The sequence below is a fragment of the Bizionia paragorgiae genome (assembly GCF_900107625.1).
Classification (GTDB): domain Bacteria; phylum Bacteroidota; class Bacteroidia; order Flavobacteriales; family Flavobacteriaceae; genus Bizionia; species Bizionia paragorgiae.
Genome location: NZ_FNQK01000006.1, coordinates 115343 through 173013, shown reverse-complemented (window position 1 = coordinate 173013; position 57671 = coordinate 115343). Strand labels below are relative to the sequence as shown.

The following is a 57671-nucleotide window of genomic DNA, read 5'->3' as shown; positions in this document are numbered from 1 at the left end:
GGCTGCTCCGTTTTTAATAACTAACAATTGAGGTGATTCGTGAAGTACTTGAAATTTGTAACCTACCTCATTCGATACGGCTCTATAATTTAGTAAATCTAAATAATACAAATCCAAGTCTTCAGCTAAGAGTTCGTATTGTGAAACAAATTGATTCATTACCATTCTGCTTATACCACATCGGGTAGAATGTTTAAAAATAACTTGTGTTTTTGTTTTAGACCGCTTCTCTATTGTTTCCAATTGCTGTTCTGAAGTTAAGGGTAACCACGGTAACACCTTCTCTTCTTTAGGCTCTTTAGAACCACCAAATAACTTATTTATTATTCCCATAATTATGTTTTATAAAATTGATATCCTTTACTATTTTATTGTATCTCCGCTCTATAAGTCGTATCTTTATTACAACCTTACAAACAGACAAAAAGTCACGCTATCAGTAGTGTTTACAGACATTTTGTCTTACGTTGATAATTGGTAAGGTAATTGAAATATTCCTTCCAAACAATAACAACATAACATCTTTAGTGCTTACAACAAAGCATTGATTAAATGCAAAGCATACCGCACTAGAGACATTAAATAAAGTAACTATGAATTTTAACAACTATACAATTAAATCGCAAGAAGCGATACAGCAAGCACAACAACTTGCACAGAGTTTGGGGCATCAGCAAATAGAAAACGAGCACATTATAAAATCTATTTTCGATGTCGATGAGAATGTTCTACCATTCATTTTAAAGAAGATGAATGTAAACATACCCATGATACAGCAAATATTAGACAAGCAACTAGAGAGCTTTCCAAAGGTTTCTGGTGGTGATTTGATATTATCTCGTGAAGTATCTAAAGCTTTAAACGAAGCGTCGATAATTGCTAAAAAAATGAATGACGACTATGTGTCTATTGAGCATTTAGTTCTTGCTATTTTTAAATCTAATAGTAAAATCGCTCAGGTTTTAAAAGACCAAGGCGTTACCGAGAAACAACTAACGGCAAGTATCGAGGAGCTTAGAAAAGGAGACCGTGTAACGTCTCAAAACCAAGAAGAGACCTATAACTCTCTAAATAAATATGCCAAAAACTTAAACCAATTAGCAAAGGACGGTAAATTAGATCCTGTAATTGGTAGAGATGAAGAAATCCGACGTATCCTTCAAATTTTATCGAGACGCACAAAAAACAATCCTATTTTAGTTGGTGAACCTGGAACGGGTAAAACAGCTATTGCCGAAGGTTTAGCACACCGAATAGTCGATGGAGATATCCCTGAAAACCTAGTCGATCGACAAATTTATGCCTTAGATATGGGGGCTCTAATTGCCGGAGCTAAATTTAAAGGGGAATTTGAAGAACGCCTAAAAGCCGTAATTAAAGAAGTCACAGAAAGTGATGGCAATATCGTATTATTTATCGACGAAATACACACCCTAGTAGGTGCTGGTGGCGGACAAGGTGCTATGGATGCTGCAAATATTTTAAAACCAGCTTTAGCTCGTGGTGAACTGAGAGCAATTGGTGCAACGACCTTAGACGAATATCAAAAATATTTTGAAAAAGATAAAGCACTAGAACGTCGTTTCCAGAAAGTAATTGTTGACGAGCCTGATACCGAAAGTGCTATTTCCATTTTACGAGGTATTAAAGAAAAATATGAAACACACCATAAAGTTAGAATTAAAGATGAGGCGATTATTGGTGCTGTAGAATTATCACAACGCTATATTACCAATCGTTTTTTACCAGATAAAGCCATTGATTTAATGGATGAGGCAGCTTCTAAATTGCGAATGGAAATCAACTCTAAGCCTGAAGAACTTGATGTTTTAGACAGAAAAGTGATGCAGCTGGAAATTGAAATTGAGGCGATCAAACGTGAGAAAGACGAAGTTAAACTTAAGAGTTTACGTTCAGATTTAGCGAATTTAAAAGAAGAACGCAACGAGATTAACGCCAAATGGAAAAGCGAAAAGGCAGTTGTCGATAATATCCAAAATAAAAAGCAAGAGATTGAAAACTTTAAAATTGAAGCTGAACGTGCCGAGCGCGATGGCGATTACGGAAAGGTAGCCGAATTACGTTATGGTAAGATTAAAGAAGCTCAAGAAGTTTTAGAGAAATTACAAAGCGAACTTAAAGAGAATCAATCGGCATCGTCGTTAATTAAAGAGGAAGTAACTTACGATGATATTGCCGAAGTGGTAGCAAAATGGACCGGTATTCCAGTCACTAAAATGCTTCAGAGTGAACGCGAGAAACTCCTAAAACTGGAAGCACAATTACACAAACGTGTGGTTGGTCAAGAAGAAGCTATTATTGCAGTGAGTGATGCCGTAAGACGTAGCCGCGCAGGATTACAGAATCCGCAAAAACCAATAGGGTCCTTCTTGTTTTTAGGAACCACAGGAGTTGGTAAAACGGAGCTAGCAAAAGCATTAGCCGAGTACTTATTTGATGATGAAAACGCTATGACTCGTATAGATATGAGTGAGTACCAAGAACGTCACGCTGTGAGTCGTTTGGTAGGTGCACCTCCAGGGTATGTAGGGTATGACGAAGGTGGACAATTAACAGAAGCTGTAAGGCGAAAACCTTACTCTGTAGTCCTGTTAGATGAAATTGAAAAAGCACACCCTGATACTTTTAATATATTATTACAGGTATTAGACGAAGGACATTTAACAGACAATAAAGGACGTATAGCTGATTTTAAAAATACCATAATAATTATGACTTCTAATATTGGTAGTCATATTATTCAAGAGCGATTTAATGACGTTAAAGACATTGATTCTGCTATGGAAGCTGCTAAAGTAGATGTCTTGGCCTTATTAAAACAAACGGTAAGACCAGAGTTCTTAAACAGAATTGATGACACTATAATGTTTACACCGCTTTCTAAGGATAATATTACCGAAATAGTACAGTTACAATTAAAAGGAGTCTCTAAAATGATTGCTAAACAAGGCATAACATTCGACGCGACACCGGAAGCTATTGCGTACTTAGCCGAGAAAGGTTATAACCCGGAATATGGAGCGCGTCCAGTAAAAAGAGTCATTCAAAAAGATGTTCTAAACGCTTTAAGTAAAGAAATCCTATCTGGTAAAGTCACCACCGATAGTGTTATATTATTAGATGCCTTTAACAAAGAATTGGTGTTTAGAAATCAGGACAATTTAGTGTCTGATGTCCTCTAAATCATAAAGTATTGTTAATGCAAAATAAATTGGAAAAGCCTGCGTTTTTATAGCAATGGTTAGTTAGTTTTAAAAGCAACGATAGTCTACACTTTAGACGTCGTTGCTTTTTTTGTGTCTTCTAATTTAGGAATCACGAGAACACCATTTAAAATGAAGGAAAAATAGGGTTAAATTCATTATTTAGTTTCATAATAGCATTGTTAATCGTATTTTTACTACACTATCAATCGACGCTTATTTTATGACGCCACTCAATACCTTTATCGACCATACTTTGCTTAAACCAACAGCTACACAAGAGGAAATAAAAACCCTTTGTAGCGAAGCACTAAAGCATCAGTTTTTTTCAGTATGTGTAAATTCATGCTATGTGCCTTTAGCAAAGCAGATTTTAAAAAACAGTACTGTAAAGGTTTGCTCGGTAGTTGGGTTCCCTCTCGGGGCTATGAGTACTGCAGCTAAAGTAGAAGAAGCCAAAAACGCTTTAAAAAACGGGGCTGATGAAATTGATATGGTTATGAACATTGGCTTTTTCAAAAGCGGAGATTTTACGGCTGTAGCTCACGATATCAAAGCAGTAAAACAGATCATGCCTAAAAATACCTTAAAAGTGATATTAGAAACCTGCTACCTTAATGATAAAGAAATCATTAAAGCAAGTGAACTTGCTATTGCCAATGGTGCCGATTTTATAAAAACCTCAACAGGTTTTGGTGCAGGGGGAGCTACTATTAAAGACGTTAAACTGATGCTCAATTCAATTCAAAACCATGCTGTAAAAGTAAAAGCATCAGGAGGAATTAGAGATACACAAACTGCTTTAGAGTATATCAACCTTGGGGTTTCAAGGTTAGGAACATCTAATGGTGTTGCTATTGTGAGTGGAGATAATAACAACAACAAATCGGCGTATTAAATGAAAAACGTACTATCCATATTGCTTTTATTTATAGCTTTTTCTTGTGGTAAAGCACAAACAAAGCAAGAACAAGAACCTCCTATAAAAGTTGAAGAAAAAACAAGCTACTACCTTATTCGTCATGCTGAAAAGGACAGAACGGTAGATACTAACAACCCCGATTTATTAAAAAAAGGCCAAGAGCGAGCCCAAAAATGGGCGGAGTACTTTAAAACTAATGGAATTACTTTTGATGCCGTCTACTCCACCAATTACAAGCGCACAAAACAAACCGCAACACCGACAGCTAAACAAAACAAACTAGACCTTATTATTTACAAGCCTTTTAAAATTAACCTCCATGAGTTTAAAGCAAAAACAAAGGGACAAACCGTGCTGATTGTTGGCCATAGTGATACCACACCTAAGTTTGTAAATGACTTAATTGGAGAAGATAAATACGCCCCAATTAACGACCGGGTAAACAGTAATCTATTTGTAGTTACTATAACCGGCACTGAAATAACTTCCGAATTATTAAACATTGAACACTATAAATTATGAGTATACATATAGGCGCTAAAAAAGGCGATATTGCTGAAACGATATTGCTTCCTGGAGATCCTTTACGTGCCAAATGGATTGCAGAAACCTTTTTTGAAAACCCCGTTCTTTTTAACGAAGTTCGTGGTATGTTAGGGTATACAGGAACTTTTAACGGTAAAAAAATATCCGTAATGGGCACAGGAATGGGTGTTCCTAGTATTTCTATCTATGCCCACGAGCTTATTACACAATTTGGTGTTAAAAACTTAATCCGTGTGGGTAGCTCGGGGTCTTACCAGAAACATATAAAAATAAGAGACATTGTTTTAGCTATGGCAGCATCATCAAATTCCGGTGTTAACGAACTGCGTTTTAGTGGTGCCGACTACGCCCCTACAGCAAACTTTGAGCTGTTTCAAAAAGCAGTCGACGTTGCTAAAAGTAAAGATATCCCTATTAAAGCGGGTAACGTATTTACTTCTGATGAGTTCTATTCAGATGATTTCGAATCGTATAAAAAATGGTCTAAATTTGGTGTGCTTTGCGTGGAAATGGAAACCGCAGGCTTGTATACCGTCGCTGCAAAACACAATGTAAAAGCTTTAAGCATCTTAACCATTTCGGATTCATTGGTCACAGGAGAAGTGACAACAAGCAAAGAACGTGAAACCACATTTAATGCCATGATCGAAATAGCGCTAGAACTCGCCTAACTCCACTTTAATCCACACGAACGTTCTCTAATTCAATTTTAGAAAGCAATTGTAATTTATCCTCTTTAAACAAGGCGTCAATAGTTTCGATATTGACGTCTTTGTTTTTTGGTTTATAATTATGGTAATCAACAAATCTGATGCCATTAATATAACGTTCATTATACGCCTCCCTAAATCGTACTCCCCCTCCATTTACATGAAATTGGTAGGCTAAATAATCTAACTTATAGTCTTCGGTAGTAAACCAATACACAAACACATCATCAAAATCGTCGCCCCCATTTTCTTCGCTAAACGTTACCTTGATTTTGTAATAGGGTGTATCTTTTATAGAAACCGTATCTAAATACGTTTTATAAACCGCTGCATCATTTAGCCCCATAGGCAGTATCGAAAAATAATGCACAGAGTTAACTGCATTTCCATACAGTCGTGCTATTGAATCGGCTACCTGTATAGACTCGCCATTAACATAACGCTCAAATCCAGAATTGCTTAAAACATCGCGAATATTCCCAATAGAATCTAAAAACGAACGTTCTAAAGAAAAAGCACCACCATCACGAACAGCTTTATATTTTTTATCTCTAAATTGAAAGTGAATGGTTGACGTTTTAATACGATCGCCGCCAGAAACTTCTATCGCTTTATTAACAATTTCTACGGCATTAGGAGCTTCGTTTTTTGGTGCAGCCTGTTTCTTACAGCTAACTAACGTTATAATAAATAAAAAAGGCAAAACAAGGGATTTCATGGGCTTCATTTTAAAAATGTAATTGGAGTTATTAGATTATAATTGGTATACAACAAATCTTCAGTCGCTTTTAAAAGTCATACATTACATCCTCTAAACGCGATAATTTTATGCAACATAGGAATTATTAACTTCAATTTTAATAAAATAATCTTAAATTGATTAGCTTTGTTCTGCTATGCAAAAAAAAATAAACATACTTAATAAAAAAGCTAAGTTTCAATATGAAATCTTAGATAAATATACTGCCGGAATAGTACTTACGGGTACCGAAATAAAATCGATACGATCTGGAAAAGCATCTATTACCGAATCGTTTTGTGAATTTAACGACCGCGGCGAATTATTCGTTATCAATATGACCATACAAGAATATCTGTATGGAAACTACTACAATCACGCCCCTAAAGCAGAACGCAAACTCCTTTTAAACAAAAAAGAGCTTAAAAAGCTAAATAAAGAAGTGCAAAATACGGGATTAACAATCATTCCATTGCGCATGTTTATTAATGATAAAGGGTTTGCCAAACTAACTATTGCTTTAGCAAAAGGTAAGAAACTTTACGACAAACGAGAAACGATAAAAGACAGAGATAACAAAAGACAATTAGATCGTATCAAGAAAAATTTCTAAGTATTTTAGAGCTCACTGTTGGTGTTTTAAAGTTTAATTTAAATATTCTATTATCTTTAGGCAACCTTTTTAATTTAGAAAGCGTCTATAATAATATAGCCCCCAAACACCGCACTCATGATTAGAATTTTACTCTGCTTAGCAACCTTCCTTTGTTTTCATTTTTCATTTTCTCAAATCACAGGACGCGTAACTTCGGTAAAAGGTGAAAAGCTTCCCGTGGTTAGCGTCTATTTAGACGGCACCTATATAGGTACAACCACAAACGACGAGGGTGTTTACGAATTAAACCTATCAAAAACTGGCGACTACACTGTTGTTTTTAAATATTTAGGATATAAAACACAAAAGAAATCTGTTTCAATAACAGCATTCCCTTTTACATTAGATACTGAGTTAATAGAAGAAGATATTTCTCTCGGTGAGGTTGTAATCAATTCCAAAGAAAACCCTGCCGATATTATTATTCGTAAAACTATCGAAGCAAGAGCAGCTAACCTAGAAAAGCAAAAGGCCTTTTCGGCTAACTTTTATTCACGAGGCTTACTAAAAATTGTAAATGCCCCAGAAAAAATGTTCGGACAAGAAGTGGGAGATTTAGGAGGTGTACTAGACTCAACGCGTAGTGGCATCATCTACCTTTCAGAAACAATTTCGAAATTAGAATACCAAGCACCAAATCCTTTAAAAGAAAAAATTATTGCCTCTAAAATTAGTGGTGATGACAACGGCTTTAGCTTTAATAGCGCCCGGAGTGTTGACTTTAATTTTTACGACAATACCATAAATTTAGGGAGTGAAATAATCTCACCTATCGCCGATTACGCCTTTAACTACTACCGTTACAAATTAACCGGTGTATTTTATGATGATAAAGGCCATTTAATAAATAAAATAGCCGTTACACCTAAACGAGATAACGATAAAGCCTTTACAGGTTTTATATATATCGTTGAAGACCATTGGAGTTTGTATGCTGTAGAAGTATCTGTTAGCGGCAAACGCGCTCAAGTAATTCCCGTAGATGTGTTTACCATAAAACAGTCTTACGCCTACTCCGAATCCGACATGATATGGGCAAAAATATCACAGGTTTTTGAATTTAAATTTGGTATGTTAGGATTTACTGGTGATGGGTATTTTACGGTAGTATATAGTGATTATGATTTTAGTCCTGATTTTAAAGACGGTCATTTTACACGTGAGATTTTATCTTTTGAAGAGCATTCAAACAAAAAAGACTCCATATACTGGGCAAAAAAAAGACCCGTTCCCCTAAGCCAACCTGAAAGCACAGATTACATTAAAAAAGATAGTGTTCAACTCCTTAAAAAATCAAAACCGTATTTAGATTCTGTTGATACCGCGAATAACACCTTCAAAATTACTGATATTATCGGCGGCTATAGTTATCAAAATTCTCATAAATCTTATAGCATTACTGTCAGTTCCCCTTTAAAAGGAATAAATTTTAATACCGTGCAAGGATTTAATAGTTATTTAGATCTGAATTTCACCAAGCAGTATGACGATTATAACCGGTACCTAAGTATAGGCACAAAAATAAATTACGGGGAAGCCGATGATCGCCTGCGTGCTGTGGGTAACTTTCGTTTTAAATTTAATAATATTAACGATCGTTATATTTCCTTTTCCGCTGGTATCAAAACGCAGCAATTTAATAACAGTGAACCTATTTCTCCACTAATCAATGGTATTAGCTCTTTAATATTTGAAGATAATTACATGAAACTGTATGATAAAAGTTTTGGGGAAGCTTTCTTTTCTCAAGAACTTTTTAATGGGTTTAGACTCTACTCTTCATTAGCTTACGAACGTAGAAAAGCGCTATTTAACAACACGGATTACACCTTTAGAAATGAAGATCACGATAGCTATACCAGTAATAATCCTAGAGATCCTTTTAATGATATAACCCCAAGTTTTAACACTCACAATATTGTAAAACTGAATGTTAATGCAAGAATTAATTTTGCTCAAAATTATTATAGTCGACCAGATGGAAAGTTCAACGTACCGAACGATAAATACCCCACAGTAACTCTAGGTTTCGAAAAAGGCTTGGCAGCATCAGAAACCACATACAATTTTGAGGCTTTTAAGCTCGCTGTCCAACAAGCTCTTGTTTTGGGTAATAAAGGTGTGTTCCAATACCATCTAAAAGGAGGGGTTTTCTCTAATGCCGACGCTATTGCTTTTATAGATTATCATCATTTTAATGGCAATCAAACACATGTGAATTTTAAAGGGTCTTACTTAAACAGCTTTAAAAACTTACCCTATTATGCATTAAGCACAAATAAAAATTACGCAGAAGTACACGCTCAACACAATTTTGAAGGATTTATACTGAATAAAATCCCAGTACTAAAAAAACTGAATTACAATATGCTAATTAGCACCAATATAGCATATACGAACAAAAACCAACCGTATGCAGAATACGCTATTGGAATCAATAATTTAGGATTTGGAAAATACCGTTTTCTACGTGTAGATTATGTACGCTCGTACCAAGGTTCTGGTTTTATAAATGATGCGGTATTATTTGGGATTAGTTTTTAACAAACTTAACAGTCTGCTTTATGTTTGATATGCAAAGACCAAAAATAAAGGTGAGTCGTGATACTACCGACAAAGTCATTGAAACACTTACCGTATTAAGTCTAGTGTTCTCGTTTGGATTTATAGGATTTCATTATTCCGAATTACCGGATCTGGTGCCGGCGCATTTTGGATTGGATGGTAAAGTGAACAGGTACGACGAGAAAAGTATGATCTGGTTTCTTCCGTTGCTGCTTTCTGTTATTTGCTTTGGCATTTATATATTAAACAAACAGCCTTACCTGTACAATTACGCCATAAAAATCACCTCCGAAAACGCGGAAAAACAGTATAGAAGTTCTACGAAAATGATGCGCTATATTAATTTGAGCTTAGCATTAATTTGTGCCGTAATTACTTATGAAATGGTAACTATTGCGCTTAGTAATAGCACAAACTTTTCGCCATTTTCAAATTACTTCTTAATACTAATACTCGCTTTCCTCACCATAACTCCTATTGTATTAGTTATTAAAAACCTATTCCAACAACAATAACGCCTTAATTTTTATCCTCCAATAAAGGCACAAAACGAAATTCTCCAAACTCCGTTTTTTCAAATTCTTTAGGACCTTTTCTTACAAAAAGAGTCATTGTTTGCACCTCATCACCTACGGGTATAACCAAGCGGCCACCAATAGCTAATTGCGCTAATAAAGGTTTTGGTACAAAAGGCGCTCCGGCAGTTACAATAATACTGTCAAATGGCGCTTCTTCAACTAATCCCTTATAGCCGTCACCAAAAATTAATTTTCTAGCACGATACCCTAATTTAGGTAAAAACTTACTCGTTTTTTTAAACAACTCGCGCTGTCTTTCAATACTGTAAACTTGTGCTCCCAATTCACATAAAACCGCTGTTTGATATCCGCTTCCTGTACCAATCTCCAACACTTTATGACCGCGTTTAATCTGTAATAATTCACTCTGAAAAGCGACAGTATACGGTTGAGAAATCGTCTGATCGGCAGCAATTGGGAATGCTTTATCTTGATAAGCATGATCTAAAAAACTAGAATCCATAAACAAGTGCCTTGGAATTTTAGCTATTGCTTTTAATACATTTTCGTCTGTAACACCTTTAGATTTTACTACAGAAACTAATTGCTGACGTAAGCCTTGATGTTTTAAAGTATCTTTCAAAATAATAGAGGGTTTTGCGGGATAAAATTAATCAAATCCTAAACTATTCAAACCTTTATTTTATAAATTCTTTTTTCTTTTTTCTGCTTCAAAAATCTTATTTTTGTTGAAAACGTAATTATATGCTGAACGTAGGAGTGTTAGGTGCTGGTCATCTAGGTAAAATTCATTTAAGACTACTTAATCAATCAGAAAAATACAACCTTGTAGGCTTCTATGATGCCAATGAGGAGAATGCTAAACGTATAGAAGCCGAATTAGGGTATACCTATTTTAGTACTATCGAAGCCTTAATTGATGCTGTGGATGTAGTCGATATTGTTACACCTACCCTATCTCACTTTGATTGTGCCAGACAAGCCATAGCCAAAGGAAAACATATCTTTATAGAAAAACCAATCACCAACACCGTTGAGGAAGCCGAGACATTACGAGCTCTAGTGGCCGAAAAAGGTGTTAAAGGACAGGTCGGTCATGTCGAGCGTTTTAATCCTGCATTTATTGCTGTTAAAGACATGCTCGATAAACCCATGTTTATAGAGTCGCACCGTTTAGCAGAGTTCAACCCTCGTGGTACCGATGTTCCTGTGGTATTGGATTTAATGATTCACGATATCGATGCGATATTAAGTGTTGTTAAATCTCAAGTAAAACACGTGTCTGCAAGTGGTGTATCGGTAATTAGTGATACGCCAGATATCGCCAATGCACGTATTGAATTTGTTAACGGCTGCGTAGCGAATTTAACCGCTAGTAGAATATCACTTAAAAATATGCGTAAAACACGCTTCTTTCAGCGTGATGCATATATATCGGTTGACTTTTTAGAAAAAAAATGTGAAGTAGTAAAAATGAAAGACGCACCAGAAAACCCTGGTGATTTCGATATGATTCTTCAAAATGCAGAAGGCATTAAAAAACAAATTTATTTTGATAATCCTGAGATCTCTGAAAACAATGCTATTTTAGACGAATTAGAATCGTTTGCAGAGGCTATTAATAACAATACTAAACCGGTAGTAACCCTTCACGATGGAACAGAAGCTTTACGTGTAGCAACCATGATAATCAATCAGTTTTAACAGATCTTAAACGTCTATATAAATTGAAATACTATCTAAGTGTATAACAAACAAATAATCTTAATTACATTTCTTATAAAAGAAATACTAAATATATTTTAATGAAAAACATAGCAGTAATTGGAGCAGGAACAATGGGAAATGGAATTGCCCACACGTTTGCTCAATCCGGATACCAAGTAAATCTTATAGATATTAGTGAAGCCTCTTTAGAGCGTGGTGTAAATACCATCACTAAAAATTTAGACAGAATGCTTGCCAAGGAAAAAATTTCTGAAGCTGATAAAGCAGCTACTTTAAATAATATCACAACGTTTACAGTCCTTGCCGACGGTGTTAAAAACACAGATTTAGTGGTTGAAGCGGCTACAGAAAACATCGACTTAAAACTAAGCATCTTTAAGCAATTAGACGAAATGTGTGCTAAAGACACCATTTTAGCGACTAACACCTCTTCGATTTCTATTACACAAATTGGAGCCGTAACTTCTCGCCCAGAGCAAGTTATTGGTATGCACTTTATGAACCCAGTGCCAATTATGAAATTAGTAGAAATTATTCGTGGCTACAATACAACAGACGCCGTAACATCTACCATAATGGACCTATCTAAAAAGTTAGGTAAAATCCCTACCGAGGTTAACGATTACCCTGGGTTTGTTGCCAATAGAATTTTAATGCCTATGCTTAACGAGTCTATCGAAACCCTATACAACGGTGTTGCAGGAGTTGAAGAAATAGATACCGTAATGAAATTAGGAATGGCTCACCCAATGGGGCCTTTACAGTTAGCCGATTTTATCGGGTTAGACGTGTGTTTGTCTATATTAAACGTGATGTACGACGGCTTTAAAAACCCTAAATACGCTCCGTGTCCGTTATTAGTAAATATGGTAAGAGCAGGAAAACTAGGTGTTAAATCTGGTGAAGGTTTCTACGATTATTCAGAAAGTAGAAAAGCTGAAAAAGTAGCAGCGCAATTTTCAAAATAACATTTAAAAATGTATTCAGAATTCGCATGAAACTAAAGCAAACTATTAGTTTTATGCGAATTCATTATTCTTAATCCTTTTGTATGTCTAAAATCATTCCCTTTAAAGCCGTCCGCCCTACCAGAGACAAAGTCAGTTTGGTAGCGTCGCGGTCGTACCAGAGTTATACGCAAGCAGAACGCGAAGGGCGATTAGATTACAATCCGTATTCTTTTCTCCATATTGTTAACCCTGGCTATAAATACGATAAGGAAATATCGGGAGTAGCACGCTATCAATTGGTTAAAAATAGATACCTGGAATTTAAAGAGGAAGGTGTTTTTGTTCAAGATGAAACCCCTTGTTTTTATATTTATAAAATTATAGACCGCAAAAACCAAGAGTTTAACGGTATTGTTGCTGCGGCTAGTGTAGAAGACTACATTTCCGATGTCATAAAAAAACATGAAGACACCATTTCTAGTCGGGAGGTTGTCTTTAAGGATTATTTAAAGACTGTAGGTTTCAATGCCGAACCCGTTTTGTTAACCTATCCGGATAACGATGTGATTTCTAGCATTATTAAAAAAGAACAGGAACACAGAGCCGAGTATGAGTTTACAACAACCTTTCGCGATACCCACTACCTTTGGAAAATAGAATCGGAAGATGATGTACAAGCGATTACTGATGCCTTTACTGAAATTGACACGCTTTATATAGCCGACGGTCACCACCGATCGTCGTCGTCGCATCTATTATACCAAGATCTAAAGTCAAATAATAGCAAACACAAAGGTACCGAGTCCTATAATTATTTTATGGCTTATTTAATTCCTGAATCCGAGTTGCGAATTCACGAGTTTAACAGACTTATTACCGACCTTAACGGATTAACAAAGGAGGAGTTTTTAATACAATTAGATACGCTTTATAGGATTGAAAATCGCGGTGCAATCCCATATAAACCGTCGCAAAAACATCATTTTAGTATGTATTTAGATGGTGAATTCTATTCGTTATACCTCCGAAAAACGGGTTATGCGTTTAAGACTTCACTAGACGCACTAGATGCCCAAGTACTATATTCAACCATTCTAAATCCTATTTTAGGAATTGAAGATTTACGAAACGATAGTCGCATAAATTATATTAGTGGCATTAAAGAAGTGGTTAATATGAAAAGTAAAGTCGATAGTGGCGATTATAAAGTCGGCTTTGGTATGGTTCCTGTAGCTATGAATGAACTAAAAACTATCGCCGATGACGGTTTAAAAATGCCGCCTAAAAGCACGTATATAGAACCTAAATTACGCAACGGAATCACGATTTACGAGTTTTAATAACGATTAATATTAAGTCCTAATAATAAAATTACAATGAGCATAACATCACAATTACACGCTATTAAATCTGCTTTACCAGAGCAGGTCACTTTAGTCGCAGTTTCTAAGACCAAACCTGTTAGTGATCTTATGGAAGCTTACAACGCTGGTCAGCGTATTTTTGGAGAGAATAAAATTCAAGAGATGTGCGACAAGTACGAACAGATGCCAAAAGATATACAATGGCATATGATAGGACACGTACAACGCAATAAAGTGAAATATATGGCGCCTTTTGTAAGTCTTATTCATGGTGTCGACAACTTTAAATTATTAAAGGAAATTAATAAACAAGCGAAAGCTAACAACCGTACTATTCCCTGTCTTTTACAAATAAAAATTGCCGAGGAAACATCTAAATTCGGTATGACTATAGACGAGGCTAAAGCGATTTTGCAATCGGAAGACTTTGCGGCATTACAGCACATAAAAATTACGGGTGTAATGGGTATGGCAACCTTTACAGATAATACTACCCAGGTTGAGAATGAATTCAAAACCCTTAAACAAGCATTTAGTCAGCTCGAATTACTACAACCGGAAAACGCCGCCTTCAAAACCATATCTATGGGAATGAGTGGCGACTACAAATTAGCAATCACTTGTGGGAGCACTATGATTCGCGTAGGAAGTAGTATCTTTGGCGAAAGAAATTATAACGCTTAATAACCCCTTAAATTAATAGCATATTTACACAATAGTAGACATAGAGACGACCGGTGGGAAGTATAATGAAGAAGGTATAACCGAAATAGCTATCTATAAATACGATGGCCATGAAGTGGTAGACCAATTTATTAGTTTAGTTAACCCAGAGCGCGAGATACAACCCTTTGTAGTCAATCTCACAGGTATAAACAGTAATATGCTGCGTAATGCCCCTAAATTTTACGAAATCGCCAAACGCGTAGTAGAAATTACGGAAGGCTCAATTTTGGTGGCCCATAATGCAAAATTCGATTACCGTATTCTGCGAACAGAATTTAGTCGTTTAGGCTTCGAATTCGAAAGAGAAACACTCTGTACCGTTCAATTGTCTAAAGATTTAATTCCAGATCTCCCGTCTTATAGTTTAGGTAAACTAGTGCGTTCCCTAGGAATTCCGGTAACCGATAGGCACCGAGCTTCTGGAGATGCTTTAGCTACCGTAAAATTATTTAAGTTATTAATAGATAAGGATACCAATAAAAACATCATTCAAAACTCTATTCGCAAGGAGCCTAAGCTTCAGCTAGAGCCAAAACTTGTTGACCTTATTGCAAAAACACCTTCTATTACAGGCGTGTATTACATTCATAATGCCGAAGGAACTATACTCTATATTGGAAAAAGTAAAAATATAAAAAAACGCATTAATCAGCATTTTACAGGTACCGACACCAAGTCTAAAAAAATACAATTACAAGTCGCCGATGTTACCTACGAGGCCACCGGCAGTGAGCTCGTAGCCCTACTAAAGGAAAGTGAAGAAATAAAGCGCGTAAAACCTAAGTTTAACCGCTCTTTACGTCGCTCGTTATTTACAAGTGCCCTACATAGTTTTGTAGACGATAAAGGCTATATTAACCTTAGTATAGAAAAAGCCGATGGCCGTAGAAAAGCAATAACAACTTTTAGCAACAGGCAAAGTGCAAAAGCGTTTATGTTTAAGGTGGTAGAAGACTTTAATCTATGCCAGAAGCTTACCGGTTTATATAAAACTAAAAGCAGCTGTTTTAATTACGATATTAAATCGTGTAATGGCGCTTGTATAGGTGAAGAAGACCCCGAATTATATAACCATCGCGTAAACGAACTCATAAAAAAATACAGCTATAATAACCAAAACATGGTCATTATAGATCGCGGTCGTGATATCGATGAACGCAGTGCTATTCTCATAGAAAATGGTATCTTTCAAGGGCTGGGCTTTTTCAATTTAAATTATCAGGTAAACAATCTCGCTATTTTAAAAACGATTATTACCCCCATGCAGAATAACAAAGATTCTCAGCATATTATTCAAAGTTACCTAAGACGTAACAAGAAATTAAAAATTGTAAATTTAGATACACCAGAAGAAAATAATTAAATTTCTGTATTTTGTAAGTTATGGACAATACCCCTTTACCTGACAATAATAAGAAATGGAAGTTAAAACTCCATGAAATAATTTACGAAGCAGATACTCCTAACGGTAAATTATTCGATATACTCTTATTAATTTTAATTCTTGCCAGTATACTTTTAGTCATGCTGGAAAGTGTTAAAGAGATCGATTTACAATATCACTTTTGGTTAAATGTAGGCGAATGGATCGTTACCATATTATTTACCATAGAATATATCGCCCGAATTATATCGGTAAAAAAACCCTGGCGTTACATATTTAGTTTCTATGGTATTATCGATTTATTATCGACCTTACCAAAATACTTATCATTAATATTAGTTGGTACCCACGCCCTTGTAGCCATAAGAGCACTGCGCTTACTGCGAATTTTTAGAATCCTAAAACTCGCTCGTTATCTAGGTGCATCTAATCAGTTAACCTCCGCTATAAAGGCCAGTCGTGCTAAAATTCTAGTATTCATTTTTACTGTGGTCATTATAGCAACAATTTTTGGTACAATAATGTACTTAGTTGAAGGTGAAGAAAATGGGTTTAGTAGTATTCCGAGAAGTGTGTACTGGGCCATTGTAACGCTAACCACGGTGGGTTATGGAGACATTGCCCCTCAAACAGCATTGGGTCAGCTCATATCGACCGTTATTATGATCTTAGGTTATGGTATTATTGCCGTTCCTACAGGAATCATTTCGGCAGAGTATTCGAGAAGTACCACTACCGACGAGCACCCTAAAAAGGGTGTAGCTAACCACAACCAGGACCACGTGCCTTTAAACACACTATCCTGTCAAAGTTGCCTGGCAGATAAACACAAAGATAAAGCCGAGTATTGCTATAACTGCGGACACCCTTTATTTATAGAGAAAGATTAGGGCGTTTCTTTAATAGCTTAGGGCTATTAAAGTCAGGCTATACGCTATATCTTTTTTATACTTAAAAAAGGATGCCGCTACTATCCTTAACGCGAAATAAACCATTAGTACAAGACCTTTTAAATTGAAAACAGAACACAAATACCTTCTCTCTATTGTTGGCCCTACAGCCATAGGAAAAACGAGTTTAAGCATCCGCTTAGCCAATCATTTCCAAACCGAAATTATTTCAGCCGATTCGAGACAGTTTTTTAAAGAGATGCAAATAGGTACTGCATCGCCTAGCCCTTCTGAGCTTGACGCTGCACCCCATCATTTTATTCAGCACAAATCGATTCTAGAAGATTACAACGTCGGTGCTTTCGAAAAAGACGCTATACAGACCTTAAACACCTTATTTAAAACGCAGGACTACGTGGTTATGGTTGGTGGTTCTGGTTTGTATGTCGATGCCGTTACTAAAGGATTAGACTATTTTCCTGAAGTCGATAAAAGCATTCGAGAAACACTAAATAAAAAACTAGAAGACCACGGTTTAGAATCCCTACAAGACCAATTAAAAACAGTAGACCTAGCATCATATAACACCATAGCCCTTCAAAACCCACAACGTGTTATTCGCGCCCTAGAAATCTGTATCGGATCAGGAAAACCCTATTCGTCCTTTTTAAATAAAGACAAAAATAACCGACCGTTTAAAACTATTAGTATTGGCTTAACAGCAGAACGATCCATTATATACGATCGCATCAATAAACGCGTAGATATGATGATGGATATGGGGCAACTTGAAGAGGTCAAGTCACTTTTAAAATACAAAGATTTAAATGCTTTAAACACGGTGGGCTATAAAGAGTTATTTAAATACCTCGATGGCGAATGGCCTTTAGACTTTGCCATTTCAGAAATTAAAAAAAACACACGCCGTTTCGCTAAACGACAACTCACCTGGTTTAAAAGAAATCCAAACACGCTTTGGTTTGATTACAATGCCGATTTTGAAACAATAATTCAAGGGATTAAAAATAAAATATAGTACCTTGAAGTATCACTCAGCAAAACCATCCTATTTATGAAAGAAAGGCTATTATATATTTTAAGAAGTATTTATAACCTAAAAGATAAAATCGCATTTTTTCCAACCCTTATCGCTTTTGCAGGGAGTGCTTTTGCTTACCTCATGTTCTACTTAGAGAGCCTAGGCATTTCTAAATATTTACTAGAAATCCTTCCAGACTTGGTTATCAATAACACCGACACGGCGCGTACACTACTAACAACCATTATAGCGGGGTCTATCTCTATTATGGTATTTAGTTTTTCGATGGTTATGGTGCTTTTAAACCAAGCCTCTAGCAATTTCTCACCGCGTTTATTGCCAGGGTTAATCTCGAACAGACGACATCAAGTAATATTAGGAATTTATGTCGCAACCATACTCTACTGTATATTCACCTTAATTTCTATTAGACCAAGTGGTAACGAATACCAACTTCCTGGTTTCTCCGTTCTTTTAGCCATTGTGTTTATGGTTATTTCCTTAGGTTCGTTTATCTATTTTATCCACTCGATTTCTCAATCCATTCAAATTAATAATATAATGGATAAAATATTCAGAAAATCGAGCACAAGATTGATACATCTTTTAGATTGTGAGAAAGATAATAATTTACCATTTAAATCTTCTAATAATTGGCATAGTTATCAAGCGACCAAAACAGGGTACCTTCAACATATATCGCTAGAGAACATTGCTGAAGTAGCTAAATCACACGATTGTAAAATAGAGGTTATCCCTACCAAAGGATCTTTTATACTAGAAAAAGACACCTTATTTAAAACAGAAAAGCCTTTAGATAAAGACATCCTCGAAGGCCTGTCTACAAATTTCGACTTTGCAAAAAGTGAGCTTATAGAAGATAATTATGTATTGGCTTTTAAACAATTAACGGAGATCGCAGTGAAAGCCATGTCACCAGGTATTAACGACCCTGGGACGGCCTTAAATGCAATTGATTACCTATCTCAGCTGTATGCCTTACGACTTAAAAAGAATGACATTAGCTATACCTATATTGATAATACACCTTGGGTTCTTATCGCTACAGTAAATTTTAGCACCTTAATGTATGACACCATGGCCCCTTTAAGAACATACTGTAAACATGACGTTATCATTGTTAAGCGGCTATTAACGATGTTAAATCACTTAAAAAATCTGAGTACAAACAGCATCTATTTAAAAAGTATTGATGAGGAAATTGAAAATCTAAAAGAAGACGCTTTAAGAGCAATAACAAACGAACGGGACTTTGAGTATATTGAAACTGAAAACTTTAATATATAAAAAAAGCCAGCTCGAAAGCTGGTTTTTTTTGTATTTGGAATTGTATTTTACTATTCAGGATTTACGACTAATCTAAATCCTTCACCGTGAATATTTAAGATTTCCACTTTATCATCCACTTTTAGGTATTTACGCAATTTTGCAATATAAACATCCATACTTCTAGACGTGAAATAGTTATCGTCTCTCCATATTTTTGTCAATGCTAATTCTCTTGGCATTAAATCATTTTCGTGCAATGCTAATAAGCGTAACAATTCGTTTTCTTTTGGCGACAACTTTACAGGCTCTCCTCCTTTATATTTTAAGAATCGCAGTTTAGAATTTAATTCAAAACCTCCAATTTTAAACTCAAATTGTTTACTATCGGCAACTGTTTCAGTCGCTTTACGTTGCATTATGGCCTTGATTTTCATAAGCAACACTTCACTATCAAAAGGTTTATTTAAGTAGTCATCCGCTCCTACTTTATAGCCTTTTAAAACATCTTCCTTCATTGCTTTAGCCGTTAGGAACACGATAGGAATATCAGAATTTTTCTCTCTAATTTCTTTCGCTAATGTAAAACCATCTTTGTACGGCATCATAACATCTAAAATACATAGATCGTAATCGTCCTTTTTAAATTTTTCAAAACCTTCCATACCATTTTTAGCGTGAACGACTTCGTAATCATTCATCATTAAATAATCTTTTAATACGGTACCGAAGTTTGGATCGTCCTCTACTAATAATATTTTCTTTTGTTGTTCTTCCATAACTTTATGATATTAGCGGAAGCTTTATTATAAAAGTACTTCCTTTTTCTTTTTCACTTTCAACTGATATATGACCCTCGTGGTCTTCTACTATTCTCTTTACGTAAGCCAAACCTAAACCATGTCCTTTTACATTGTGAATATTACCGGTATGCTCACGGTAAAATTTTTCAAACACACGCTTTTGTGCTACCTTACTCATCCCACTACCGTGGTCTTTAATTTTTACTATTATGTTGTTACCAACATTTTCTGTTTCAACATGAATTTTCGGCGCTTCGGGAGAATACTTTACTGCATTATCCAAAACATTAACCAGCACATTAGTAAAATGTGTTTCGTTGGCCAAAACAGAAGATTTAATTGCTTTTAAATCGGTTTCAATAAACCCTCCACGATCTTCTACAATTAATTCAATATGCGAAATAGCATCCTCTATTAGGTCATGCAATTGCACTCTATCTTTACTAATATTCAACTCATTCTTTTCAAGCTTAGAGATACGCAATACATTTTCTACTTGAGCGTGCATACGCTTATTTTCTTCTCTAATCATGGTAAGATAACGCAGCACCTTTTCCTGATCGTTTATAATTTTAGGATTCCTTATAGAATCTAATGCTAAATTTATAGTGGCGATAGGTGTTTTAAATTCATGCGTCATATTATTAATGAAATCTGTTTTAATCTCAGAAATCTGACGTTGCTTAACTAACTGGAATATAGCGCCTCCATAAGTTAATATAATTATTAATGTAAACACCACCGAAAGTAAAATCATTCCTATTAAAGTAGAAAATATAAATTTCTGCTGTTCAGGGAAATTGATTAATAATTTATAGTTGTTGGTATCCTTTTCATTATAAAAAATAGGAATCCCAATAGTTTCTAATCCTTGAAGCTCAAAATTTTCAGTCTGAATTTTTGTTGCTAACCCATTACTATAAATAGCGAATTCATAATCAATATCAATATCATCTTGCATTAAACGCAGCTTTAAAAGCTTGTTTATTTGCTCTACCGATACCCTTTTGTGAATTGGACGTCTATACGCCGTATTGTTGTAGTGTGTTTCGTAAACTAAATCGGCGGTTCTACTAATATCACCAAACTGAATGACTTCTACATTCTCCTTTCCATCGATATTATTAGACTTATAAACTTTAGTTTCATTCTCGTTTATAATACGTTTGATGCTTGTGCTATCTAAACCAATATCAAAGAGCGATGAGGATAATTTATAATTTTCTTCTAAAATACCATTTCTGTAAACGAGCGTTTCATTTGTACTTTCATCGTACTGCTTAATGTATAAATTTGAAATAGAGGTGGTATCAATATTAACTAGCTCCCCTTTGTCAATAAGACGACGTAGCTTTAATATATGGTCTTTATACTCCTCTTTCTCAATTTTATTGGTCACAAAACGTAACGCCTTCTTGACGTTAAATTTAAATTGATCCTCTTCATTTTTAACAGAATTACTTATATAGTAGCTCTGAACAAAGATTATCCCCCCTAGGGATAAGCTCATTAAAATGATTAATACAAGAAAAATTTTCTTCCTCATTATTCAAAATTAACATTTTAACAATGAGTAATCATACCATTTAACCTTACATTAACACAATTTTTAACCTCGGCTTACTTACTTAAGTTTCAGTAACTTTGCGTGAATTTCCGACACTTGCAGACGCGTGTCGTCTAGATTTAGATTCTCGATAACGTAATGAGAACGTTTAATTTTCTCTGAATCTGACCATTGATTTTTCATAATGGCTTTTATTTTTTCTTCGCTAGTATCATCGCGTTGCAATACACGCTCTATTTTTATAGCTTCTGGTGCGTGTACTGTAATGATACAGTCATAATGTTTATAACTACCATTTTCGAAAATAATAGCAGCCTCCTTAATAACATAAGGAGCGTTTTGTTCCGCTTTCCAAATTTCGAAATGAGCACCGACTTCAGGATGTACAATGGCATTCATTTGCTCCAAAAGTGCTTTGTCATTAAAAATGGCCTTTGCGAGAAAAGGTCTATTTAATGCATTATCTATATAGGCTTCCTCTCCAAATAGTGCCGTTAACTTTTGCTTAATAACTACTGAATTCACCATTAATTTCTTAGCTTCATCATCGGCTATATAAATAGGCACGCCCAAGGCTGCAAACATTTTTGCTACTGTTGTTTTACCACTGCCTATCCCCCCTGTTAAAACTACTGTTTTCATTGTGTAATAATAAATTCTACTTTTTCGTGATGCAATCGTACTGTTTTAGCTTTTTCACTCACTTTAGTAAGCTTAGGCGTTAAAAAAGTACTGTTTTCTTTAAGGTCTGCATAATTACAAACAATTCGAAAGTCCGTTTTCTTGATAGCATTAAAATTTTCTAGACTCGTATAGTAGGTTATAATAATACTTTTAGGAAAATATTTTAAGGTCTTATGTTTTGGCACATTAATCACCTCTACAGGTATCTCTTTAGTGCCTTCTGTAAACTTTTTCACGTCTAATGATAAACCCACAGCCTTCTCAGACACTTTTATTTTTGGGTGTATAGAGTCCAAATTTAGTGGTAATAGCTCGCTATAACGCTTATTTAAATCCTTCAGTTCTAATTTTCGTGTTTTTACATACGCTATCTTCTTCAATAAAGACTCCGGCCCAATGAGCTTAATAGAGTCTGGATTGGTGGCTACTGTTTCCATAATATCATAACCCGGGCTAAAAGACAGCTTTATTTGAGGTTGAACTGGTACATACTTAACCGCATTTTCATCGTAAAAAAAGATTAGTTGTTCAGGGTTTACACTTTCAAGAGCAATCTCCTTACTAAATTGTTCATTGATATTAGAAAACCCTTGTGCTCGACTCCATACATAAGTAGAATCTACTTTAGTCACATCGGTTTTAAAATCGACCATAATTTGTGGCGGGTTTAAATAGTACTTAAGCCACTTAAAACCCTGTGCTTTTAATGTCACGTTTAGCTGATGCGATGAATCGTTTAAAATAATAATCTCTTCAGGGATATTTTTAGGCACTACTGTAAAAACAAGAGTATTAGTATAGGTTTTAGACAATTTAGTCAATACTAAAATGGCAAATGCTAAAACAAAAAACAGAAAGAAAATATTAATTTTCCTCGATTGTATAGCGGTTAGTATTTTTGACTTTATTGTGGACATTATTTCGTTTTAAAGAATAGTTTTGGAAAGGCGTCTTCCGGTGCCTTGTTACCAAATATTAAGGTAAGTGTCGATAGTATAAAACCATATCCATATCCAAAAAACTGAATACTTGTCGCCAATAAGGCTTGCACTCCTATAATAACGCTATTATTCTGAATACTAGCAGACACTAAAACGGCAGTATAGTATAAACCAATACAATAAATAGGCCATAATACTCCAAAGATAGCAAGTATAATGGCTAATACTACCGAACAAGAAAAAACAAAAGGAAACCAATAGGTTATTTTTTTTGTCTCTGGATGCCAATGATTCAAAATAGGTCTTACACGACCAAATTTATTGACTTGCGTATAAAATTTAGACCATGAAATACGGCGTTTATGAAATACATAAGCTTCGGGAATCAATTTAGTTTTAAAACCCTTAGACCATAATCGTATGGTTAAATCTGGATCTTCCCCGGGATGAATTCTTCCAAAACCTTGTGTTTCTTCAAATGCTTTTTTAGACAATCCCATATTAAAACTACGCGGTTGAAAGGTATCTACACTTTTTTTATGACCGCGAATACCTCCTGTCGTTAAAAAAGAGGTCATACTAAAGTTAATAGCCTTCTGAAGGTTCGTAAAGGATGGATGTGCCGCATCTGGTCCGCCAAAACAATCTACATAATCGTTTTTTAAACTGTAGTTAACGGCTTCTAAATAGTGTGATGGTAGTATGCAATCACTATCTAAAATAATAAAATAGTTGCCTTTGGCCCTTGACATTCCATAATTCCTAGAATCTCCAGGTCCTGAGTTCTCTTTATAAAAATAAGCCACATCTAACTGTGAAGCATAGCTTTCCACAATAGCCTTTGAGGACACTGTTGAGCCATCTTCAACGATCACAATTTCAAAATTAAAAGCGTTTTTTAATCCTACAAAACTATCTAATAATTCTCGTACTTCGTCTGGGCGGTTATACACCGGTATAATAAAAGAGTATACTAATTGCATACCACAAATGTAATTAAAATACGGTTTAGGCTCAACGAATAAAAAAGATACTTATTCAAAGACATACATTTAAATAGTATCAAAAAAAAAATCCCACTACCTAAGTAGTGGGATTTAAAATTATAACAATTAAAAGTTATTCTTTAATAATCTTAATCGTATTAGTCGCATTTTCAATCGTCACTTTCACAAAGTAAGCTCCAGATTGTAAGTTAGACATATCTACTTGACTGTTAACAGCGTTTGGTGCAACACGTAAAACTTCTTGTCCTAACATGTTTAACACTGTTACATTTTGAATATTTTTAACTCCTTTTAGAGTTAATGTATTCTCTACTGGGTTCGGATAGTAGCTAAATAAATTAGCACTATTAAACGAATCAGCAGATAAAGTTTGATCTACAACCACATTATCTAAACGTAATTGATTCATATTTGCATCAGAATACGCATGGAAACCAAAGTAGTATACTCCAGTAGTTGGTGCTGTGAAGGTCACGTTATCACTCTGTAAAGCTCCACCTGTAACTGTTGGGTAATCCGCTAAAATAGTTGTCATAGCTGCCGAAGTATTAGCAGTACCATAAGCTACTTTCATTTTCTCATCATAAGAACCAGAATTACCAAAATCGTAAGAAATATAATATTCCTGACCTGCTATTAAGTTAATAGCTTGAGTAAAGTACCAAGAATCTGCAGGGTTGGATAAATCGTAAGAATAACGCATGTGGTTGGTTGTAAAACCAGCTCCCATTAATGTTGAAGGCATCCATTCATTTCCTGTTCCTTCATTAATTATTGTACCACAAATTGTAGCTTCAAAATCTTCTAAGAATGGAACATCAAGAGGTGTTTGATCACATGCCGTAGAAAAATTAAAAGGTCCAACCCACGCACTTAGATCACCTGAATCACAAATAGCTTGAACATAAAAATCATAAGATGTACTAGCCGTTAATCCTGTTAATACATATGGATTTGTAGTTACTCCAGGAAGCACTGTACCTCCTGTACCTTGAGTAAACCCAACAGCACCATATTCTATGTTCCAAGATGACTCTGTACCGTTTGTCCATGATAAATCTACACTAACATCGGTTACATTTGTCACTCCTAACGCTGTAGGATCAGCACATAGTACTTCAGTAATATCTAAAGTATAAGTAGTGCTCTGAGGTGATGCATAAGTAGAAATAACAACATAGTATGTTGTACCAGCTGTAACAGCAACATCAAAATCATAATCTGCTGTACTACCTCCATTACCATAACCAGCAACGCAAGCAGTACCTATATCTGCACAATCTGTATACACAAACATTCCAGACCAAGAACTACCTAGTGCAGATAAAGCAATGTTAATAGTACCATCTGCAATCGCAGTATAAGAATACACGACATCGTCACCATTTAAATAAAAAGAAGTCGTGCCACAACCCGAAGCCCCAGGAGAACCAGAATAATCATCACCATAATTCGCTGTATCATCAGTTGTAGTATAAGGTAATGCCGTTACTTCGATAGCAGCCTCACAAACGGCTCCTGAAATAGCAGTTGTAAAAGGATAAGCTACAAAAACACTATAGTCTGTACCACAAACTGATCTTACATAAAAAATATAATTCGTATTTTCAGTTAAACTGCTAGCAGCATATGTTGTTACTGTTGTTGATGTACCTGCTGTAGGCGCTGGGTCGGTCGCTAATTGTAATGCGTATTCCCATTCTGTTTCAGATGCACCTGCAGACCATGATAAATCGGCTGTATCCATACCTATATTAGCTCCAGCTACATTCGCTGGTTCTACACAATTTGGTACTTCTCTAATTTGAACTTCATCCAAATAAATTCTAGCATCACCACTTCCGTAGTTACTCGTTCCGAAAAACTTAAGTTTAACAGTTGATGCGATACTTGATGTAATATCATAGGTTTTCTTAATCCAATCTACTTGACCTGTAAGTCCTGTTTCTAAAGCCGTATAGGTTGCTCCATTATCAGTTGAGATTAGAACGTCAAAATTTCCTCCTGTAGGATTTTTATACCAAAAGCTAAATTCTGCTGTAGGCAATACCGTTAAATCATAGGTTGGTGAAATTAATTCCGAAGTTCTTCCACTTGCGTTTAAGTAAGAATCAAATCTCATTCCTCTTCCTGAATACCCAGTATCAAAACTAGACCAATGATATGATGCGTTAGTAGTCGTCCCTTGAACTTCCCAACAATTTGGCTGACCTGTTGTAATCCCTTCGAAAGACTCTAACATAGGGAAAGTAGTAACGGCATCACACAACGTAGTAAAGCTATACGGTCCTACCCACGCACTAAGTTCTCCAGATCCACAATCTGCTTGAACATAATAGTCGTAAGTAGAACTTGGCATTAAACCTGTTAATGTATAAGGGTTTGATACTCCAGAAACATCTGTTCCTTCGGTAGTTGGATCAAATCCTATAGTGCCAAATTTCACATTCCAAATTGAAGCACTTCCATTCTCAATCCATTGTAAACCGGCAGTAGTAGTCGATTCATTAGAAGCTGTTAAGTCAGACGGTTGAGGACAAGCTATTACTTGAGAAATAGCGATGTCATCCAAATAAAAGTAGCTATCACCACTTTGCCATTCATTACGAATTCTAAATTTGAAATCTGAACCCGTTGGTAAATCTACTGAAGGTATTACCTCTAAATAGTCTGTGCAAGGCGTTGTTTCTGTTACAGCAAAAGAAGATAATAAAATCCAAGTAGCACCATCGTCTGTAGAATATTCAACATTAACAATATAATCAACAGCATTTGTACTATAAGGTGTCGCTAGCCATTGAAACTCTACGGTAGTATCTGTTCCATTCGAAATTCCCGGATAATTTGGAGACGTTAAACTTCCATCATTAGCAGATGAGTTGTACATATTGTCGGCAAGATTTCCTGTACCTTCACATAAGTATGATGCATTTGTACTCGTAAAGTAACTTTGTTGTGTCCAACCCGCGGGAAACCCCGAGTCTAGATTCTCTTCAATGAAGATTTGAGCGTTAGATTGCCATATACAAAAAATAAGCAATAGTAACGAATAAGTAATTTTTTTCATAATTTTTGGTAATTAGTTAATAATACACATTAGCTCACTAAATTAACCAAATTTTAACAATAAGCAAACAATACCACAAACTAATAGATATAAAACCAAAAAAACAGTTAAAGAAATAGAGCACTACACAAATAAATGAATTAAAAATTAACACTTTCGCAATCACATTTTAAAACAAAAAAAAGCCCTCAAATACTTCTGTACATGAGGACTCTTTGTTTATATAATTTACAGTTCTTACTGCCCTTTTTCGAAAGCTTCCATTACGGCATCACTAACTCCCATATTACTAAACCCACCATCGTGGAATAGATTTTGAAGCGTTACCTTTCGCGTTAAGTCACTAAATAAACTTACAGTATAATTTGCGCAATCTAAGGCCGAGGCGTTACCTAAAGGAGACATTTTATCGGCATAGCTAATAAAACCATCAAACCCTTTTACACCTTGACCAGCGGTAGTCGCTGTTGGCGATTGAGAAATAGTATTAACACGTACTTTATGATCACGTCCAAAAAAGTAACCAAAACTACGCGCTACACTTTCTAAATACGCTTTATTATCTGCCATATCATTATAATCTGGAAATACGCGTTGTGCTGCCATATATGTCAAAGCTACAATACTTCCCCACTCGTTCATAGCATCGTTTTTATATAAGGTTTGCATCACCTTATGAAAGGACATTGCAGAAACATCAGTTCCCTTTTGCGTCCAATCGTATTTTTGGTCGGTATAAGCCTTACCTTTTCTTACATTCACAGACATCCCAATAGAATGCAATACAAAATCAATTTTACCACCAAGTAACTCCATTGACTTCTCTACTAAGTTTTGCAAATCCTCTTCTGATGTCGCATCAGCCGGTATAATATGAGACCCTGTTTTTGCTGCCAACTGGTCTATTGTCCCCATACGCATTGCGATTGGCGCATTCGACAATACAAATACACCTCCCTCTTCGTGTACGCGTTCTGCAGTTTTCCAAGCAATAGAATTTTCATCTAAGGCTCCAAAAATAATTCCTCTTTTTCCTTTAAGTAAGTTGTAAGACATCCTATATATTCTTTAAATTATTTAATTGTATTAACTATTAACGTGATTAAGTAATTGTTTAGCGTGAGCCAATGCCGATTCTGACACCTCCGTTCCACCTAACATTTGTGCTATTTCGAACACCCTATCCTCATCGTTCAATTTAACCAAATTGGTTGTAGTAACCTCGTTCACATCCGCCTTATACACTTTAAAATGGGTGTGCCCCTTGGCTGCAATTTGTGGTAAATGCGTGATACTAAACACTTGCATCGTTACACTCATTTGAGCCATAATATCGGCCATTTTATTAGAAATTTCTCCTGAAACCCCCGTATCGATCTCGTCGAACATAATAGTTGGCAGATTTTCATATTGCGTTAAAACAGACTTGATAGCAAGCATAATACGAGATAACTCACCTCCAGAGGCTGCCTTTTTAAGCAAATTAAACTGTCCGCCCTTATTGGCAGAAAATAAAAATGACAGCTCTTCCCGACCATTGTTAAAATAGGTATCACTATAATTCAAAGTGATATTAAACTGCGCATTTGGCATACCTAAACTCGCTAAAATGGTCTCGAGTTCTTTTTTTAATTTTGGCACAACTGCCAATCGCTTTTTATGAACCTTCTCCGCGACTTGATCTAAGCGCGCTTGTACTTTTGAAATCTCTTGTTCTTTTTTATCAATATTAGCCTCTACATTTTCTGTATCGGCAACTTTTAAAGCCAAAGCCTCCCTTATGGTTATAAGCTCTGAAACTTCGTTTACAAAGTGTTTTTGAAATAAATTATTTAACAGCGTTAATTTCCCTTGCACTTCTTCCAATCGGTTTGGATCGGCATCCAATTGTTCCTGGAACGCTTCAACCTCACCAAAAATATCGTCTAAATCAATAAGGCTACTTGTAACACGTTCTGCCACTGGCTTGTACTTTGCTGCTAAGCCGGATAATTTAACCAAGGTGTTTTTTAATTCGGTAATTCGGGTTAAAACCCCCGCATTTTCCTCACTAAATAAAGCGTGAGCTAGTGTTAATTTTTCTTGGATTTGCTCAACATTACTTAGGCTTTCAAACTCTTCCTCCAAGGCTTCGAACTCTCCCTCTTTTAATTTAGCATCCACTAATTCCTTTAATAAAAAGGAATTGTATTCGTGTTCTTTAATGGCTTCAGATTGAAACTCTTTTAGCTTAACAAGTTCTTTTTTTAATTTTTTATAGTCAGAAAGTTTTTCGCGATAGGTCTTTAACTCTTTAGAATTTTCAGCTAAAGCATCAATAACTTGAAATTGAAAGGCATCATCTACAAGTTGAAGTGTTTCGTTTTGGGAATGTATATCGATTAAATGACTCCCTAAAACCTGTAAAACACCTAAGTTTACAGGAGAATCATTTATAAAAGCTCGTGATTTCCCTGAGGGCAATATCTCACGTCTTATAATGGTTAGCGGTTCAAAATCTAAGTCATTCGCGCTAAAAAGAGATTCTAGATTATAATTTTGAATATTAAACTGGGCCTCAATGATACATTTTTTAGCCGTATCCCGAAGACTAGATAAGTCGGCACGCTTTCCTAAAATTAAAGACAACCCTCCTAAAAGTATAGATTTCCCAGCCCCCGTTTCTCCGGTAATCGTTGTAAACCCGTTGTTAAAATCGACCTGTAAATGATCTATTAAAGCGTAATTTTTTATAGTAAGTGAGGATAACATATTTTATTTCAAGTTTAACCTATTAAAATGTGTTGTAAACGTAAAAAGATTAGCGACTCTTTTAGAATTTTATCGCTCTCCATTTATCAGAATGGGTTGGAGCTACTCGGTTTAAAACATCGACTAAATTAGAAATGTCTACTTTTGGCCCGTCTGAAAAGATCTGACCAATTTCTTCTGCTTTAGCATCAAAAAACACACGTGCTAAGTACGAGTTCGGTCGGCGACTATTCATATCTTTAAAGTAATTTAAAGCTGAAGCAATTTCAGATTTACCCTCTTTCGTATCGCTACTCATCTTATCCAAACCACGTCTGTGATAATTGTATAAAACCGTTCTAAAATCGGCAAACGTAGGCGATAAAATATTATCTATTAAGGCGTAGCGACTTTGCAAACCATCTTCTAATTTCCAGCCTTTAAAGGATTCTTGTTGGGAGAAATTTACAATACGTTGCGCTTGTTTAAAATAAGGATCACCACTATTCTTTTCGAAGGTTTCGGCATCCATACCCAATACCATGTACACGTGAAATGCAAGCACCGACACTAAGTTAGACTCGTACTGATTAGCATTATAAATTAAATTCTGAAACTCTGTATAAATAAAAGAAAACTCTTTATCGTTAATAGTATACACAGGAGTTGTATACGAGGATCCATAAACTGGACGGGAAGACTGCACTTGAACAGTTCCTGAGAAATTAGTCCCGTTATAACTCTTAATCGTAATTGCAATATTACAATCTATACGTTCTTGAGGTGCGAATTCTTTAGTTGTCCACTTCGTTTTAGAAATAAATTCCTGTAACTCATTTTCTAAGGTTTTAAAAACCTGTGAATTTTCGTTTCCTGTTAATTGCGCATTAACGGCTACATTACAATTTAATTCTTGGGCAGTACTAACAGTGACAGTAATACAAAGTAAGAAAAGAAGTATGAAGTTACGCATCTATTTTTTTAATTATGTCGTTTATTAAATCTACAGCGACTTCAGATTTTAATTTTAAATCGAATGCTGTAATCGTATTATCTTTTGCTATAAAGGTCACTTTATTAGTTTCCGATTTAAAACCAGCCCCTTTATCTTGTAACGAATTTAACACAATTAAATCTAAATTCTTCTTTTTTAATTTTCCTTTTGCGTTTTCTAATTCGTTCTCGGTCTCTAAAGCAAATCCCACTAAAAACTGTTTTGATTTTATTGCGCCTAAAGAGGCCAAAATATCCTTAGTTTTTACCAGATCTATAGATAACGTACTCGATTTCTTTTTTATTTTCTGAGTCGCCACATCTTTAGGCTTATAATCGGCGACTGCAGCAGATAATATGGCAATATCACAAGCGTCAAAATAAGTATGAGCAGCGTCGTACATCTCCTGAGCACTAACAACAGGAACAACATGAACTAGCGCATGATTTACTTTTTGTTGTGTAGGACCCGATATTAAAGTCACTTGCGCCCCCATATTGGCAGCAGCTTTAGCTATTTCAAAGCCCATTTTACCACTAGAATGATTACCAATAAATCGCACAGGATCGATAGCTTCATACGTCGGACCAGCAGTAATTAAAACCCGTTTATTTTTTAAAGGCAGTTGATTTAAGATATCCTGTTCCATAAAGGCCACGATATCTTCAGGTTCGGCCAAGCGTCCCTCTCCTACTAACCCACTAGCTAATTCACCAGAGGTTGCTGGAATCATGGTATTACCAAAAGTCTTTAGTTTATTAAACGTTTCCTTTGTGGAAGGGTGTTTATACATATCTAAATCCATAGCAGGAGCAAAATATACGGGACATTTTGCCGATAAATAGGTTGCCAATAATAAATTATCACAAATGCCATTAGACATTTTAGATAAGGTGTTGGCGGTTGCAGGAGCGATTATCATATAATCTGCCCACAATCCTAATTCGACGTGATTGTTCCACTCTGCATTCTCATCTTCTTCATTATAAAAAGAGGAATACACAGGGTTTTTAGATAAGGTAGATAAAGTAAGAGGTGTTACGAAGTCTTTAGAAGCAGGCGTCATGACCACTTGCACATTAGCGCCTGCCTTAATAAACCCTCTTACGAGTGAAGCTGTTTTATAAGCGGCTATACCAGCACTTATGCCTAACAGTATATTTTTGCCACTTAATATAGACATAGTAATTAGTCTTGGTTCTCTTCCTCGGTGTTTCTGTAATAGATCTTATTGTCTAACCATTCCTGCACGGCTAAAGCGTGTGGTTTTGGTAATTTTTCGTAAAACTTAGACACTTCAATCTGTTCTTTGTTTTCAAAAATCTCTTCTAAACTATCGTTATAAGTTGCAAACTCTTCCAACTTCTCGATTAATTCTTTCTTGATCTCAGAGTTAATTTGCTCTGCTCGTCTAGAAATAATAGAAATCGCTTCGTAGATATTATCTGTAGGCGCATCAATTTTATTTCTATTATAAGTAGTTGTACTTAATGGCGCATCAATCTTTTTTAAATCCATAGTTATATTAACTTTTAGTACTATAATTTTCTAATTCCTTTTCTATATCATTTAATTTATCTGTTGCCGCCTCTAGGAATTCTGAGTTAGCATAGTCTTTTTTAAATGATATATAATATTTTTTAGCTGCTTCTAAGCGTTCTTTTTTCTTGTATTCCACACTTTTCATAGCCAATTGGTATGCAGAATCGTATCTATAAAACAAAGCTTCTTCTCTAAATTCGGTACCTGGGAAATCAATAATAAAAGAATCGAAGGCTGCTATTGAAGCTTTATAATCTGAAATACGATTGTACTGCTTAGCAATTTCAAAAGCTTTTTTCTCCAACTTATAATCTAATTCTTTTACCATTTTATTAGCCTCTGAAAGGTACTGCGACTCTGGGAAAATATTTACAAATTCTTGTAATTTCTCTAAAGCTGTAATTGTTTCAGCCTGATCTTTGGAATAGACAGGAGATAATTCGTAATAACTTTTCGCACTTTTAAAAGTTGCTTCCTCTAACTTCTCACTATTTGGGTATGCCGATACGAAACGCTCAAAATGGTAACTCGATACATAAAAGTCTTCCATTTCATAAGAGGCACTTGCATTAAGAAACATTAACTTCTCTGCTTGAGGCTTCCCCCTATAGCTTGGTATAATTTGCTCGAATAACCTATTGGCTTTAGAGTATTTACCAGCATTATAAAGCTCTTCTCCTTTAGTGAATTTTAAGGCGATATCTTCAGACTTTAATGCTTTTTGGTACTCTGTACAAGAGCTAAACACTAAAAAGGTAATTAATATATAAAAAAGGTTCTTCATAATTTTTTAACAAGATGCAAAAATACACTATTTATATTGATTTTGAAAATATTTTTCTATGCGAAAATAAATGTTGAAATCAGATTATGCGATGGTTTAAGTTATAATTAACTAAATAAATTGATTTAAAAATGCCTTGATTTTTTCTTTGGAAGCATCGGTTGCCGGAACTAATGGTAATCTTACTGTTGCCTCACATAAATCTAAGACCTCTAAAACAGCCTTAATACCCGCAGGGTTGTTTTCTTCAAAAATGAGATTAATGACATCAAAAAGCTGATAATGTATAACGTATGCTTCTTCAGACTGCCCTTTTAGCCCTAATTGAATCATCTTAGAAAACGCTTTTGGTAATCCTTGAGCTATTACTGAAATTACTCCTGCCCCTCCTGCTAAGGTCACAGCTAAAGCAAGATCATCATCTCCAGAAATAACACTAAAGTTTTCAGGCTTATTTTGTAATAATTTATAATACTGACTCATATTACCCGCCGCTTCTTTTATCGCAACAATATTTTCAAAATCATTAGCTAGACGCAAAACAGTTTCTGGGCTCATATTCGAAGCCGTTCGCCCTGGTACATTATATAATATAACCGGTAAAGTACTCGCTTGTGATACTGCTTTAAAATGCTGATAAATTCCTTCTTGTGTTGGTTTACTATAAGCAGGAGAAACAGATAAAATTCCGGTAAACGGAGACAAATCGGTAGTTGAAATTTCTTCAACCACTTGCGCTGTATTATTACCACCTATACCTAAAACTAAAGGTAGTTTACCTGCATTAGCTTCTACAATTGTTTTTATAACACTTTGCTTTTCTGCTAGAGTCAAGGTAACACTCTCTCCGGTTGTTCCACTTATTACAATGTAATTAACCCCGTTATCAATATTGTAATTTACTATTTTTTTTAAGGCACTGTGATCTATAGTGCCATCATTTTTAAAGGGCGTAACTATCGCTATTCCTGTTCCTAGAAAAGGGTTATTCATTATTTATGATCGTTTTAAAATTTTTAAATATTTAATCAGTTCTACTTTAAAAGTATCAAACGCATTTAACTCGGTATTTATTATTAAATCATTTATACGTTGGTCTTCTTTTAAAATACCGACTTTAAAATCGGCTTTTGAACTTGCTGTTAGTAATTTTAACAGCGTTTCATTTACTGTATAATAACTTATTAAGAGGTTAAATTCCGTATTAATAAATGTTTTTAACTCTGTATTTTTTATGGCACCATTCCAAGCAACATCTGGAGCATAAAACCCTGCAGACACCTCATCTTTCTTTCTTTTATTCGCGGTCGAAAACGAAACAACATCAACGATTAGATCCGAGTTAGAAAACAGTTTTTTTAATTCTGTATTCCAATCAATTGCCAATTTATCATCATTGTTAACAATAATCCCCACGCGTTGCAATGGGAGTTTAGGCACTGAAACCTCTCTACCTTTCAACTCAGAATTAATATGCTTTTTACGGGTTTTCTCTTTAAATCTTTCTAAAAACATTTATCTTTATACCTTTATTACAAAAGTAGCTAAAGCTTACTAATTGTAAGATAAAATTTAACACATTTACAAATGAAATTTAAATTTCTATTCCTTCTACTTGTACTTCTTTGCTTTTCAAACTGTAAAGAGGAAAAATTCACACTAACAAAAATAGAGGGAAAACAAATCCCTATTACCGATAGTTTAGAGTTAGACCCGACATTCGATGCAGTGATTAAACCCTATAGAGACCGCCTTCAAGAGGATATGAATTTAGTTTTATCTTATGCTCCAGAGACCTACTCGAAAGCAGACGGAGACTTTAATACTGCTATTGGGAACTTAATGGCTGATATTGTTTACGAACAGTCTAAGGACGTTTTCAAATCGCGGACATCCAACGATATAGATGGCGTTTTATTAAATCACGGCGGTATTAGATCGATTATTTCGAAAGGGAATATTACCACAAAAACAGCATTTGAAATCATGCCTTTTGAAAACAGTATTATTGTGGTCGCTTTAAAAGGAAAACAAATAGATAGCATGATGCATTATTTAGCGCGAGCTAAACGTGCACACCCTATTCAGGGATTTAAACTAAGTATTGATAAAGACTACAACATTGTAAAAGCACAGGTTAATGGCAAAGCTATAGACACTGCTAAAACTTACTACGTAGCTACTAACGATTATTTAGTAAATGGCGGTGATAACATGAATTTTTTCGCTCGTAATGAAGGGGAGTACCCATTAGATTATAAAATTAGAAATGCCTTAATTGATTACTTTAAAAAAACGGACACTATTAATCCTATAATCGACGATAGATTTATCCAAATTAAATAAGAACAGACTATGAAACGTAGAGATTTTATACAACAATCTGTAGCAGCCACAACTTTAGTTACTTTAGGTGGTTTTGGATTACAGTCTTTTAATGCCGCTCCAAGAACCAAACAAATCACCATTTTACACACCAACGACGTCCATAGTCATATTGATGCTTTTGGCCCAGAAGATGGCCGAAATGCGAACTTAGGAGGGGTTGCACGACGCGCTAGCCTTGTAGAACGTATTCGTAAAGAAAATCCAAACACCCTGTTATTAGACGCCGGAGATATTTTTCAAGGCACCCCCTATTTTAACTACTACGGTGGTGAGCTTGAATTTAAATTAATGTCTAAGCTAAAATACGATGCGGCAACTATAGGTAATCACGATTTTGACAATGGGATTGACGGCCTCTACGCACAATTACCACATGCAAAATTTGATTTCATATCGTCTAATTACGATTTTAAAAACACCGTTTTGGATACTCATGTTAAACCCTACAAGGTATATCATAAAGACGGTATAAAAATTGGAATCTTCGGATTAGGAATAAAATTAGAGGGGTTAGTAGACAAAAAAATGTACAAAGAAACCGTACATCTTGACGCTATAGAAACCACTCAAGAAATGACTCGTATCCTAAAAACTGAAGAACACTGTGATTTAATTATTTGTTTATCTCACATGGGATACTATTACAAGAATTCACCAAATAAGATTAGTGATTTAAACCTTGCTAAATCAACTAAAGATATAGATTTAATTATTGGCGGACATACGCATACTTTCTTACCAAAGCCTACAGTGGCGCAAAATAGTGAGGGAAAAAACGTCTTAGTAAATCAAGTGGGCTGTTTCGGGATTAATTTAGGTAGAATCGACTTTTACTTTGATAATGATAAAAACAAAACCGCAAATGGAACATCGATTATAGTTTAATCTAAACCTATAATCGATAAATTAAAAGTAAAAAATTAGTATAAAATACGGTAGTAAGTATTCATTTTTGAGGTGATGTATCCGTAAACCAACCCAAAACCTGCTGTAAATAAAATAGCATATAAAACACTTAACATGTAGGTGTCTAAGATATACAAACTAGCCACATGAATCATTTCGGAGAATACGATACATAATGTTCCCAAAAACAGTAATAAGTCCTCTTTAGAATCGTGATAGAGGTAACTTAATAGCGCCAAGGATAGCACAACTAAAATTGAAAGGTTATAAAAAAATTCTAAGTAAAAATTGGGCGTCCATAATTGCACTGCAGCATCAGCTAAGACCATATCGTTTAGTACATATAAGATATACGTATTACAAATAAACAGCACTAATACAAACAGCTTAAATCTTTGAAATAAAACCGATAAGCTCATCCTAGTTAGCAAGTAAATCGCCAAACTAAAATAAGCAAGAACCGACATGACATTACAAAAGTAATAATACACTGGAAGGTTGCGAGAATCGAAAACGGTTACAATCTCCGATAAAGAGTAAAAGATTAAAAACCCAGCAAAGAAGGTGTTTTTCTCCTTGGCTTGTATAAAGTACAAAACTACAAATAAAGGAAAGATAAACCCTCTACTAATAAACTCTAAAGTTTCGAAATGAAATAAAACACTCATTATATAAACCGAAGCTAATAGAGCTAAACTAATAGGTAATCCATAATGTTTTAATTGATTCATAAGTTTCATTAGGTGTCAAATATAATAAACTTTCCTAATAAATCGGATAAAACAAGTTGTTTTATCGATGAACAGCAATAAAACTTCAAAATTAAGCTCTTGTAATAGAATCAATTATCTCATTTTTCAATACAAACAGTACAAACATTGACGATTTACTCATTATACTAGCGCATCTATCTCTAATAATTAGGACACTTAATTTAACATTGCCAAAAATTCCAATTCTGAAATTACAGGAATCCCTAACTTATCTGCCTTTTCCTTTTTACTAGGCCCCATTTTATCCCCAGCAACAACATAATCTGTTTTTGAAGATATAGACGACACATTTTTACCGCCGTTATCCTCTATACGTTTTTTAAGTTCAGCTCGTGATATTTCAACAAAAACTCCTGAAACTACAAATGACTTCCCTTCTAGTTTATTGGTTTGATTAGCTAACATTTCTGCCGACACCTCTAATTGTACCCCGTGAACTCTCAGTTTTTCAATAATTGACCTATTTATTTCGGTAGCAAAAAAAGCAACAACACTTTCAGCGATTTTCACACCGATTTCATCAACTTTTTCTAAATCTTCTATAGTTGCGGAAGCAATAGCATCAATACTCTTGTAATGTTTTGCTAATTTCTTTGCTACTGTTTCACCAACAAAACGAATACCTAAAGCAAACAAAACACGTTCGAAAGGAATAGCTTTTGAAGCTAAAATACCCTGTATTAAATTATCTGCACTTTTTTCAGCCATACGTTCTAAGGGCAAAACATCTTCTTTTTTCAAGGTATATAAATCAGAATAGTTACTAATTAAGCCTTCATTTACCAATAAAGCCACAGTCTCACCACCTAAACCTTCAATATCCATAGCTTTTCTAGAAATAAAGTGCTGGATTCTACCTACAACTTGTGGGATACACCCATTATAATTAGGGCAATAATGTTTGGCTTCACCTTCAATACGCACCAATGGTGTTTCACAAACCGGGCAAGCCGTTATGTAAACCGTAGGTTCTGAATTAGCTGGTCGCTGACTTAAATCAACAGCTATAATTTTAGGAATGATCTCTCCACCTTTTTCCACGAACACCTCATCTCCTACTCTAACATCTAACTTTTCAATCTGATCAGCATTGTGCAACGACGCTCTTTTAACCGTAGTCCCAGCTAACTCTACAGGTTCTAAATTGGCAACTGGTGTAATGGCTCCGGTGCGCCCGACCTGATATGTAATTTCATTTAAACGTGTAGATACCTGCTCGGCTTTAAACTTATAAGCCATTGCCCAACGTGGCGCCTTCGACGTATAGCCCAACTCATCTTGCTGATGTAAGCTATTTACTTTAACCACGACTCCGTCAGTTTCATAAGGCAAATTATGACGTGCTGCATCCCAATATTGAATAAACTCAAAAACGCCTTCTATACTATCGACTAGTTTCGAAGCTTCGGGTACTTTAAACCCCATTTCTCGTGCTTTATTTAAACTTTCAAACTGCGTAGTAATCCCCAAGTTTTCACCTGTTATATTATAAAGCAAACATTCTAGAGGACGCTTGGCAACCTCAGCACTATCTTGTAACTTAAGACTCCCTGACGCAGTATTTCTAGGATTTCTATAAGGTTCCTCTCCATTTTCAATACGCTCTTCATTCATTTTTATGAAGCCCTCAAACGGTAAAACAATCTCTCCACGAATATCAAATTTTGGAGGGTAGCTTCCTTTTAATTGTAAGGGTACCGATTTAATAGTTTTTATATTAGTGGTTACATCATCACCTTGAAATCCATCACCACGAGTTACTGCACGCATAAGAACCCCATCCTCATAGGTTATACTAATAGATGCCCCGTCGTACTTTAACTCGCAAGTATACTCAATATCTCCATCAATCATTTTTCTAATTCGGGTTTCCCAATCTTGCAAGTCTTCAAGAGAATACGAATTATCTAAGGAGTACATTCTATGGTTATGCACAACGGTATTAAAGTTCTTAGTTACCTCTCCTCCAACACGGTGGGTTGGTGAATTCGGATCATCAAACTTGGGATGCTTCTTTTCTAGGTCTTGAAGCTCCTTTAACTTGATATCAAAATCATAATCACTTATAGTGGCATTATCCAATACGTAATAATTATAATTATGTTCGCGTAACTCTGCTCGTAATTGCTCTATATACTCTTGTGTATTCATCTTATTTTTTTACTCCTTTTATCATTCTATCTCTACCAAATATATCTTTGCGTAATTCTATATCTGTAAAATTATTTTCTTGCAATAAGGCTTTCATCTCTTGTCCTAAATACTCATTAATTTCAAAAAACAGAAATCCGTTATCTTTTAAATGCAGCTTTGCAAATTCTATAATGGCTTTATAAAACTGTAACGCGTTATCATCATCAACAAATAGAGCCAAATGTGGCTCGTTATTTAACACATTAGGTTTCATCTCTTTTTTTTCTAATTCACGAACGTATGGCGGATTAGAAACAATAACATCTAAAGTTTCGGGAAACAATCCTGAATGAGTCTCTAGTATATTAGCTTGTACAAATTGTACGTCCACTTTATTAATAACAGCATTCTCCTTTGCTACCACCAAAGCCTCTTTAGAAACATCGAGAGCGACCGCCTTTAACCCCGGAAGTATTTTAGCCAAAGAAATAGCTATACATCCAGACCCCGTACCAATATCCAAGAGGTTTAATTTGTTATTTGAAATCTCTAAACCTTTAATAGTTTCGCTAACCCAGGTCACCAATTCTTCGGTTTCTGAACGCGGTATCAAAGTGCTTTTAGTCACCTTAAACGGAAAACCATAAAATTCAGTTTCTTTTAATATATACTGAATTGGAAACTCCGTTTTTAACAAGCTTAGCGCCTCCATAATCTTAGGGTGCTCACTCGTTGTTAATGCTAAATTAGGCTGCATCGCTAAATCTAAACGCGACACATTAAAATAATTTTCGGTAAGCATAAAGAAAAAACTTCGCACTTCGTCTTCACCATAAATGGCGTCTAATTCTTTATGGAATATCTGTTTTAAATCTTTTAGTAACACCGTTTAAAATTTAGTTAGAGGTCTTTCAGCATCCAAATATCGCAAGAAAAATGTCCAGTATCACCGTATGATGCCTTTAAATGTTTAAAACCATACGATTCATAAATATGAATAGCTGCTTGTAATGCGGATACCGTTTCGATATACACCTGTTTAAACCCCTGTTCTTTAGCGGCCTTTAAACAGTATTCAAAAAGAGTCTTACCATATCCTTTACCTCGAATTTCTGAAGTAAAGTACATTTTTTGTATTTCACAGACATCAGCTTCGAAGTGTTTTAAAGGCTTAATCCCGCCTCCACCTAACACCGTACCGTTGTGCTCTACCACATAATAGACTTCGCGCGGGTTTTGGTATGCTTCGAATAGCTGCTTTGTATCGTTATCAGCATAGGCTGTGCCTTCAAGAGGTAATTTAAATTCTAAAAAACACCCTCTAATCACCGCTTCCATTCTAGCGTTATCTTTAACTTCTATTTCTCTAATAACAATGTTATCTTTGCTCACGTCAAAATCGTATTTTTACGGCAGTGAAGATACAAGAATTCGCAAAAAACAAACATGAAGAAGCTTATAATCTTATCAACAATACTCGTCACACTACTTAGTTGCAGCCTTACTGAGAAGCCTGAGTTTTTAAGGGTTGAAAACATTAATGTCGTCGATTCTAATTCTAAAGTCATCATTTTAAGTGCAGACGCTTTTTTTAATAATCCCAATGCCGTTGGAGGTCATTTAAAAACGGATAGCATTAAAGTAATAGTAAATAACATTGAAGTGGCTAGCATATCATCTGAAAAATTTAAAGTACCCTCAAAAAAAGAGTTTTCAATCCCACTTCAAGCAACCATTCCAACCCAACGTATTTTCAACTTAAATAACCTTGGTAGTTTATTAGACAGCTATTTAAATAAAACGGTGAAGGTGCAATACCTTGGCGATATCAAGTATACCATTTACGGTATTTCACACAACTATTCTGTAAACGAAATTCAAGACGTTAAAATTAAACTCTAACCCATTGAATACCCACGAAATTTATATTACACGATGCTTACAAATCGCTAAAAACGGTTTAGGCTATACGCGTCCCAATCCTATGGTTGGAGCAGTAATAACCCACAACAACATTATTATTGGTGAAGGCTACACCAGTGCATATGGCGGCAATCATGCCGAAGTAAACGCCATCAACTCAGTCAAAGACCAATCGCTATTAAAAGAAGCGACCCTATACGTTACCTTAGAGCCGTGCTCACACTATGGTAATACACCACCGTGTAGCGATCTTATTATTCACCATAATATACCAAATATTGTAATTGGATGCATGGACGATAATCCGAAAGTCGCTGGTAGAGGGATTAAAAAATTATTAGAAGCTGGACGCCAGGTTAAAATTGGCGTTTTAGAAGCAGAATGTAAGATGCACCACAAACGTTTTTTTACCTTCCACAATAAAAAACGCCCTTATATTATATTAAAATGGGCAGAAACTAGCGATGGTTTTATTGCTCCACAGCAAAGAGATGAAAAGAAACCGGTTTGGATAACCAACACCTTATCTCGCCAATTGGTTCACAAATGGAGAGCTGAAGAGCAAGCGATATTAGTAGGAACTCAAACCGTATTACAAGACAACCCAAGCTTAACTGTTCGCGATTGGACTGGCCAACACCCAACACGGATTGTTCTCGATAAAAATGCTGTTTTAGATCAAAGTTACCACGTATTTAATACGCAATCAGAAACACTAATACTTAAAGAAACCACTGCAAAGGCTATTTGCGACGCACTTTACACCCACAATATCACCTCGGTAATTATAGAAGGTGGTGCTAAAACGCTGCAGCGCTTTATCGATGAAAACCTATGGGATGAAGCACGTGTGTTTGTGGGATCTATTCAATTTAACTCAGGCATAAAAGCACCTCGACTAGAAGGTGAAATCGATTCCGTTACACGTTTGGAATCCGACACACTAACAACGTATCAGCCATTAAATAATAATAAACAAACACGATAACAGCTACACGACACTAAACAACATGATTAAAACACTTATTTTCGATTTTGGAGATGTCTTTATCAATTTAGATAAAGAGGGCGCAATGGCAAATGCTTTAGACTTATTTAAGGTTAATGAATTGCCTGAAGAATTAATTGCGATTAATGCCCTTTACGAACAAGGCTTATTATCTACTGAAGAATTTTTAGAGTTTTACTGCATTAATTTTCCTGAGTTAAGCAAAGACGAGATTATAGACGCATGGAATTATATTCTCTGTGATTTTCCTGTACGTCGATTAGAGTTTATTCAACAATTAGCAAAGGATAATGTATACCAACTTATCTTACTAAGTAACACGAATGCTTTACATATAGAATGTATTCAAAAACACATTTCTTTTTTTGAAGATTTTAAAGCTTGCTTTAACAAATTCTACCTCTCTCATGAAGTAATGATGCGTAAACCAGACGCTACAATCTTCGAGTTTGTATTATCAGAAAACAATTTAAAACCTGAGGAATGTTTATTTATAGACGACACTACTGAAAATACGGAAGCCGCTAAAGCATTAAGATTTAACGTTTGGAATAACAATCCTAAATCTGAAGATATAATTGATCTTTTTTCACATAAAAAAGAATTATTTTGATAGCTCTTCTCTTTAGCATAATAGCCTCTACTTTTATATTTGTCATATTTAAATTTTTTAATAAATATAAGGTCAACACCCTACATGCGATTGTTTTTAACTACTATACCGCTTGTATTTTTGGAGCCTTACATTCTAACACCCCTATTAATGTCACTACTATTATAAACGAAAAGTGGTTATTAGGCGCCCTAGGTTTAGGCGTACTTTTTATCACCATCTTTAATGTTATGGCATTAACCGTACAAAGAAATGGCTTATCGGTGGCCTCGGTAGCCAGTAAGATGAGTGTCGTTATACCTATTATTTTCGGATTATATGTTTATAATGAAAACTTGGGTCCATTAAAGATTATAGGTGTCTTTTTCGCTTTATGTGCTGTATACCTTGTATCTATTAAAGACAAAGGGCCGCGTATTAACCTAAAAGGTTTATGGTTACCTATTATTTTGTTTTTAGGAGCCGGTATTATAGATACTTCTATAAAATATATTGAAAACACGTATGTTGCCGATCAGGGCATACCGATATTTTCGGCAACCATTTTCTTCTTTGCAGGAAGTATAGGCACCTTAATTTTAGTAAGCAAATCTTTTAAAGCACCCTTGAAATTAAGTTATAAAAGCTTTGTAGGTGGCTTTTTATTAGGAATCGCTAACTACTATTCAATATATTTCCTCTTACTCGCATTACAATCCGATCAACTGGAAAGCTCTGTTGTATTTACTATTAATAATGTTGCTATTGTAACGGCTTCTACGCTATTAGGACTTCTTTTATTTAAAGAAAAACTACAGTTTAAGAATTGGATTGGTATTGGATTAGCCTTAATCAGTATCATTTTAATTGTTAACAGTTAAAGTAAACTCACAGAATTTCACTTTAAGCTTATACAATTTGTATTGCGTTTAGTACATTGCAACTTATGTAAATTTTTAGACCATTGAGTACTTCAGACACTTATAAAACGATTACAAAACCTTCGGAAGAAACACTATTTAAAGAAAAGAATAGCAAGTTTTATAGTTATGCTTTTCCTGTAAAAAACGAAGATGAAGTAAAGGAGGCACTTGAAACCCTTAGAAAACAACATAGTTCGGCGAATCATTGCTGTTATGCCTATCAAATAGGAACGCATCCTGACACTCTAAAATACCGAGCAAACGATGACGGCGAACCTAACAATAGTGCCGGCATGCCCATTTACGGACAAATTCAATCGTACGATGTAACCAATATACTTATTGCTGTTATCCGTTATTTTGGAGGCGTAAAACTTGGAGTTGGTGGCTTAATCACGGCATATCGAACAGGCGCACAACTAGCCTTGGAAGCCTCGAAAATAAAAACAAAGACCATAAACATAGAATACCTTGTGGCTTTCGATTATAAAAACATGAATAAAGTCATGCGTATTATAAAAGAGAAAAACATAACTATTGTAAGCCAAAAGCTAGAACTGGATTGTCAAATCACCATTTCGGTACGAAAAAAAGAAGCCGAGAAAGTAAAAGCTTCTTTTAATAGCATTTACGAAGTATCAATTAAGGAATTAACGGATTAATTTTTAAGAGCCTCAAGAAAAAATTTAGGGGGACGCGTTGGTCTGTTTTTGGTCATATCTATAAATGCCAAAATTGTTTTTGCTGTAGCTATAATTTCACCCGTGTTATTAACAATTTCATAGTCAAATTCTACACTCACTGACGGCGCTTTAGCAAGTGTGGTTTTAACGGTTAAGACGTCATCATAATAGGCTGATTTCTTATAATTTATTTGCAATGAAACGACCGGCAACCCAATACCATCTTCCTCCATTTTTTTATAAGATATTCCAAGTGCGCTTAACCACTCAATTCGCGCTACTTCTAGATATAATGCGTAATTTCCGTGATGAACGACCCCCATTTGATCGGTTTCTGCGTATCGCACTTTTATTTTAACTTCGTGACTTTTACCATTCATAATTGGAATATTTTTTGTAGTTTGGAATCCGTGTCCAACATGAGGAAAAAAAACTGAATAATCAATAGCAAATGATTTTTTTTTTTAGAATTTTGTTCACATATTTGTCACGCTATAAAAAGGACCCTTTTTTCAACAAATGCGGTCTATAATAACTAATTTTAAAATACCTTTTAATCAATAATGAGTATTACTGCGCAATCGGTCTGGAACAACTGTCTTAATTTTATTCAGGACAATATTCAACCACAAGCTTATAAAACATGGTTTGAACCTATCGTGGCGGTAAAACTGAGTGATAACGCCTTAAGTGTACAAGTACCTAGTAAATTCTTTTACGAATGGTTAGAGGAGCATTATGTAAAGATCCTTAAAGTAGCACTAAGAAAAGAATTAGGTGAGAACGCTAAATTGGTTTACATTATAAAAATGGAAAACACTTACGGTAATAAGCAACCGTTTACAGAGCGTATTCCTAGTTCTAATCGATCGGCAGTTAAATCTCAAGATATTGATGTCCCTTTAAATAATAAAAACCCTCAATTACGAAACCCTTTTGTTATTCCAGGGATTCGCAATGTTAAAATAGACTCTCAACTTAATCCTAATTATAATTTCGAGAACTTCCTAGAAGGTGATTCGAATAGATTAGCACGTAGTGCGGGTTTAGCAGTATCTGCTAAACCAGGAGGAACTTCTTTCAACCCCTTATTAATTTTCGGTGGTGTTGGTTTAGGTAAAACACACTTAGCCCATGCTATTGGTGTGGATATCAAAGATAAATATCCGGAAAAAACAGTGCTTTATATTTCTGCAGAAAAATTCACGCAGCAGTATATTGATTCGGTAAAGAAGAACAACAGAAATGATTTTATTCATTTTTATCAGTTAATAGATGTACTCGTTATTGATGATGTACAGTTCCTTTCTGGAAAATCAGGAACTCAAGATGTTTTCTTCCATATTTTTAACCACTTACACCAAAATGGTAAGCAAGTTATTTTAACGAGTGATAAAGCTCCTGTAGACATGCAGGACATAGAACAGCGTTTACTCTCTCGTTTTAAATGGGGATTATCTGCAGAGTTACAAACTCCAGATTTTGAAACACGTGTATCTATTCTTAAAAACAAACTGTATCGCGATGGCGTGGAGATGCCAGATGATATTATCGAATACGTAGCTAAACATATTAAATCTAATATTCGTGAGTTAGAAGGTGCTATTATTTCATTAATTGCACAATCGTCTTTCAATAAAAAAGAGATTAATATAGAGTTGGCAAAACAAGTTGTTGAAAAATTTGTTAAGAACACTAAACGTGAAGTATCTATCGATTACATTCAGAAAATCGTTTCAGATTATTTTCAAATGGATGTCGACACACTACAGTCTAAAACACGTAAACGCCATATTGTACAAGCGCGCCAGTTAGCTATGTTTTTTGCTAAAAAATTAACTAAAGCTTCCTTAGCGAGTATTGGTTCACAAATAGGAAAACGAGATCACGCTACGGTATTACACGCTTGTAAAACGGTAGACAATTTATCGGCTACCGACAAACAATTTAAAAAGTACGTCGAAGACCTTACGAAAAAATTATCTGTATAATCTAAACTCACGGGCTTCCCGCAATTGATATGACTAAAATACTTATGGTTTGCCTCGGAAATATCTGTCGCTCACCACTAGCTCAGGGTATCTTAGAATCAAAATTAGACGAGAATTACATGGTTGATTCGGCTGCCACAAGCAATTACCACATAGGTAGTAAGCCAGACCCTAGATCGATTGCCATTGCTAAGGAATTCGGATTAGACATCTCCAATCAACGCGGACGACAATTTAAAGTGGAAGATTTTGACACTTTCGATTACATCTACGCCATGGATAATTCTAATTACGAAAACATCATCAAATGTGCGCGTAACCCTAAAGACATCTCAAAAGTTAAACTCATATTAAACGAAAGTCACCCCAATCAAAATCTGGACGTTCCAGATCCGTATTACGGTGGAGACTCAGGGTTTTTAGATGTTTATAATTTACTAAATAACGCTTGCGATAGTCTTGCCAAAAAATTAAAAGGCTAAACCGTTCTATATAAGAAAAAGCCACTTATCTTTATCGGGAAACAGTAATGCGACCGATAGAAAATCTAGAAAAATCTGCCATGCAAAAAGGATCACTATACCTTATTCCAACAACTTTAGGCGACACCGAGCCACTAAACGTATTACCGATAACGGTTAAGAACACCATTGAAACGCTCTCTACTTTTATTGTTGAAAATGAAAAAACAGCAAGGCGATTTATAAAAAAAATATGCCCCGAGAAAGAGCAGTCGAGTTTAAAGTTATTTCCTTTAAACAAATTCACCGATAGTAGTGATTTACCAAGCTACTTACTACCTTGTGAAGACGGAGAACACGTGGGACTATTGTCGGAAGCTGGTTGTCCTGGTGTTGCCGACCCGGGTGCAGACATTGTTAAGATCGCACATCAAAGAAACTTAAAGGTCGTGCCATTAGTCGGACCATCATCTATATTACTAGCCATGATGAGTTCTGGAATGAACGGACAGAGTTTTGCGTTTAATGGCTATTTACCCATAGATAAAGGGGAACGTAAGCAAGAAATAAAACGCTTAGAACGCCTGTCTTTCGAGCATAATCAATCTCAATCCTTTATAGAAACACCTTACCGTAACAATAAGATGCTAGAAGATTTATGTGCTTATTTAACCGGCAACACTTCGGTTTGCGTGGCTTGTGATATCACATTACCAACAGAATACATTAGAACCTTAACGGTAAACGAATGGAAAAAAAATAACGTTGACCTTCATAAAAGACCAACGTTATTTATAATTCATAAAAGTTAAAACTTACGCTTGTAATTTTACTTTAGCTTTTTTATTGGGTTTAATCACCGAGGTATCGTAACCTGAAAAACGTTTCATATAAGACCCAATAGACGTTCCATAAGCATCAGAAAATCCTGTAGCACCATAGCTTCTTAGATATTTCTTTACACCGCCTGGTCCTGCTAAATGAGCCGCAGCTAAAATACCAGACTCAGTAATAGTAATTCCATTGATACGTTTACCAACAAATCGCTTGATGTCATTTCTTAACACCCACTTATTACGAGAAGTCAAGGCTATAAAAGCTTTTTCTTGAAGTTCAGGGGTATTTAAAAACTCGGTCGTGTTATTGATACCGATAAGAGCTAATGTGCTTCTTCCAAATTGATACTTCCCTAGGTAACCCAAAGAATTTACAGTAAAATAGTTGTTTTGAGATTCTTTAAAACCTAAGGCTTCCTTAAAGCCCAAAAACGATTTTCCTAACTTAGGACTAAATGTTTTTTCTTTAATATTAGCAAAAGCTAAAGTAGTAGAGTCAGGAATAGAAACCGTGTAATCAAGTTCTAATCCCTTTGTAGAATAGTTTGACATATCAATTTCTGTATCTATTTTAGGAGAAACTGAAAATGCTGCTAATGCGCTTATTGTTATTGCTAATAATAAAAACTTTGCACTATTTTTTTTATTCATTTGTTTAGATTTTTTCAGACACTATATTCAATAAGCGTGCCTAAAATTTCCGAGTGCAAATATACAACTTTTTTAAATATACTGATATACAGAGTGTTAAAGTATGTTAAAAGTAAAAAGCGTGGAGTTTCACACCTTTTTCAGAAGACATTTCAAGAGTTGGAAAAGGAATCTTAATACTATTAAAAACACTTAAAAGTGTACGAATAAAAGCCGATTTTGACTCAATTTTAGTCAAATCAAGGTCTAAACTAAAATAATACTCTGCGTAACGGTTTTGATGAAATCCGTGTTCAAGTTGAACAGTATGTGTTCCGGACAACATGCCTTGAGCTCCGTAACCAAAAGCTACATTTAACCATTTTGGCAGTGTGCTATCCTTAAAAAACGAGTGTAGGTTAACACTTAACCAATAGGTTTGTCCGTTATAATCTTTTAAAAACTCTTCGGTTAATCCACGCCCTAGCTTATTGGGGTTTAAATTGGCGTATTCCGTTTGATGGAAAGACTATTTTAAGGCAATGCGCTGCTCATCCCATAACAACTCCTGACCAATATACAAGCCAGCGCCTACGGTATTTGCCGTGAAATCGCTCCAAGAAAACCCCCATTCTTGAGAGAAACCATCCATAAGCTCTACAGCTGTTAAAAAAGAAAATCCTAAGGTTCCTCCGTAAAGTAATTGCTGTTTTTTATCGGCACCACTCCACTTTAAAGACGCTGCACCTAAACATGCCAATTGATAACCACTGTACGCATGTCCCATTTTATCCAATTGAAACCACTCACTACTATCGTCTATGGTATGAAACTTAGATTGTTTATGCTCACTATACCACAAAGTATTTAATCCAATTAAAGTTACAGCACCAAGCGAAGCTTGGGTAACAACAACTGCATTTCGTCTTGGTATATGGAGCGTATCGCTAGGGGTTAAAAAAGAGTCAAGCTTAGATTGTGCACTTATAGCGGTGGCCTGTAATACAACGCATAAAAATATTAAGACCCGATAACGCATTATTTATTGATTCCTTGAGCCGACAAGTATCGGTGATAATCTTGAGCATTTTTATTGTGCTGAGCTAAGGTTTTAGCAAACTTATGAAACCCTAAGCGCTTGGCATCGGCAGCAAAATACAAATAGCTATGCTTTTCAGGATTTAAAACAGCATCGATAGCCGATACGTCTGGCATAGCGATAAGCCCAGGAGGTAAACCTCTATTTTGATACGTATTATATGGTGAATCGATATCCTTATGCTTATTTAATACACGTTTTATAATGGTGTTCTTATACTCGGGTAACTGATAAGCGGCAAATTTTAATGTCGGATCGGCCTGTAATGGCATACCAATTCGGATACGGTTTAAGTACACTCCAGCAATTCGCGGTTGCTCGCTAGCTTGTTTTGATTCTTCATGAACAATAGACGCTAAAGTCATTACCTCATCGCGTGTTAAGTTTAATGCTTCCGCTTTTTTAGTTCTTGAATCATTCCAAAAGCGATTGTATTCTTTTAACATGCGATTTCTAAAATCTTCAGCCGATGTATTCCAGAAAAACTCATAACTATTAGGAATGTACATCCCTAATCTGTTTTTTGTATCAAATCCATTTTTAGCTGCAAATCCCTCATCAGTCATCGCTTGTAATAATGCTAAACTATCCGGCTCAATTTGTGAAGCGATACGGCCTGCTAATTTCTCAATGGTTTCCTGATTATTAAAGGCTAATTGCAACGGTTTGTTTTTACTGCGTATGGTATTTATAATCGCGTTGTTATTCATACCCTTTTTAATTACAAAACGCCCCGCTCTAATATGAGAAGTGTATTTTTTACGGGCAGCCAATGCATCAAATCCATCGATATCTTTCAACAGCGGTTTTAACTGTTCTCTTACATCGGTATATCTCGCATTGGTAGGTATATATACATATATTTCAGGCTCTTCGAAATTAGTATTCGGCACAAACATGGCGTTATAAACAAAATAAGCAAAGTAACTTGCTACAAAAAGGCCAATAATAACAATGGCTACAAGGATTTTTTTAATGTACATTCGTATTGATTAATTGGTATAGATATTCATTTTTAAAGCTTCCATTAAAGTAACTCCAGTCTTTTTTTAAACCGACTTCTTGGAATCCTTGGTTGGAAAATAATTTAAGGCTAGCCGTATTATCTTCAGATATATTACAATATAATTGGTGAAGATCTAAATGCGTAAAACAGTAATTACACAAGAGTTTTAAAGCTTCTTTTCCATAGCCTTTATTCCTATTCTCTGCGTGTTGTAATAAAATGCCAATACCTGCGCGTTTATTTTTTACATCAAAATCAAACAGGTCTATGAGTCCCAAAACCTCATCATCATCCGTATTACAGATCACCAATCGCAATTGCTTGGCTTCATAAATATCTTGATGTGCATTTTCAAGGTATTGTTTAATTAAATACCGTGAATACGGCGTTATGGTCGCGCTAATTTCCCATATAGATTCATCGTTCTCTATCGCGTAGATAAATTCCAAATCTTCAGGTTCTAAGGCCCGTAAGTATATATTTTCGCCGTGTAAGGTTAGCATTGTATTTCTCCTTTAAAAACTTGTTGTGCTGGTCCTTTAAGCCAAATATTGGTGTATTTCCCATCTGTTTTAGTAAAGGAGACTTCTAAGTTACCACCTTGGGTTTCTAAGAGTACTGTAGAGGCATTTGTATTGTTTTGATCGTACATGGCTAAAGCAACAGCCGTGACACCGGTTCCACAAGACAAGGTTTCATCTTCTACTCCACGTTCATAAGTTCTCACCATAAAGTGGTTGTCTTTAATTCGAGTTACAAAATTAACATTAGTCCCCGCTTCATTATAAGGAGTGCCATAACGTATTTTAGCACCTTCCTCTTTTACATTTACAGATTTCACATCGTTAACGCAGGTTACGTGATGTGGTGATCCCGTATTTAAAAAGCTATACGATTCTCCTCTAGTAATCCCCTCAACATCTTGCATTTTTAATGCAACGGTTTCATTTGTAATTATAGCTTCATGAAGACCGTCGACAGCCATAAATGTGGTTTTATCTTCGATAATTTTTAAAAACTTAGCAAAAGCTACAATACAGCGTCCGCCATTACCACACATACTACTCTCATTTCCGTCGGCATTATAATATACCATCTTAAAATCGGTAGTTTCATCATTCTCCAACAAAATTAGGCCATCGGCACCTATGCCAAAGCGTCGGTCGCATAATCTAGCGATTAAATTGGTATCGTTTTTGCTGAAAGTAAGTTGCCTATTATCAAAAAACACAAAATCATTTCCTGTGCCTTGATATTTATAAAATATGTGTGCCATTTTACTTATTTAGTATGGCAAATATAGGGTTTTCGATAATTATTTTTGGTGTTAAATGGGCGTTAAAGTTAAATTACAGATTCAATAAATAATTAATTTTAATCGTTATTCTATTAATTCTAAACTAATATACAAAATGAAAAAGATTTTAACATTGGTTTTAGTTTCAGTTTTAGGAGGAGCAATTACCCTAGGAGCTTATAAAACCTTTTTAGAAAAAGATCAGAGTTTGACTCTACAAGCCGAGCCACAAAAGCCAGTATTTACACCGGTTAATTATACCAATCAATCTAGTACTTTAGCTGCAGCCGAAGACATCGATTTCACTTCTGCGGCAGAAAAAACAGTACATGCAGTGGTCCATGTTAAAAACATCTCTTTAAATACCGGACAGCCTACAATAGAGGATTTGTTTATGGGACGTGTCCCACAGCGTCGTCAATTGGGAACTGGTAGTGGAGTTATTATTTCACCAGACGGCTACATCATTACCAATAATCACGTTATTGACGGGTCGGAGAAATTAAGTATAACCCTTAATGATAACAAAACCTTAGATGCAGAAATAATAGGAACAGATCCCAAAACGGATATTGCTTTATTAAAGGTAGAAACCGATGAAGAACTACCTTACGTCACTTTTGGTGACAGTAATCAAGCTAAAATTGGCGAATGGGTTTTAGCTGTAGGAAATCCTTTTAACTTAACCTCGACGGTTACTGCCGGAATTATTAGTGCTAAATCTAGAGATTTAACAGGTAAAAGTCAGCAGTCCTTTATTCAAACCGACGCTGCGGTTAACCCTGGGAACTCAGGTGGTGCATTAGTAAATACCCATGGGGAACTTATAGGAATAAATACGGCTATTAGTTCTCAAACAGGATCTTATATTGGCTATTCGTTTGCTGTTCCGAGTAATATTGCTCGAAAAGTGGTAGAGGATATCATGGAATATGGAAACGTTCAAAATGGTATTCTAGGGGTCACAGGAGGCACGTTAAATAGTATGGCTGCAGAGAAGCTTGGTGTAGACGAAACTGAAGGCTTTTATGTAGATGCCGTAGAAGAAGATAGTGGCGCAGAGGCAGCAGGTTTAAAACAAGGTGATATTATAAAAAATATCGACAATGTTAAAATCTCTAAGTTCTCTGATTTAAGAGGGTATTTAGATACAAAACGACCTGACGATGTAGTGCATATTACTTTCTTAAGAAACGGTAAAACTAAACAGACAGATGTTACCTTATTAAAGAACAACACTTTTACAATTCCTAATATCGGAATTATAAAAGAAGCGAAACCAAAAGACTTACGTCCTTACAAGTTAAAAGAAGGTGTAAAGATTGTAAAATTAAATAGTCAATATGCCGATTACTTTAGACGTGATGGCGTGAGTGAAGGCAATATTATTACAGCAATAAATAACACAAAGGTCAATAGTATAGAAGAAGTACAAACCATTATTGCCAACAGGAATCCATATCAACCACTAAGTATAGAAATTATAAATTCTAAAGGTGAAAAAACGCGATATGGCTTGCGATAAATCCATTTTAAAACAACATTTACGAAAGCACTTTATAGACCATAAAGTGCTTTTGTTTTTTTAGTTAAAAAGTTTCCAATAAACCTTAAAAATCTCTATTTTTGCAAAAATTAAAACAACACACTAAACACTTTAAAAGATGCCAGTTAACGAAACTTACGAAAGCGAATTAGCCTTTCAAGCAGACAGACGTAGAGCAACTGTAGAATTTATTAAAATTGTAAGCGACCTTTGGTACGACAAATCTATTGAGTTAGTTCTTTTTAGAAATCAACTTATCGATAGAAACGTCAGCGAAATTTTAAATTTGCACGAATATGCAGGAGAGTTTGTTCAAAAACCAATCTCTGTCTTTGATTCGGTAGAAATAGCTGAAGCTATAAAAACGTTAGATGTACCACCAGCAAAGTTGGACATTGGTAAATTAACTTACGAGTACCATTTAGAAGAGAAAAACTTTAGCAACGCTATGGCGTTTGTAGCGAGTAAACTAAAAGACGCTAACGAATACGAGGCAATAACTCCAAAAGATGTTGTTTTATACGGATTTGGTAGAATTGGTCGTTTAGTCGCTAGAGAGTTAATGACTAAAACAGGAAAAGGAAGTCAATTACGTCTTAGAGCTATTGTAACACGTGGTGCAATTAACGCTACGGTTTTAGAAAAAAGAGCATCTTTATTACGCAACGATTCTGTTCATGGAGATTTCCCTGGAACGGTAGGTATTGATTTAGAAAATGAATCCTTAATTATTAACGGTACAACCGTAAGAATTATCTCGGCAAATCAACCTGAAGACATCGACTACACACAATACGGTATAAATGATGCTTTAATTATTGATAACACAGGTGTATTCAGAGACAAAGACGCTTTAAGTCGTTTATTAGCTTCTAAAGGAGCAGATAAAGTCTTATTAACGGCACCAGGAAAAGGAGTACCAAACATTGTTCACGGTGTTAACCATTTAGAGCATAACCCTGATGAAGTTGATATTTTCTCGGCAGCCTCTTGTACTACAAATGCTATTACGCCTATCTTAAAGGCTATTGAAGATACATACGGAGTAAAAAGTGGTCACTTAGAAACCATTCATGCTTATACTAATGACCAGAACTTAGTAGATAACTTCCATAGTAAATACCGTCGTGGTCGTGCCGCTGCATTAAACATGGTAATTACTGAAACTGGAGCAGGAAAAGCTGTAAGTAAAGCTTTACCAAGTTTTGAAGGAAAATTAACATCTAACGCTATCCGTGTTCCTGTACCTAATGGTTCTTTAGCAATTCTAAACTTAGAACTAGATTCTGAAGCAAGCATTGAAAGCATTAATGCAACTCTAAAAAAATACGCTTTAGAAGGTGATTTAGTAGAGCAAATTAAATATGAAATGAGCGACGAATTAGTATCTAGCGATATCGTTGGAAGCTCTGCTCCTGCTATTTACGATAGTAAAGCTACAATTGTACGCGCTGATGGTAAAAACGCTGTCCTTTACATTTGGTATGATAACGAATATGGTTACAGTCACCAAGTGATTCGTTTAGCGAAATACATCGCTAAAGTAAGACGTTTTACATATTACTAATAAGTAAAACATCCAAATTATAGATGTTTAACGTATATACATTAGCCTCACTTTTAGTGAGGCTTTTTATTACCTTTAAATAAACTCAATAAACTTTATTTTATACCTTAGCGGTATTGATAACTATTTTAATTTTTAAAAATGAATAACTACAAGATACTAGTTGTATTTCTTATTATTTTCAACTTATCACATCAAACAAACGCCCAGCAAAAAATAACGGAAGAAGAGGAAAAATTGTCTTTAAATAGCGGCACTTTAGACAATCAATTTGAGTTTGTTATTCAACGTTCAAACAACTATCAAGATTATAAGGTTGTAAAGAAAACATGGCTATATGCGTTAAAAGCACATACGTTAGACTCTTTAAAAGCCATTAATAAAAACCTGGTCAATACTCAGAATATTGTAGACACTCAAAGTCAAGAAATTGCGAAGCTAAAATCAAGCTTAACAAATACGCAAGAGTCCTTAGAGGAAACTAATTTGGAGAAAGACAGCATGTCCCTTTTCGGATTGCAAATGAGCAAATCGGGGTATAACACCCTCCTATGGTCTGTTATTGGAGCTTTATTAGCCTTACTATTGTTATTTATTTACAAATTTAAAAACAGTAATACAGTAACTAAGGAAGCCAGAAAAGCGCTTGCAGAAACCGAAGAAGAATTTGAAGATCACCGACGTGTGGCACTAGAACGCGAACAAAAAGTGCGTCGTCAGTTACAAGACGAATTAAACAAACATAAAAACAGTAAATAAACACTGTTATATTCCATAAAAAAACCTCCTATAATTTCGTGTTATAGGTGGTTTTTTATTTTTAAAGCTCAGGCAATTATTTATTTTTGGCTTCAATCCATTTACTCATATACTTCGTACTCTGAAGCGTATGATGCATAAGGACTTGTCCTATAAAATTATCTTGCCTATGGCTATCTAAGTTTAACAATAAAGACTGCAGCCTATTACTAAACACGGTTTCAAACTCCACCTTTTGAAAGCGGGTATTAATGACTTTAAAGCCGTTATCTTGTAGGGCATTCCATTGCGCCTCGTTGGTATATAATTCTATAGCATGCTCCGCAAAGGTCTCCGGAGAATCAGAAATAAACCCATTGGGAGGTAATTGTCCGTAAAGCCCCTCTGCTCCAATTGTTGTCGTTACACAAGGTGTCCCACTAACCATAGCATCAACAATTTTCCCTTTTAAACCGGCTCCAAATCGCAATGGTGCCAAACACACTTTAGCATTTTGCATTACTGTATTAGCATTCTCGGCAAATCCTTTTATTACAAACCCCTCTTTTTTGTTATGAAGCTGCGTTACTTTTTGAGTGGCATAAGCACCATACATATGCATTTCTGCTTTGGGTAATTTCTGTCTTATTAAGGGCCAAATGCTTTCCTTTAAATATAATATAGAATTGTAATTAGGCTCATGTAGAAAGTTTCCTATAGTTACAAAATGTTCACGAGTTAAAAACCCTGGAAGTTGCTGTTGTGTGTCAACAGAAACGGGATCTATCATAAAGGGCAAGTATAACAGCAGGCGCTCATCGACTTTAAATTGCTCTTTTAACAGCGTCATTTCAGCTTCAGAGATGATCAAAGTTAAATCGCAACGGTATATACTTGCGATTTCACGTTTTGCCGTATCATTAAATAAATACGTTCTATTAAATTCTTTCTGATCCTTAAACGCTTGATGACGACCACGACGTAAAGCATGAAGGTCTTCAGTATCTAAAACCCGGAGCGCATTTGGGCACTGCTCGGCAACGCGCCATCCAAATTGCTCTTCGACATTAAACCTGTCAAAGACCACAATTTCAGGGCTCAGCTCAGAAATAAAAACATCAAAACTACCACAGTTAAGAGTTATTGCAACGGTTTTAACCCCGATACTTTTTAAATCGAAGGCCTGATCACTTTTTGCACAAGAGGTAGCAAAGGTCACCACGTACCCCTGCGCTTGAAACACATTAATTAACTGCATCATCCGACTTCCTGCAGCCGAACTTTTAGGCTCTGGCCATACAAAACCGATAATAAGGACGTTTTTTTTCAAAATCAGTGATTTATACTATTCCGGCATCGGCACTAAAGCGTAGCCTAAGCGTACCTGATTAGCCCAATCGATAACCGCTTGAATTTGAGCATCGCTTAATTCCGCCTCAATATGTGTGTACGTATAGCTTGGTAATGGCATCTCCTTTTGCTCTACCATTTCGATAAGCTCTTCCATCTTATGATCTTTTCGTTTGACTGAGTTCCCCTCCCAATTAGAAAAATCCAAGTGTTTTTTCCCATCTTTAACATGGTCTGCTAACCAATAGTTAATAGGGGTAATATTATTATACCATGGGTACCGTGTTGAATTACTGTGGCAGTCAAAACAAGATTCTTGTAAAATAGCCTTGACGTTTTCAGGCGGATTAGTTTCCGCTAAAAAAGCATTTACCGACTCTAAGCTACCTTCATTTTTTTCTGGGCCGAAAAACTGAGCGATACCAAATAACAG

The 57671-nt window shown here is 35.4% G+C and carries 58 protein-coding genes (2 of these 58 running past the window's edge); 28 read left to right on the top strand and 30 right to left on the bottom strand.

Annotation, left to right across the window (positions count from 1 at the left end; translation table 11 throughout):
* On the bottom strand, window positions 1-333 hold the 5' portion of the coding sequence (gene ytxJ, locus BLV64_RS06050; protein ID WP_092133301.1) for a bacillithiol system redox-active protein YtxJ. 57 nt of this gene lie to the left of the window's left edge; 333 of the gene's 390 nt are visible here — the first part of the coding sequence; its start codon is at window positions 331-333; its stop codon lies beyond the left edge, outside the window.
* A gap of 260 nt (window positions 334-593) precedes the next feature.
* On the opposite strand from ytxJ, the gene clpB reads away from it, so the two are divergent.
* The 4 genes from clpB (at window position 594) to deoD (ending at window position 5363) form a co-directional block, all read left to right on the top strand.
* Window positions 594-3203, top strand: coding sequence for an ATP-dependent chaperone ClpB (clpB, locus tag BLV64_RS06045; RefSeq protein ID WP_092133300.1), 2610 nt, complete (start codon window positions 594-596; stop codon window positions 3201-3203).
* 244 nt (window positions 3204-3447) lie between these two features.
* Window positions 3448-4122: a deoxyribose-phosphate aldolase gene (gene deoC, locus BLV64_RS06040; protein ID WP_092133299.1), complete on the top strand. Its 675-nt coding sequence runs from the start codon at window positions 3448-3450 to the stop codon at window positions 4120-4122.
* Entirely contained in the window at window positions 4123-4668 is a 546-nt protein-coding gene (locus BLV64_RS06035; protein ID WP_092133298.1) for a SixA phosphatase family protein, read from the top strand.
* Window positions 4665-5363 carry a purine-nucleoside phosphorylase gene (gene deoD / locus BLV64_RS06030; protein WP_092133297.1) on the top strand — a complete coding sequence of 233 codons (699 nt, stop codon included), beginning with the start codon at window positions 4665-4667 and terminating at the stop codon, window positions 5361-5363. The genes BLV64_RS06035 and deoD overlap by 4 nt, the downstream gene beginning before the upstream one ends.
* A 7-nt stretch (window positions 5364-5370) precedes the next feature.
* Here deoD and BLV64_RS06025 read toward each other — a convergent pair whose 3' ends face one another.
* Window positions 5371-6120 carry a DUF6503 family protein gene (locus BLV64_RS06025; protein WP_092133296.1) on the bottom strand — a complete coding sequence of 250 codons (750 nt, stop codon included), beginning with the start codon at window positions 6118-6120 and terminating at the stop codon, window positions 5371-5373.
* A gap of 178 nt (window positions 6121-6298) precedes the next feature.
* Between BLV64_RS06025 and smpB the strand changes: the two genes are divergently transcribed.
* The 3 genes from smpB to BLV64_RS06010 all read left to right on the top strand — a co-directional run bounded on the left by smpB (window position 6299) and on the right by BLV64_RS06010 (window position 9876).
* Entirely contained in the window at window positions 6299-6754 is a 456-nt protein-coding gene (gene smpB / locus BLV64_RS06020; protein WP_092133295.1) for an SsrA-binding protein SmpB, read from the top strand.
* Window positions 6755-6871: 117 nt separating this feature from the next.
* Window positions 6872-9340 carry a DUF5686 and carboxypeptidase regulatory-like domain-containing protein gene (locus BLV64_RS06015; protein WP_092133294.1) on the top strand — a complete coding sequence of 823 codons (2469 nt, stop codon included), beginning with the start codon at window positions 6872-6874 and terminating at the stop codon, window positions 9338-9340.
* Window positions 9341-9360: 20 nt separating this feature from the next.
* The gene (locus BLV64_RS06010; protein WP_092133293.1) at window positions 9361-9876 is read left to right on the top strand and encodes a DUF1648 domain-containing protein; all 516 of its coding nucleotides are present in this window, start codon (window positions 9361-9363) and stop codon (window positions 9874-9876) included.
* Window positions 9877-9880: 4 nt separating this feature from the next.
* On the opposite strand, the gene BLV64_RS06005 is transcribed toward BLV64_RS06010, so the two are convergent.
* Window positions 9881-10522: a protein-L-isoaspartate(D-aspartate) O-methyltransferase gene (locus BLV64_RS06005; RefSeq protein WP_092133292.1), complete on the bottom strand. Its 642-nt coding sequence runs from the start codon at window positions 10520-10522 to the stop codon at window positions 9881-9883.
* A 122-nt stretch (window positions 10523-10644) separates the two neighbouring features.
* Here BLV64_RS06005 and BLV64_RS06000 point away from each other — a divergent pair, with 122 nt between their 5' ends.
* From BLV64_RS06000 to BLV64_RS05965, 8 genes are all read left to right on the top strand, one after another.
* On the top strand, window positions 10645-11604 hold the full coding sequence (locus BLV64_RS06000) for a Gfo/Idh/MocA family protein (protein ID WP_092133291.1): 960 nt from the start codon (window positions 10645-10647) through the stop codon (window positions 11602-11604).
* Window positions 11605-11705: 101 nt separating this feature from the next.
* The gene (locus BLV64_RS05995; RefSeq protein ID WP_092133290.1) at window positions 11706-12596 is read left to right on the top strand and encodes a 3-hydroxyacyl-CoA dehydrogenase family protein; all 891 of its coding nucleotides are present in this window, start codon (window positions 11706-11708) and stop codon (window positions 12594-12596) included.
* 83 nt (window positions 12597-12679) lie between these two features.
* Window positions 12680-13918 (top strand): DUF1015 domain-containing protein, encoded by a 1239-nt coding sequence (locus BLV64_RS05990; RefSeq protein ID WP_092133289.1) that lies wholly within the window; start codon window positions 12680-12682, stop codon window positions 13916-13918.
* Between the two features lie 36 nt (window positions 13919-13954).
* Window positions 13955-14626, top strand: a complete 672-nt coding sequence (locus BLV64_RS05985; RefSeq protein ID WP_092133288.1) for a YggS family pyridoxal phosphate-dependent enzyme — start codon at window positions 13955-13957, stop codon at window positions 14624-14626.
* 22 nt (window positions 14627-14648) lie between these two features.
* The gene (locus tag BLV64_RS05980) at window positions 14649-16031 is read left to right on the top strand and encodes an exonuclease domain-containing protein (RefSeq protein ID WP_092133287.1); all 1383 of its coding nucleotides are present in this window, start codon (window positions 14649-14651) and stop codon (window positions 16029-16031) included.
* A 20-nt stretch (window positions 16032-16051) separates the two neighbouring features.
* Window positions 16052-16942: an ion transporter gene (locus tag BLV64_RS05975; protein ID WP_092133286.1), complete on the top strand. Its 891-nt coding sequence runs from the start codon at window positions 16052-16054 to the stop codon at window positions 16940-16942.
* A gap of 124 nt (window positions 16943-17066) precedes the next feature.
* Window positions 17067-17978 carry a tRNA (adenosine(37)-N6)-dimethylallyltransferase MiaA gene (gene miaA / locus BLV64_RS05970; protein ID WP_092133285.1) on the top strand — a complete coding sequence of 304 codons (912 nt, stop codon included), beginning with the start codon at window positions 17067-17069 and terminating at the stop codon, window positions 17976-17978.
* 36 nt (window positions 17979-18014) lie between these two features.
* Window positions 18015-19289, top strand: a complete 1275-nt coding sequence (locus BLV64_RS05965; RefSeq protein ID WP_092133284.1) for a DUF2254 domain-containing protein — start codon at window positions 18015-18017, stop codon at window positions 19287-19289.
* A 50-nt stretch (window positions 19290-19339) separates the two neighbouring features.
* Here the strand turns inward: BLV64_RS05965 and BLV64_RS05960 are convergent, their stop codons facing one another.
* The 14 genes from BLV64_RS05960 to BLV64_RS05895 form a co-directional block, all read right to left on the bottom strand.
* Window positions 19340-20047: a response regulator transcription factor gene (locus tag BLV64_RS05960; RefSeq protein ID WP_092133283.1), complete on the bottom strand. Its 708-nt coding sequence runs from the start codon at window positions 20045-20047 to the stop codon at window positions 19340-19342.
* Between the two features lie 4 nt (window positions 20048-20051).
* Window positions 20052-21617 (bottom strand): sensor histidine kinase, encoded by a 1566-nt coding sequence (locus BLV64_RS05955; protein ID WP_092133282.1) that lies wholly within the window; start codon window positions 21615-21617, stop codon window positions 20052-20054.
* Between the two features lie 78 nt (window positions 21618-21695).
* Window positions 21696-22280 (bottom strand): dephospho-CoA kinase, encoded by a 585-nt coding sequence (gene coaE, locus BLV64_RS05950; protein WP_092133281.1) that lies wholly within the window; start codon window positions 22278-22280, stop codon window positions 21696-21698.
* Window positions 22277-23239: a CdaR family protein gene (locus BLV64_RS05945; protein WP_092133280.1), complete on the bottom strand. Its 963-nt coding sequence runs from the start codon at window positions 23237-23239 to the stop codon at window positions 22277-22279. Before BLV64_RS05945 ends, coaE begins: the two co-directional genes overlap by 4 nt.
* Window positions 23239-24246 (bottom strand): glycosyltransferase family 2 protein, encoded by a 1008-nt coding sequence (locus BLV64_RS05940; RefSeq protein WP_092133279.1) that lies wholly within the window; start codon window positions 24244-24246, stop codon window positions 23239-23241. The genes BLV64_RS05945 and BLV64_RS05940 overlap by 1 nt, the downstream gene beginning before the upstream one ends.
* Window positions 24247-24382: 136 nt before the next feature.
* A complete protein-coding gene (locus tag BLV64_RS05935) occupies window positions 24383-27337 on the bottom strand; it encodes a fibronectin type III domain-containing protein (protein WP_092133278.1) in 2955 nt (984 codons plus the stop codon).
* Window positions 27338-27574: 237 nt separating this feature from the next.
* The gene (locus tag BLV64_RS05930) at window positions 27575-28393 is read right to left on the bottom strand and encodes an enoyl-ACP reductase FabI (protein WP_092133277.1); all 819 of its coding nucleotides are present in this window, start codon (window positions 28391-28393) and stop codon (window positions 27575-27577) included.
* A gap of 30 nt (window positions 28394-28423) precedes the next feature.
* A complete protein-coding gene (gene recN, locus BLV64_RS05925; protein WP_092133276.1) occupies window positions 28424-30088 on the bottom strand; it encodes a DNA repair protein RecN in 1665 nt (554 codons plus the stop codon).
* A gap of 61 nt (window positions 30089-30149) precedes the next feature.
* The gene (gene porD, locus BLV64_RS05920; protein ID WP_092133275.1) at window positions 30150-31040 is read right to left on the bottom strand and encodes a type IX secretion system protein PorD; all 891 of its coding nucleotides are present in this window, start codon (window positions 31038-31040) and stop codon (window positions 30150-30152) included.
* Window positions 31033-32244, bottom strand: a complete 1212-nt coding sequence (gene coaBC, locus BLV64_RS05915; protein WP_092133274.1) for a bifunctional phosphopantothenoylcysteine decarboxylase/phosphopantothenate--cysteine ligase CoaBC — start codon at window positions 32242-32244, stop codon at window positions 31033-31035. The genes porD and coaBC overlap by 8 nt, the downstream gene beginning before the upstream one ends.
* 5 nt (window positions 32245-32249) lie before the next feature.
* Window positions 32250-32579 (bottom strand): DNA-directed RNA polymerase subunit omega, encoded by a 330-nt coding sequence (locus BLV64_RS05910; protein WP_092133273.1) that lies wholly within the window; start codon window positions 32577-32579, stop codon window positions 32250-32252.
* 7 nt (window positions 32580-32586) lie between these two features.
* A complete protein-coding gene (locus tag BLV64_RS05905; protein ID WP_092133272.1) occupies window positions 32587-33387 on the bottom strand; it encodes an outer membrane protein assembly factor BamD in 801 nt (266 codons plus the stop codon).
* A 111-nt stretch (window positions 33388-33498) separates the two neighbouring features.
* Window positions 33499-34380 carry a 4-hydroxy-tetrahydrodipicolinate synthase gene (gene dapA / locus BLV64_RS05900; protein ID WP_092133271.1) on the bottom strand — a complete coding sequence of 294 codons (882 nt, stop codon included), beginning with the start codon at window positions 34378-34380 and terminating at the stop codon, window positions 33499-33501.
* A 3-nt stretch (window positions 34381-34383) separates the two neighbouring features.
* Window positions 34384-34902 carry a DUF6913 domain-containing protein gene (locus BLV64_RS05895; RefSeq protein ID WP_092133270.1) on the bottom strand — a complete coding sequence of 173 codons (519 nt, stop codon included), beginning with the start codon at window positions 34900-34902 and terminating at the stop codon, window positions 34384-34386.
* 72 nt (window positions 34903-34974) lie between these two features.
* On the opposite strand from BLV64_RS05895, the gene BLV64_RS05890 reads away from it, so the two are divergent.
* Together BLV64_RS05890 and BLV64_RS05885 are read left to right on the top strand one after the other, a co-directional pair.
* A complete protein-coding gene (locus BLV64_RS05890; RefSeq protein WP_092133269.1) occupies window positions 34975-35733 on the top strand; it encodes a 5'-nucleotidase C-terminal domain-containing protein in 759 nt (252 codons plus the stop codon).
* Window positions 35734-35742: 9 nt separating this feature from the next.
* Window positions 35743-36660, top strand: coding sequence for a bifunctional metallophosphatase/5'-nucleotidase (locus BLV64_RS05885; RefSeq protein WP_092133268.1), 918 nt, complete (start codon window positions 35743-35745; stop codon window positions 36658-36660).
* A gap of 35 nt (window positions 36661-36695) precedes the next feature.
* Here the strand turns inward: BLV64_RS05885 and BLV64_RS05880 are convergent, their stop codons facing one another.
* The 4 genes from BLV64_RS05880 to BLV64_RS05865 all read right to left on the bottom strand — a co-directional run bounded on the left by BLV64_RS05880 (window position 36696) and on the right by BLV64_RS05865 (window position 40979).
* The gene (locus BLV64_RS05880) at window positions 36696-37412 is read right to left on the bottom strand and encodes a hypothetical protein (protein WP_143034135.1); all 717 of its coding nucleotides are present in this window, start codon (window positions 37410-37412) and stop codon (window positions 36696-36698) included.
* Window positions 37413-37610: 198 nt separating this feature from the next.
* Window positions 37611-39605, bottom strand: coding sequence for an NAD-dependent DNA ligase LigA (gene ligA / locus BLV64_RS05875; protein ID WP_092133266.1), 1995 nt, complete (start codon window positions 39603-39605; stop codon window positions 37611-37613).
* A 1-nt stretch (window position 39606) separates the two neighbouring features.
* The gene (gene prmC / locus BLV64_RS05870) at window positions 39607-40473 is read right to left on the bottom strand and encodes a peptide chain release factor N(5)-glutamine methyltransferase (RefSeq protein ID WP_092133265.1); all 867 of its coding nucleotides are present in this window, start codon (window positions 40471-40473) and stop codon (window positions 39607-39609) included.
* 14 nt (window positions 40474-40487) lie between these two features.
* A complete protein-coding gene (locus tag BLV64_RS05865) occupies window positions 40488-40979 on the bottom strand; it encodes a GNAT family N-acetyltransferase (RefSeq protein WP_092133264.1) in 492 nt (163 codons plus the stop codon).
* A 54-nt stretch (window positions 40980-41033) separates the two neighbouring features.
* On the opposite strand from BLV64_RS05865, the gene BLV64_RS05860 reads away from it, so the two are divergent.
* The 5 genes from BLV64_RS05860 (at window position 41034) to BLV64_RS05840 (ending at window position 44696) form a co-directional block, all read left to right on the top strand.
* On the top strand, window positions 41034-41489 hold the full coding sequence (locus BLV64_RS05860; protein ID WP_092133263.1) for a hypothetical protein: 456 nt from the start codon (window positions 41034-41036) through the stop codon (window positions 41487-41489).
* 4 nt (window positions 41490-41493) lie between these two features.
* Complete coding sequence (gene ribD, locus BLV64_RS05855) at window positions 41494-42498, top strand: bifunctional diaminohydroxyphosphoribosylaminopyrimidine deaminase/5-amino-6-(5-phosphoribosylamino)uracil reductase RibD (protein WP_092133262.1); 1005 nt, start codon at window positions 41494-41496, stop codon at window positions 42496-42498.
* 22 nt (window positions 42499-42520) lie between these two features.
* Window positions 42521-43132, top strand: a complete 612-nt coding sequence (locus tag BLV64_RS05850; RefSeq protein WP_092133261.1) for an HAD-IA family hydrolase — start codon at window positions 42521-42523, stop codon at window positions 43130-43132.
* Window positions 43129-43992: an EamA family transporter gene (locus tag BLV64_RS05845; RefSeq protein ID WP_092133260.1), complete on the top strand. Its 864-nt coding sequence runs from the start codon at window positions 43129-43131 to the stop codon at window positions 43990-43992. Before BLV64_RS05850 ends, BLV64_RS05845 begins: the two co-directional genes overlap by 4 nt.
* 83 nt (window positions 43993-44075) lie before the next feature.
* Complete coding sequence (locus BLV64_RS05840) at window positions 44076-44696, top strand: IMPACT family protein (RefSeq protein WP_092133259.1); 621 nt, start codon at window positions 44076-44078, stop codon at window positions 44694-44696.
* On the opposite strand, the gene BLV64_RS05835 is transcribed toward BLV64_RS05840, so the two are convergent.
* Window positions 44693-45097, bottom strand: a complete 405-nt coding sequence (locus BLV64_RS05835) for an acyl-CoA thioesterase (RefSeq protein WP_092133258.1) — start codon at window positions 45095-45097, stop codon at window positions 44693-44695. The genes BLV64_RS05840 and BLV64_RS05835 overlap by 4 nt on opposite strands.
* 183 nt (window positions 45098-45280) lie before the next feature.
* Between BLV64_RS05835 and dnaA the strand changes: the two genes are divergently transcribed.
* From dnaA to BLV64_RS05820, 3 genes are read left to right on the top strand one after another with little or no spacing between them, the layout of a single operon-like run.
* Window positions 45281-46708, top strand: coding sequence for a chromosomal replication initiator protein DnaA (dnaA, locus tag BLV64_RS05830; protein WP_092133257.1), 1428 nt, complete (start codon window positions 45281-45283; stop codon window positions 46706-46708).
* A gap of 29 nt (window positions 46709-46737) precedes the next feature.
* Window positions 46738-47190 carry a low molecular weight protein-tyrosine-phosphatase gene (locus tag BLV64_RS05825; RefSeq protein ID WP_092133256.1) on the top strand — a complete coding sequence of 151 codons (453 nt, stop codon included), beginning with the start codon at window positions 46738-46740 and terminating at the stop codon, window positions 47188-47190.
* Window positions 47191-47237: 47 nt separating this feature from the next.
* Window positions 47238-47981 (top strand): SAM-dependent methyltransferase, encoded by a 744-nt coding sequence (locus BLV64_RS05820; RefSeq protein WP_245705873.1) that lies wholly within the window; start codon window positions 47238-47240, stop codon window positions 47979-47981.
* Window positions 47982-47984: 3 nt separating this feature from the next.
* Here the strand turns inward: BLV64_RS05820 and BLV64_RS05815 are convergent, their stop codons facing one another.
* The 6 genes from BLV64_RS05815 to dapF all read right to left on the bottom strand — a co-directional run bounded on the left by BLV64_RS05815 (window position 47985) and on the right by dapF (window position 52016).
* Complete coding sequence (locus BLV64_RS05815) at window positions 47985-48656, bottom strand: peptidoglycan-binding protein LysM (protein ID WP_092133255.1); 672 nt, start codon at window positions 48654-48656, stop codon at window positions 47985-47987.
* Window positions 48657-48762: 106 nt separating this feature from the next.
* Window positions 48763-48981: a hypothetical protein gene (locus BLV64_RS14835; protein ID WP_317042104.1), complete on the bottom strand. Its 219-nt coding sequence runs from the start codon at window positions 48979-48981 to the stop codon at window positions 48763-48765.
* A 183-nt stretch (window positions 48982-49164) separates the two neighbouring features.
* The gene (locus tag BLV64_RS14830) at window positions 49165-49674 is read right to left on the bottom strand and encodes a DUF2279 domain-containing protein (protein ID WP_317042103.1); all 510 of its coding nucleotides are present in this window, start codon (window positions 49672-49674) and stop codon (window positions 49165-49167) included.
* Window positions 49674-50717, bottom strand: coding sequence for an endolytic transglycosylase MltG (gene mltG / locus BLV64_RS05805; protein ID WP_092133254.1), 1044 nt, complete (start codon window positions 50715-50717; stop codon window positions 49674-49676). The genes BLV64_RS14830 and mltG overlap by 1 nt, the downstream gene beginning before the upstream one ends.
* Window positions 50707-51243, bottom strand: a complete 537-nt coding sequence (locus tag BLV64_RS05800; protein WP_092133253.1) for a GNAT family N-acetyltransferase — start codon at window positions 51241-51243, stop codon at window positions 50707-50709. Before BLV64_RS05800 ends, mltG begins: the two co-directional genes overlap by 11 nt.
* Complete coding sequence (dapF, locus tag BLV64_RS05795) at window positions 51237-52016, bottom strand: diaminopimelate epimerase (RefSeq protein WP_092133252.1); 780 nt, start codon at window positions 52014-52016, stop codon at window positions 51237-51239. The genes BLV64_RS05800 and dapF overlap by 7 nt, the downstream gene beginning before the upstream one ends.
* Window positions 52017-52152: 136 nt before the next feature.
* Between dapF and BLV64_RS05790 the strand changes: the two genes are divergently transcribed.
* From BLV64_RS05790 to BLV64_RS05780, 3 genes are all read left to right on the top strand, one after another.
* Window positions 52153-53562 (top strand): trypsin-like peptidase domain-containing protein, encoded by a 1410-nt coding sequence (locus tag BLV64_RS05790; RefSeq protein ID WP_092133251.1) that lies wholly within the window; start codon window positions 52153-52155, stop codon window positions 53560-53562.
* A 139-nt stretch (window positions 53563-53701) separates the two neighbouring features.
* Complete coding sequence (locus BLV64_RS05785; RefSeq protein WP_092133250.1) at window positions 53702-55150, top strand: glyceraldehyde-3-phosphate dehydrogenase; 1449 nt, start codon at window positions 53702-53704, stop codon at window positions 55148-55150.
* Window positions 55151-55291: 141 nt separating this feature from the next.
* A complete protein-coding gene (locus tag BLV64_RS05780; protein WP_092133249.1) occupies window positions 55292-55909 on the top strand; it encodes a tRNA (guanine-N1)-methyltransferase in 618 nt (205 codons plus the stop codon).
* A gap of 76 nt (window positions 55910-55985) precedes the next feature.
* On the opposite strand, the gene BLV64_RS05775 is transcribed toward BLV64_RS05780, so the two are convergent.
* On the bottom strand, window positions 55986-57218 hold the full coding sequence (locus BLV64_RS05775) for a glycosyltransferase family 4 protein (RefSeq protein WP_092133248.1): 1233 nt from the start codon (window positions 57216-57218) through the stop codon (window positions 55986-55988).
* Window positions 57219-57233: 15 nt separating this feature from the next.
* Window positions 57234-57671 carry the 3' portion of a heme-binding domain-containing protein gene (locus tag BLV64_RS05770; RefSeq protein ID WP_092133247.1) on the bottom strand. The gene runs 36 nt beyond the window's last position, so 438 of the gene's 474 nt are visible here — the last part of the coding sequence; the start codon falls outside the window, past its right edge; its stop codon occupies window positions 57234-57236.

What these genes read in the sequence shown, in the direction of transcription:
- clpB (WP_092133300.1), top strand. Translation starts at nt 594, where the DNA reads ATGAATTTTAACAACTATACAATTAAATCGCAAGAAGCGATACAGCAA.
- deoC (WP_092133299.1), top strand. Translation starts at nt 3,448, where the DNA reads ATGACGCCACTCAATACCTTTATCGACCATACTTTGCTTAAACCAACA.
- BLV64_RS06035 (WP_092133298.1), top strand. Translation starts at nt 4,123, where the DNA reads ATGAAAAACGTACTATCCATATTGCTTTTATTTATAGCTTTTTCTTGT.
- deoD (WP_092133297.1), top strand. Translation starts at nt 4,665, where the DNA reads ATGAGTATACATATAGGCGCTAAAAAAGGCGATATTGCTGAAACGATA.
- BLV64_RS06025 (WP_092133296.1), bottom strand. Translation starts at nt 6,120, where the DNA reads ATGAAATCCCTTGTTTTGCCTTTTTTATTTATTATAACGTTAGTTAGC.
- smpB (WP_092133295.1), top strand. Translation starts at nt 6,299, where the DNA reads ATGCAAAAAAAAATAAACATACTTAATAAAAAAGCTAAGTTTCAATAT.
- BLV64_RS06015 (WP_092133294.1), top strand. Translation starts at nt 6,872, where the DNA reads ATGATTAGAATTTTACTCTGCTTAGCAACCTTCCTTTGTTTTCATTTT.
- BLV64_RS06010 (WP_092133293.1), top strand. Translation starts at nt 9,361, where the DNA reads ATGTTTGATATGCAAAGACCAAAAATAAAGGTGAGTCGTGATACTACC.
- BLV64_RS06000 (WP_092133291.1), top strand. Translation starts at nt 10,645, where the DNA reads ATGCTGAACGTAGGAGTGTTAGGTGCTGGTCATCTAGGTAAAATTCAT.
- BLV64_RS05995 (WP_092133290.1), top strand. Translation starts at nt 11,706, where the DNA reads ATGAAAAACATAGCAGTAATTGGAGCAGGAACAATGGGAAATGGAATT.
- BLV64_RS05990 (WP_092133289.1), top strand. Translation starts at nt 12,680, where the DNA reads ATGTCTAAAATCATTCCCTTTAAAGCCGTCCGCCCTACCAGAGACAAA.
- BLV64_RS05985 (WP_092133288.1), top strand. Translation starts at nt 13,955, where the DNA reads ATGAGCATAACATCACAATTACACGCTATTAAATCTGCTTTACCAGAG.
- BLV64_RS05975 (WP_092133286.1), top strand. Translation starts at nt 16,052, where the DNA reads ATGGACAATACCCCTTTACCTGACAATAATAAGAAATGGAAGTTAAAA.
- BLV64_RS05965 (WP_092133284.1), top strand. Translation starts at nt 18,015, where the DNA reads ATGAAAGAAAGGCTATTATATATTTTAAGAAGTATTTATAACCTAAAA.
- BLV64_RS05960 (WP_092133283.1), bottom strand. Translation starts at nt 20,047, where the DNA reads ATGGAAGAACAACAAAAGAAAATATTATTAGTAGAGGACGATCCAAAC.
- BLV64_RS05955 (WP_092133282.1), bottom strand. Translation starts at nt 21,617, where the DNA reads ATGAGGAAGAAAATTTTTCTTGTATTAATCATTTTAATGAGCTTATCC.
- coaE (WP_092133281.1), bottom strand. Translation starts at nt 22,280, where the DNA reads ATGAAAACAGTAGTTTTAACAGGGGGGATAGGCAGTGGTAAAACAACA.
- BLV64_RS05945 (WP_092133280.1), bottom strand. Translation starts at nt 23,239, where the DNA reads ATGTCCACAATAAAGTCAAAAATACTAACCGCTATACAATCGAGGAAA.
- BLV64_RS05940 (WP_092133279.1), bottom strand. Translation starts at nt 24,246, where the DNA reads ATGCAATTAGTATACTCTTTTATTATACCGGTGTATAACCGCCCAGAC.
- BLV64_RS05935 (WP_092133278.1), bottom strand. Translation starts at nt 27,337, where the DNA reads ATGAAAAAAATTACTTATTCGTTACTATTGCTTATTTTTTGTATATGG.
- BLV64_RS05930 (WP_092133277.1), bottom strand. Translation starts at nt 28,393, where the DNA reads ATGTCTTACAACTTACTTAAAGGAAAAAGAGGAATTATTTTTGGAGCC.
- recN (WP_092133276.1), bottom strand. Translation starts at nt 30,088, where the DNA reads ATGTTATCCTCACTTACTATAAAAAATTACGCTTTAATAGATCATTTA.
- porD (WP_092133275.1), bottom strand. Translation starts at nt 31,040, where the DNA reads ATGCGTAACTTCATACTTCTTTTCTTACTTTGTATTACTGTCACTGTT.
- coaBC (WP_092133274.1), bottom strand. Translation starts at nt 32,244, where the DNA reads ATGTCTATATTAAGTGGCAAAAATATACTGTTAGGCATAAGTGCTGGT.
- BLV64_RS05910 (WP_092133273.1), bottom strand. Translation starts at nt 32,579, where the DNA reads ATGGATTTAAAAAAGATTGATGCGCCATTAAGTACAACTACTTATAAT.
- BLV64_RS05905 (WP_092133272.1), bottom strand. Translation starts at nt 33,387, where the DNA reads ATGAAGAACCTTTTTTATATATTAATTACCTTTTTAGTGTTTAGCTCT.
- dapA (WP_092133271.1), bottom strand. Translation starts at nt 34,380, where the DNA reads ATGAATAACCCTTTTCTAGGAACAGGAATAGCGATAGTTACGCCCTTT.
- BLV64_RS05895 (WP_092133270.1), bottom strand. Translation starts at nt 34,902, where the DNA reads ATGTTTTTAGAAAGATTTAAAGAGAAAACCCGTAAAAAGCATATTAAT.
- BLV64_RS05890 (WP_092133269.1), top strand. Translation starts at nt 34,975, where the DNA reads ATGAAATTTAAATTTCTATTCCTTCTACTTGTACTTCTTTGCTTTTCA.
- BLV64_RS05885 (WP_092133268.1), top strand. Translation starts at nt 35,743, where the DNA reads ATGAAACGTAGAGATTTTATACAACAATCTGTAGCAGCCACAACTTTA.
- BLV64_RS05880 (WP_143034135.1), bottom strand. Translation starts at nt 37,412, where the DNA reads ATGAATCAATTAAAACATTATGGATTACCTATTAGTTTAGCTCTATTA.
- ligA (WP_092133266.1), bottom strand. Translation starts at nt 39,605, where the DNA reads ATGAATACACAAGAGTATATAGAGCAATTACGAGCAGAGTTACGCGAA.
- BLV64_RS05860 (WP_092133263.1), top strand. Translation starts at nt 41,034, where the DNA reads ATGAAGAAGCTTATAATCTTATCAACAATACTCGTCACACTACTTAGT.
- BLV64_RS05850 (WP_092133261.1), top strand. Translation starts at nt 42,521, where the DNA reads ATGATTAAAACACTTATTTTCGATTTTGGAGATGTCTTTATCAATTTA.
- BLV64_RS05835 (WP_092133258.1), bottom strand. Translation starts at nt 45,097, where the DNA reads ATGAATGGTAAAAGTCACGAAGTTAAAATAAAAGTGCGATACGCAGAA.
- dnaA (WP_092133257.1), top strand. Translation starts at nt 45,281, where the DNA reads ATGAGTATTACTGCGCAATCGGTCTGGAACAACTGTCTTAATTTTATT.
- BLV64_RS05825 (WP_092133256.1), top strand. Translation starts at nt 46,738, where the DNA reads ATGACTAAAATACTTATGGTTTGCCTCGGAAATATCTGTCGCTCACCA.
- BLV64_RS05820 (WP_245705873.1), top strand. Translation starts at nt 47,238, where the DNA reads ATGCGACCGATAGAAAATCTAGAAAAATCTGCCATGCAAAAAGGATCA.
- BLV64_RS05815 (WP_092133255.1), bottom strand. Translation starts at nt 48,656, where the DNA reads ATGAATAAAAAAAATAGTGCAAAGTTTTTATTATTAGCAATAACAATA.
- BLV64_RS14835 (WP_317042104.1), bottom strand. Translation starts at nt 48,981, where the DNA reads ATGTTGTCCGGAACACATACTGTTCAACTTGAACACGGATTTCATCAA.
- BLV64_RS14830 (WP_317042103.1), bottom strand. Translation starts at nt 49,674, where the DNA reads ATGCGTTATCGGGTCTTAATATTTTTATGCGTTGTATTACAGGCCACC.
- mltG (WP_092133254.1), bottom strand. Translation starts at nt 50,717, where the DNA reads ATGTACATTAAAAAAATCCTTGTAGCCATTGTTATTATTGGCCTTTTT.
- BLV64_RS05800 (WP_092133253.1), bottom strand. Translation starts at nt 51,243, where the DNA reads ATGCTAACCTTACACGGCGAAAATATATACTTACGGGCCTTAGAACCT.
- dapF (WP_092133252.1), bottom strand. Translation starts at nt 52,016, where the DNA reads ATGGCACACATATTTTATAAATATCAAGGCACAGGAAATGATTTTGTG.
- BLV64_RS05790 (WP_092133251.1), top strand. Translation starts at nt 52,153, where the DNA reads ATGAAAAAGATTTTAACATTGGTTTTAGTTTCAGTTTTAGGAGGAGCA.
- BLV64_RS05785 (WP_092133250.1), top strand. Translation starts at nt 53,702, where the DNA reads ATGCCAGTTAACGAAACTTACGAAAGCGAATTAGCCTTTCAAGCAGAC.
- BLV64_RS05780 (WP_092133249.1), top strand. Translation starts at nt 55,292, where the DNA reads ATGAATAACTACAAGATACTAGTTGTATTTCTTATTATTTTCAACTTA.